Origin of the sequence: Mesorhizobium humile, assembly GCF_033977215.1 — a bacterium.
Lineage (GTDB): Bacteria > Pseudomonadota > Alphaproteobacteria > Rhizobiales > Rhizobiaceae > Mesorhizobium > Mesorhizobium humile.
In genome coordinates, this window is record NZ_JAVIIV010000019.1 from 1 (window position 1) to 57,671 (window position 57,671).

Annotated in this window: 44 protein-coding genes and 4 pseudogenes; 21 read left to right on the forward strand and 27 right to left on the reverse strand. The window is 57.9% G+C overall.

The genetic code is table 11. The features are described 5' to 3' along the window. Positions 1-193: 193 nt before the first annotated feature. A pseudogene (locus RFM52_RS24505) lies at positions 194-373 on the forward strand (transposase); the annotation flags it as partial. Here the strand turns inward: RFM52_RS24505 and istA are convergent. Next, positions 373-1,223: pseudogene (istA, locus tag RFM52_RS24510) on the reverse strand (IS21 family transposase); the annotation flags it as partial. The pseudogenes RFM52_RS24505 and istA overlap by 1 nt on opposite strands. Before the next feature lie 643 nt (positions 1,224-1,866). On the opposite strand from istA, the gene RFM52_RS24515 reads away from it, so the two are divergent. Next, a complete protein-coding gene (locus RFM52_RS24515; RefSeq protein WP_320298661.1) occupies positions 1,867-2,352 on the forward strand; it encodes a hypothetical protein in 486 nt (161 codons plus the stop codon). 322 nt (positions 2,353-2,674) lie between these two features. On the opposite strand, the pseudogene RFM52_RS24520 reads toward RFM52_RS24515, so the two are convergent. Further along, a pseudogene (locus RFM52_RS24520) lies at positions 2,675-2,851 on the reverse strand (recombinase family protein); the annotation flags it as partial. A gap of 32 nt (positions 2,852-2,883) precedes the next feature. On the opposite strand from RFM52_RS24520, the gene tnpC reads away from it, so the two are divergent. The 3 genes from tnpC to RFM52_RS24535 all read left to right on the forward strand — a co-directional run bounded on the left by tnpC (position 2,884) and on the right by RFM52_RS24535 (position 4,593). After that, on the forward strand, positions 2,884-3,552 hold the full coding sequence (gene tnpC / locus RFM52_RS24525; protein ID WP_320298660.1) for an IS66 family transposase: 669 nt from the start codon (positions 2,884-2,886) through the stop codon (positions 3,550-3,552). After that, on the forward strand, positions 3,549-4,151 hold the full coding sequence (locus RFM52_RS24530; protein WP_320298659.1) for a UPF0149 family protein: 603 nt from the start codon (positions 3,549-3,551) through the stop codon (positions 4,149-4,151). The genes tnpC and RFM52_RS24530 overlap by 4 nt, the downstream gene beginning before the upstream one ends. A 136-nt stretch (positions 4,152-4,287) precedes the next feature. Then, positions 4,288-4,593 carry a hypothetical protein gene (locus RFM52_RS24535; RefSeq protein WP_320298658.1) on the forward strand — a complete coding sequence of 102 codons (306 nt, stop codon included), beginning with the start codon at positions 4,288-4,290 and terminating at the stop codon, positions 4,591-4,593. A gap of 180 nt (positions 4,594-4,773) precedes the next feature. Here RFM52_RS24535 and RFM52_RS24540 read toward each other — a convergent pair whose 3' ends face one another. The 12 genes from RFM52_RS24540 to RFM52_RS24590 all read right to left on the reverse strand — a co-directional run bounded on the left by RFM52_RS24540 (position 4,774) and on the right by RFM52_RS24590 (position 18,026). After that, a complete protein-coding gene (locus RFM52_RS24540; RefSeq protein WP_320298657.1) occupies positions 4,774-5,982 on the reverse strand; it encodes a M20 aminoacylase family protein in 1,209 nt (402 codons plus the stop codon). 61 nt (positions 5,983-6,043) lie between these two features. After that, entirely contained in the window at positions 6,044-6,931 is an 888-nt protein-coding gene (locus RFM52_RS24545; RefSeq protein WP_320298656.1) for an ABC transporter permease, read from the reverse strand. Between the two features lie 12 nt (positions 6,932-6,943). Further along, entirely contained in the window at positions 6,944-7,780 is an 837-nt protein-coding gene (locus RFM52_RS24550) for an ABC transporter permease (RefSeq protein ID WP_320298655.1), read from the reverse strand. 149 nt (positions 7,781-7,929) lie between these two features. After that, positions 7,930-9,030 carry an ABC transporter substrate-binding protein gene (locus RFM52_RS24555; protein WP_320298654.1) on the reverse strand — a complete coding sequence of 367 codons (1,101 nt, stop codon included), beginning with the start codon at positions 9,028-9,030 and terminating at the stop codon, positions 7,930-7,932. Further along, positions 8,999-10,126, reverse strand: coding sequence for an ABC transporter ATP-binding protein (locus RFM52_RS24560; protein ID WP_320298653.1), 1,128 nt, complete (start codon positions 10,124-10,126; stop codon positions 8,999-9,001). The genes RFM52_RS24555 and RFM52_RS24560 overlap by 32 nt, the downstream gene beginning before the upstream one ends. Further along, positions 10,108-11,511, reverse strand: coding sequence for an amidohydrolase family protein (locus tag RFM52_RS24565; protein ID WP_320298652.1), 1,404 nt, complete (start codon positions 11,509-11,511; stop codon positions 10,108-10,110). The genes RFM52_RS24560 and RFM52_RS24565 overlap by 19 nt, the downstream gene beginning before the upstream one ends. Further along, entirely contained in the window at positions 11,508-13,157 is a 1,650-nt protein-coding gene (locus tag RFM52_RS24570) for a class I adenylate-forming enzyme family protein (protein WP_320298651.1), read from the reverse strand. Before RFM52_RS24570 ends, RFM52_RS24565 begins: the two co-directional genes overlap by 4 nt. After that, entirely contained in the window at positions 13,154-13,993 is an 840-nt protein-coding gene (locus RFM52_RS24575) for a MaoC/PaaZ C-terminal domain-containing protein (protein WP_320298650.1), read from the reverse strand. The genes RFM52_RS24570 and RFM52_RS24575 overlap by 4 nt, the downstream gene beginning before the upstream one ends. Continuing rightward, positions 13,990-14,913 (reverse strand): SDR family NAD(P)-dependent oxidoreductase, encoded by a 924-nt coding sequence (locus tag RFM52_RS24580; RefSeq protein WP_320298649.1) that lies wholly within the window; start codon positions 14,911-14,913, stop codon positions 13,990-13,992. Before RFM52_RS24580 ends, RFM52_RS24575 begins: the two co-directional genes overlap by 4 nt. Next, positions 14,910-15,314: a Zn-ribbon domain-containing OB-fold protein gene (locus tag RFM52_RS32865; RefSeq protein ID WP_430699309.1), complete on the reverse strand. Its 405-nt coding sequence runs from the start codon at positions 15,312-15,314 to the stop codon at positions 14,910-14,912. Before RFM52_RS32865 ends, RFM52_RS24580 begins: the two co-directional genes overlap by 4 nt. A 13-nt stretch (positions 15,315-15,327) precedes the next feature. Next, positions 15,328-16,479: an acetyl-CoA acetyltransferase gene (locus RFM52_RS24585; protein WP_320298648.1), complete on the reverse strand. Its 1,152-nt coding sequence runs from the start codon at positions 16,477-16,479 to the stop codon at positions 15,328-15,330. 515 nt (positions 16,480-16,994) lie between these two features. Next, complete coding sequence (locus RFM52_RS24590; protein ID WP_320298647.1) at positions 16,995-18,026, reverse strand: serine hydrolase domain-containing protein; 1,032 nt, start codon at positions 18,024-18,026, stop codon at positions 16,995-16,997. A gap of 185 nt (positions 18,027-18,211) precedes the next feature. Between RFM52_RS24590 and RFM52_RS24595 the strand changes: the two genes are divergently transcribed. Together RFM52_RS24595 and RFM52_RS24600 are read left to right on the forward strand one after the other, a co-directional pair. After that, entirely contained in the window at positions 18,212-19,069 is an 858-nt protein-coding gene (locus RFM52_RS24595; RefSeq protein WP_320298646.1) for a MaoC/PaaZ C-terminal domain-containing protein, read from the forward strand. Between the two features lie 117 nt (positions 19,070-19,186). Further along, a complete protein-coding gene (locus tag RFM52_RS24600) occupies positions 19,187-20,047 on the forward strand; it encodes an IclR family transcriptional regulator (protein WP_320298645.1) in 861 nt (286 codons plus the stop codon). Between the two features lie 654 nt (positions 20,048-20,701). Here the strand turns inward: RFM52_RS24600 and RFM52_RS24605 are convergent. Beyond that, the gene (locus tag RFM52_RS24605) at positions 20,702-21,871 is read right to left on the reverse strand and encodes a Xaa-Pro peptidase family protein (RefSeq protein ID WP_320298644.1); all 1,170 of its coding nucleotides are present in this window, start codon (positions 21,869-21,871) and stop codon (positions 20,702-20,704) included. A gap of 1,128 nt (positions 21,872-22,999) precedes the next feature. Here RFM52_RS24605 and RFM52_RS24610 point away from each other — a divergent pair. Next, positions 23,000-24,040, forward strand: coding sequence for a GlxA family transcriptional regulator (locus tag RFM52_RS24610; RefSeq protein ID WP_320298643.1), 1,041 nt, complete (start codon positions 23,000-23,002; stop codon positions 24,038-24,040). Between the two features lie 781 nt (positions 24,041-24,821). Here the strand turns inward: RFM52_RS24610 and RFM52_RS24615 are convergent. From RFM52_RS24615 to RFM52_RS24650, 8 genes and pseudogenes are all read right to left on the reverse strand, one after another. After that, positions 24,822-26,591: an NAD(P)/FAD-dependent oxidoreductase gene (locus RFM52_RS24615; RefSeq protein ID WP_320298668.1), complete on the reverse strand. Its 1,770-nt coding sequence runs from the start codon at positions 26,589-26,591 to the stop codon at positions 24,822-24,824. 460 nt (positions 26,592-27,051) lie between these two features. Beyond that, a complete protein-coding gene (locus tag RFM52_RS24620) occupies positions 27,052-28,236 on the reverse strand; it encodes an acetyl-CoA C-acetyltransferase (RefSeq protein ID WP_320298642.1) in 1,185 nt (394 codons plus the stop codon). A 47-nt stretch (positions 28,237-28,283) separates the two neighbouring features. Next, the gene (locus tag RFM52_RS24625; protein WP_320298641.1) at positions 28,284-28,910 is read right to left on the reverse strand and encodes a CoA transferase subunit B; all 627 of its coding nucleotides are present in this window, start codon (positions 28,908-28,910) and stop codon (positions 28,284-28,286) included. 14 nt (positions 28,911-28,924) lie between these two features. Beyond that, positions 28,925-29,623 carry a CoA transferase subunit A gene (locus RFM52_RS24630; protein WP_320298667.1) on the reverse strand — a complete coding sequence of 233 codons (699 nt, stop codon included), beginning with the start codon at positions 29,621-29,623 and terminating at the stop codon, positions 28,925-28,927. 263 nt (positions 29,624-29,886) lie between these two features. After that, the gene (locus RFM52_RS24635; RefSeq protein WP_320298640.1) at positions 29,887-31,290 is read right to left on the reverse strand and encodes an aspartate aminotransferase family protein; all 1,404 of its coding nucleotides are present in this window, start codon (positions 31,288-31,290) and stop codon (positions 29,887-29,889) included. Between the two features lie 12 nt (positions 31,291-31,302). Continuing rightward, positions 31,303-32,781 (reverse strand): NAD-dependent succinate-semialdehyde dehydrogenase, encoded by a 1,479-nt coding sequence (locus RFM52_RS24640; RefSeq protein WP_320298639.1) that lies wholly within the window; start codon positions 32,779-32,781, stop codon positions 31,303-31,305. Positions 32,782-33,102: 321 nt separating this feature from the next. Next, positions 33,103-33,572: pseudogene (locus RFM52_RS24645) on the reverse strand (IS66 family transposase); the annotation flags it as partial. A gap of 437 nt (positions 33,573-34,009) precedes the next feature. Continuing rightward, positions 34,010-34,318 carry a helix-turn-helix domain-containing protein gene (locus RFM52_RS24650; protein WP_320298638.1) on the reverse strand — a complete coding sequence of 103 codons (309 nt, stop codon included), beginning with the start codon at positions 34,316-34,318 and terminating at the stop codon, positions 34,010-34,012. A gap of 117 nt (positions 34,319-34,435) precedes the next feature. Between RFM52_RS24650 and dndB the strand changes: the two genes are divergently transcribed. The 11 genes from dndB to RFM52_RS24705 all read left to right on the forward strand — a co-directional run bounded on the left by dndB (position 34,436) and on the right by RFM52_RS24705 (position 49,070). Further along, entirely contained in the window at positions 34,436-35,479 is a 1,044-nt protein-coding gene (gene dndB, locus RFM52_RS24655) for a DNA sulfur modification protein DndB (RefSeq protein ID WP_320327876.1), read from the forward strand. A 21-nt stretch (positions 35,480-35,500) separates the two neighbouring features. Continuing rightward, complete coding sequence (gene dndC, locus RFM52_RS24660; protein ID WP_320298636.1) at positions 35,501-36,988, forward strand: DNA phosphorothioation system sulfurtransferase DndC; 1,488 nt, start codon at positions 35,501-35,503, stop codon at positions 36,986-36,988. Then, positions 36,985-38,985: a DNA sulfur modification protein DndD gene (gene dndD / locus RFM52_RS24665; protein ID WP_320298635.1), complete on the forward strand. Its 2,001-nt coding sequence runs from the start codon at positions 36,985-36,987 to the stop codon at positions 38,983-38,985. Before dndC ends, dndD begins: the two co-directional genes overlap by 4 nt. Then, a complete protein-coding gene (gene dndE, locus RFM52_RS24670; protein ID WP_320298634.1) occupies positions 38,966-39,337 on the forward strand; it encodes a DNA sulfur modification protein DndE in 372 nt (123 codons plus the stop codon). The genes dndD and dndE overlap by 20 nt, the downstream gene beginning before the upstream one ends. Further along, a complete protein-coding gene (locus tag RFM52_RS24675; protein WP_320298633.1) occupies positions 39,334-40,506 on the forward strand; it encodes a cysteine desulfurase family protein in 1,173 nt (390 codons plus the stop codon). Before dndE ends, RFM52_RS24675 begins: the two co-directional genes overlap by 4 nt. Positions 40,507-40,741: 235 nt before the next feature. Beyond that, entirely contained in the window at positions 40,742-41,830 is a 1,089-nt protein-coding gene (locus RFM52_RS24680) for a GTP pyrophosphokinase (protein WP_320298632.1), read from the forward strand. Positions 41,831-41,925: 95 nt separating this feature from the next. Continuing rightward, positions 41,926-44,433, forward strand: a complete 2,508-nt coding sequence (locus RFM52_RS32780) for a sigma factor-like helix-turn-helix DNA-binding protein (RefSeq protein ID WP_347349927.1) — start codon at positions 41,926-41,928, stop codon at positions 44,431-44,433. Positions 44,434-44,461: 28 nt separating this feature from the next. Next, positions 44,462-46,423, forward strand: coding sequence for a DEAD/DEAH box helicase family protein (locus RFM52_RS24690; protein WP_320298631.1), 1,962 nt, complete (start codon positions 44,462-44,464; stop codon positions 46,421-46,423). Beyond that, a complete protein-coding gene (locus RFM52_RS24695; protein WP_320298630.1) occupies positions 46,413-46,610 on the forward strand; it encodes a CxC ATPase DNA modification system associated small protein in 198 nt (65 codons plus the stop codon). The genes RFM52_RS24690 and RFM52_RS24695 overlap by 11 nt, the downstream gene beginning before the upstream one ends. Then, entirely contained in the window at positions 46,600-48,579 is a 1,980-nt protein-coding gene (locus tag RFM52_RS24700) for a hypothetical protein (RefSeq protein WP_320298629.1), read from the forward strand. Before RFM52_RS24695 ends, RFM52_RS24700 begins: the two co-directional genes overlap by 11 nt. Further along, positions 48,579-49,070, forward strand: a complete 492-nt coding sequence (locus RFM52_RS24705; protein WP_320298628.1) for a hypothetical protein — start codon at positions 48,579-48,581, stop codon at positions 49,068-49,070. Before RFM52_RS24700 ends, RFM52_RS24705 begins: the two co-directional genes overlap by 1 nt. 108 nt (positions 49,071-49,178) lie before the next feature. Here RFM52_RS24705 and RFM52_RS24710 read toward each other — a convergent pair whose 3' ends face one another. Both RFM52_RS24710 and RFM52_RS24715 read right to left on the reverse strand, forming a co-directional pair. After that, entirely contained in the window at positions 49,179-50,453 is a 1,275-nt protein-coding gene (locus tag RFM52_RS24710; RefSeq protein WP_320298627.1) for a DGQHR domain-containing protein, read from the reverse strand. Beyond that, positions 50,450-50,833, reverse strand: a complete 384-nt coding sequence (locus tag RFM52_RS24715; protein ID WP_320298626.1) for a hypothetical protein — start codon at positions 50,831-50,833, stop codon at positions 50,450-50,452. Before RFM52_RS24715 ends, RFM52_RS24710 begins: the two co-directional genes overlap by 4 nt. Positions 50,834-51,965: 1,132 nt before the next feature. On the opposite strand from RFM52_RS24715, the gene RFM52_RS24720 reads away from it, so the two are divergent. Beyond that, positions 51,966-53,156, forward strand: coding sequence for an aminotransferase class V-fold PLP-dependent enzyme (locus RFM52_RS24720; protein WP_320298625.1), 1,191 nt, complete (start codon positions 51,966-51,968; stop codon positions 53,154-53,156). 34 nt (positions 53,157-53,190) lie between these two features. Then, positions 53,191-54,336 (forward strand): M20 family metallopeptidase, encoded by a 1,146-nt coding sequence (locus tag RFM52_RS24725; RefSeq protein ID WP_320298624.1) that lies wholly within the window; start codon positions 53,191-53,193, stop codon positions 54,334-54,336. A gap of 417 nt (positions 54,337-54,753) precedes the next feature. On the opposite strand, the gene RFM52_RS24730 is transcribed toward RFM52_RS24725, so the two are convergent. Both RFM52_RS24730 and RFM52_RS24735 read right to left on the reverse strand, forming a co-directional pair. Further along, on the reverse strand, positions 54,754-56,430 hold the full coding sequence (locus RFM52_RS24730; protein WP_320298623.1) for a GMC family oxidoreductase: 1,677 nt from the start codon (positions 56,428-56,430) through the stop codon (positions 54,754-54,756). Positions 56,431-56,961: 531 nt separating this feature from the next. Then, positions 56,962-57,426 (reverse strand): Lrp/AsnC family transcriptional regulator, encoded by a 465-nt coding sequence (locus RFM52_RS24735; protein WP_320298666.1) that lies wholly within the window; start codon positions 57,424-57,426, stop codon positions 56,962-56,964. Between the last annotated feature and the right edge of the window lie 245 nt (positions 57,427-57,671).

Below are 57,671 nucleotides of genomic sequence, written 5' to 3' on the forward strand. Positions count from 1 at the left end.
GCAAAATACTTCATGGCTGCTCCTTCCCGATGTTTGTGGCGCTCCAAGGCGACCACGTTCTAACATCCCGACAGGAGCAGCCGCCCGCATCTGGGCTCGGGCGAGACCCCAATCACCCCATCTGTTGAAAAAGGCACTCGCCACCGGACCGCAGCGGTGATTCACTGGTTCCGAAGGGATTCGGAGATGACGAGTGCGCGGCGGCGACGATCGAACTGGCGAACTGTTCAGCTACGTGGACCTTGAAGCGCGGGTGCGGCGCAATCATCCGTTGCGGGCGATCCGGACGATCGTGAGCGAGGCGCTGTCGGCGCTGGAGCGGGACTTCGCGGCGCTGTACTCGCCGATCGGACGGCCCTCGATCCCACTGGAGATGCGTTGCGTGGTGCCGTGCAGGCGCGCATTGGCGACGGTGTCGAGCCTATCTTGCAATTGCTCGTTCAGGTCGTCGAGATTGCGGAAGGAGCGGGCCAGGAAGAAGTTCTCGCGGATATAGCGGAATGGTCGCTCGACTTTGCCCTTGGTTTTGGCGCGATAGGGCCGGCAGGCTCTGGGCTGGAAGCCAAAGTGCCTGGCCAGCGCCAGCAGCGAGCGATTGTAGACGATGTGGCCTTCGTTATCTTCGCCGGTAACCGCCGTCTTCATCCTGTCGTAGAGGATCTTGATCGGCACTCCTCCAATGGCCTCGAATGCCTGCATATGACAACGCAGCAGCGTCTGCAGGTCCTGGTGCATGACGTAGCGGGCGAAGATGTAACGCGAGTGGCCAAGCACGAGCGAGAACAGCCAGACGATGCGCATCACGCCCGGCGCGTCGGTGAACTCGGTGACGAAGCGCGCGAAGTCGACCTGTGCTTGATATCCGGCCGGCGTCTCGAACCGCACCTCGAAGGGACGTACCTGCTCCTGCGGTCGGATCGCGGCCACGAAGCGCTTCACGGCGGTGTAGGCGCCGTCATAGCCGCGCTCACGAAATCGCGCGTCAGGCGCACGGCACTCAGATCGGGAAAGGCCGAGACCCGTTCGCGCAGATAGTCGACAAAGGGCGCGATCTTGTTTGGCCGTCCCGCCTGTCGCGGGCCATAGGCGGGGAGTTCGAGCCCGCGCTCGATGTATTTGCGGACCGTCTTGGGATCGCGGCCCGTTCGCCGGGCGATCGCGGTCACGGACAGGCCCTGGCGGTGTAGATCCAATATCATCAGCAGTTCTCCAAGTTGGACCACCAGCGCCGCTCCCGTCCCGCAAAGATCGGAACGGACTATCGACACCGGGGCGAAAGCCGCCAGTTCCGGGACGCGTCCCGGAACTGGCGGCAGCAGCGCCAACTAGGGAATTTTCGATGCCCACAATCAGGGAATATTCATCGCCCGATGACAGACGCCGAGGGGCCGATCCAGCTCCTGCAGGACACGACCGAGTTTACGTATCAGCGGAATAACCGAGGCGATATCGGCATCACCAAGGTCATCAACAGCGGCAAGGACAAGGCGGGCCGACCGCGCCTACACACCGTGTGCGGATTGCCGATGCATTCGAGCTTGGCGGTAACGACGCAAGGTCTTCCCCTCGGGCTGACTGCGGTGAAGTTCTGGACCCGCGATAAGTTTAAGGGCACGGCCACGCTCAAGCGCAAGATCAACCCGACCCGGGTGCCGATCGAGACAAAGGAAAGCTATCGCTGGCTGGAAAACCTTCGCCAATCCGACGCCTTGATCGGCGAGCCCGGGCGCTGTGTCCATATCGGCGATCGAGAGAGTGACATTTACGAGCTCTTCTGCCTCGCCTCGGAGCTCGGGACGAGCTTGCTGGTGCGCGTCCAGAACCGATCGCCTCGCTGGAGCCGGCGACCACACAGTCGCGGCGGTGATGGCCAACGAGCCGCCCTGCGCTGCTCATGTGGTCGAGATTCGCAACGACAAAGGCGACGCCGTCACCGTGGCATTGGACGTCAAGTTCCGAGCAATCCACGTCCTGCGCCCAATCGGAAAGCAAAAGCGATATCCGCCGCTCACGCTGACCTACATTCATGCCCGCGAACGCGACCAACCGACGGATCGCGATCGAGTGGAATGGCGGCTGGTCACAAACCTGCCGGTTCACTCCGCTGAGCAGGCGATCGAACAGCTCTCCTGGTACGCCCTGCGCTGGAAGATCGAAGTCTTCCACAAGATCATGAAGGCGGGATGCCGCGCCGAAGAGGTCAAGCTCCGCACAGCGGAACTGTTGGTAAATCGTAAGCGATGCACCAAGGCACCTTGCAATAGGCCGGTGAACATGGAGCTTTCGCGCCATGACATTGGAACATGCAGAGGGCGATGTGGTCGCCGAGATCAGCGGCGCCGCGGCGGCTGAAGATGGTGCAACGATGCCCTCCTGCGAACCCGAGTTGCGGTCGTCGGCGACGTAAACCCAGAGCGCGCCCTTGTGCGTCGTGCCGGTGCTGGGCGCCAGGATCGAAACCGCGCAACAGATGGTCCCATGGCTTCAGCCTGCTCAGCGCTCAGGAACTGGCCGGCCGCCTAGATATTCCTGTGAACTGGATTTACGTGCAGATCAGGCAGAAGCGCCTTCTAATCGATCGGCAATCGAACGGAGCCTACCTCTTCCAAGACACCTCCTCGGTCCTTGATGCCGTCAAAAGCCTGCGGAACCACACCATCAATCACCTCGACCTACGGATCGTGTGCAGTTCGAGCTCCGATATTGTTCCCTTTAGCCCCAGAAGCAGCCGACCATTGGCGCTACCCGGATCATAGACCCCGTCACGATCGGCGATAAGGCAGTCGCGCAAGCCGCAGATGTCCAGGAGCGGGTACCAGTCGGAGCAGTTGCGCGCGAGACGCGTGGTATCGCGCCACCATGGGTCGCGCCGGCGAGAGCGTAATGACCGAGCTCGCCAGATTTGCCGGCACGCTGCAGGCCGACGGATTCAGCGGCTACAATCAGCTCTACAGAGGCGGCGCCATTCGAGAAGCCGCCTGCCTGGCCCATCTGCGTCGCAAGATATTCGACGTTCACGACAGCCAGCCGACCGAGCTCAGCACGACGGCGATGGCCGGTATCCAGGCGATCTACCGGATCGAGGAAGAGATACGCGGGCTTCCGCCCGCCGAGCGATTGGCAGCCCGACGAAGGCGGACCCGTCCCCTGGTCCGGGCGCTGCGACGACAGCTCATGCGCCAGGCCAACGGTTTGTCGCGCCATGCCGATATCGCCAAGGCCTTCGCCTATGGCACCAAGCGATGGCGCGCGTTCAACCGCTTCTTCTACGATGGCCAGCTCGAGCCAGACAACCTGATCGCGGAGCGCGCCATTCGTGGATTTGCCGTCGGGCGGCGCAATTGGCTTTTCTCGGGCAGCTTCGCCGCGGCCGAGCGGTCAGCGGTCGTGCTCAGCATCATAGAAACCTGCAAGCTCTGCGGCGTCGATGCCGAAGCCTACATGGCCGATGTCATCGAGCGGATCCAGAATGACTGGGCCTCGCGCTGGGACGAGCTGATGCCCTGGAACTGGGTGCGCCGCCAAGAGATGCCGCTCCCCTTGGCGGCATGAGCGCGCTCGATGACATGGCGCTGCCGGACGAGGCGCTCGAGGCCTGGATGGCCGCCAAGACCAACCCCCGCCCGCTGGTGCGGACCATGACGGCGCTGGATGGCTTCGTAACGGCAGCGATCACTGGGCCGAGGTTCGCCGACCCGCAAGACTGGATGTGCCCGGTCATGGGGTTGCCGCGGGACGTCCTGGCCAAAAGCTCTGCAACCGATCACGCCGTGTTTGCCAGCCTCGCCAGGATCCACAACCGGATCAACGAGACGCTGTTCGACAGACCGCAGGATTATGCGCCCCGCTTCACCACCAAGCCCAGCGGCGGCATCGACCCGCGGCCATGGTGCCAGGGGTTCTACGCGGCCATCAATCTCAACATCAAACGCTGGAAACGGCTCCTCGACCTCAACAACCCCAACCAAGGTCTGCTGCTGCCCATCCTGATCTACTGCGTCGACAAAAAGGGGCGGTCCGTCCTCGGCAAACCCAGGCCGGGGCCTGAGACCGCGCACTTCATCGAGCACGAGGCATACAAAGACATCGCCCTCGTCGTCCCCGCTCTTCGCGAACTCCACTATGTCACCCGTTATGATAACCCGCAGTAATCGCCGCCGGCGCGCCGACTAACGAGCGACCTAATCAACCACCAAGACGATTCGGGAAAGGTGCCTTGGCGCATCGCTTACGGTAAATCTGCTGGCCGTGTTCTGCATTCTTAGCTGGCGCGTCTTCTGGATCACCATGAGCAGCCGCGCGCCCGAAGCGCCGCCCGAATTGGCCCTCACGTCACTCGAGGTCAAAATCCTCGACCGGCTCATACCCGACACGCGGTCAAATCAGGGATCGCCGCGAGGCTTAGCGTTCTACACCAACAAAATCGCCAGGCTCGGCGGCTATCTCAACCGCACGCGCGACCCGCCGCCCGGCAACATCGTCATGTGGCGAGGGCTGACGCGCCTGACCGATATCGGGCTCGGCTTGAGCTTGGCCCCGAACTTGTGGGTAATTGAAAGCCTCGCCGGAGGCGTCCCGTTATTTCACCGCTGAACCCATCGCCGAATCTCCTTCGGATCACGGTCCACCTGCGACACAAAATCACGAAAGAGTCAGCGCCCGAGACCGTTGGTATTACACGGCCAGCGCCCGCACCAAGGTGACCTCGACTCACGATTCAGCTCTGGCCGTTTCCTGTTTCGATTTCTGTGCAACCGTCAGGTTCCGGCCTGTCTAGCCCCGTTCTCTGGTCAACAGCTCGACCCAAAGAGCAATTCCGTGGGGCAGGGCCTCGTCATTGAAATCATATTTGGGATTGTGGAGGGGAGCAGTCATGCCATTGCCCATGAAGATGAAAGCGCCGGGCCGGGCCCTCAGCATGTAGGAGAAATCTTCCGCCCCCATAATTGGCGCCGTGTTGCGCCGCACTGCAGCTTCTCCAGCGACGCGCGCGGCGGCATTCCCCAGAATGACAGCCTGGCGGGGATAATTGACGGTCGGCGGGTAACCACGGCGATAATCGAACTCGGCCTCTGCGCCAAACGCCTTGGCGACGGAGCTGGTCAGGGCGCCGGCGAGGCTTTCGACTTTGTCGCGGCTGGTGTCTGACAAAGAGCGGGCAGTGCCCTTCATCACGACCTCGGACGGGATGACGTTATAGGCATCGCCAGCATGGATCGATGTGATGGAGAGCACGACCGGGTCAATGGGATCGACGCTCCTTGAGACGATTGTCTGGAGTGCGCTGACCACGTGGTTGGCGACTGAGATTGGATCGATGGTTTCGTGCGGCTGGGCCGCATGTCCTCCCTTGCCGATGATCTTGATATCGAAACGATCGGATGCGGCGAGCATGACATCGTCGGAAAGGGAGAACGTACCGACCTCCATGCCCGGCATGTTATGAAGAGCATAGACCTCCTCAACACCGAAACGCTCGAAGAGACCGTCCTCGACCATCACCTTGGCTCCCGCACCACCCTCCTCCGCAGGCTGGAAGATCGCAACCAAGGTTCCGGGAAAGGCGCGTGTCCCGGCAAGGTGCTTCACAGCGCCAAGCAACATCGCCATGTGCCCGTCATGGCCACAAGCGTGCATCCGTCCCACCGTAGCTGAAGCATAGGGCAGACCGGTCACCTCAAGAATGGGTAAAGCGTCCATGTCGGCGCGAATGCCTATCGTCCGACTCGACGGCGCAATTCCTCCACGGACCACTGCAACGACCCCGCTTCGACCGACGCAGGTTACGACCTGATCGCACCCGAAACTGCGAAGCAGCTCAGCGACGCTTCCTGCCGTGCGCTCGACATCGAACAAGAGCTCGGGGTTGCGGTGAAAATCACGGCGCCATTCGATGGCTTGCCTGCCAAGCGTCTCGGATATCTTGAAAACTTCCGAGCTGGTAGTGTTCGTGTGTTGAATTGAAGAGAAATTCCGCGGCATCAGGGAGCCTCGTTGTCGTATTGTGGAGTTCTGTTCTTGCGGCTTGGCCTGCGTAGCCTCCTCAGAAGCGGCGCAAGAGCAGGCCAGACCGACGGGTCAACAGGGCAACGCAGCCAAGAGAAATCACGGTCAATAATATCAGCAGCGTCGCAACCGCAGTAATCGTTGGGTCGATCTGCAATTCAAGCTTGTTGAACATCAGCTTCGGAATAGTAAAATTCGACCCGAACAGGAACACAGACAATATAACCTCATCAAAACTAACGATGAACACCAAGATTCCGACGGCTGCAATTGACGGCATCACGTTTGGTATAACAACCCTTGAAAATACGATCCGACCGCTTGCTCCAAGTGTCCGGGCGGCGTCCTCAATGCGGCTGTCCAGAGACGAGATGGCAACAGACGTAAGAATAACGACGTACGGAACGCTTTGCAGAGTGTGCGCGATGATGACTGCGGCCAAAGAGCCGAGCAACCCCGTTCGGGCAAAGGCTATGTAGAGGGCAATTGCAAGAATGATCGATGGCAGGACGAGAGGAGCCATGAAGTTGGCCTCTACCGCCCATCGAGCGATAAAGCGACCTCGCACCAGCGCGTAAGCCCCCACTGTGCCCATTCCGAGAGCCAGAACCGAGGATATGCTCGCAATGATGAGCGAATTTCGCAATGCGATCATCCAAGCTGGATCGCTGAAGAACACCGCATACCAGCGCAGGGAAAACCCCGGAGGCGGAAACGTCAGGGACTCCGCGGAGGAAAAAGACATCGGAAGGACGATTAAAATCGGCAGAATCAAGAAGAGGAGTGTCGCAACAGCAAGCAAGACCACAAGCCCGCGCTCAACCACAGAAAATAATCTCAGCGATGGTCCTTTCGATCGGGCCCCCTCACCGCGCCAAAGACTTGTGCTGCTCGAACCAGTGGTATCTCGCGCGTTGCTATTCATCACTGTCCTCCGTCAGTTTCTGCCGCCGGTCCGCAATCTGTAGTTGATGCTGTACAAAAGCAGGATCGTTACCATGAGTATGGCCGATAATGCTGCTGCTGTTTCCCAGCGTGGAAGCGTATTGATGAGGACGTCCAGCATGTTGGCGATCATCATCACGTTGCCACCGCCAAGGACCGCCGGGGTGATGTAGAAGCCGAGCGACAGGATAAAGACGAGGGTTGCGCTCGCTGTTACCGCAGACCCGCTCATCGGAACAAACAGGCGCCAAAAGATCGCGCGTTTGGAAGCTCCCAGCGAGGCTGCCGCCTGGAAACATCTTTCATCGAACCGGCTGAATGCCGCATAAAGCGGGAGCACAAAAAATGGCAAAAGGACGTTGACCATGCCGATCAAGACCCCGTGTTCGTTATAGAGAAATTGGACCGGCTGATGGACCAATCCGGTAGCAAGAAGCGCCCGATTGAGGAGCCCGTCGTTTCCGAGAATGACAATCCAGGAATAGGTTCGGATCAAGACGCTGATCCAAAAGGGGAGCAGTACAAGCACGAGACAGGCGGCGCGCCCACCTGACGACAGCCCTCGCATCCAGTAGGCAAGCGGATAACCTAAGAAGATGCATGCAAGCGTGGTCATGCTCGCGATTCGCAGGGTGTTGGCTATGACGCGAAGGTAAACCGGCGTCTCAACAAGATAGACGTAGTGCCGAGTGGTCGGCGTCGGATTTGAGAAACTCCACTCTAACATTGTCAAGACTGGTACATCGAATGCGAGCACCATGAAAAGCAGGAGCGGCGCCAGCATAACGGCAAAGCGCAACTCTCCAGTTCGTATGCGGGCGAGCCACATGCTGCTGACTCTCCTTTGATATCCTAGGAATGGAGCACTGCGAGACGACTGTTCGGAAATTACAACCGAACCCAACATGAGCAGAGCTTGGGTTCGGTCCTGTCTTTTTCTGCCGTCACGTCGCCGAATGTTGAGCGATAACCGTTTAGCTAACGCCCGAGCTTCCACTCCTGCCAACGCTGCGCTACAGCATCGCCGTTCTCGAACCACCATTTGCCGTTCGACAGCAGCTGCCGATCTTTGTTGTTGGGCGAAGTTGGCATTTTGTCCTTGAGCTGTTCAGGCAGATACTGGGCCATCTGTGGGCTATTGCCTGGGTAGAAGACCCGTTCTGCTTGCAATGCCTGCTTCTCAGGTACGGTCCAGTCGTGCAGGGCTAGCATTGCCGCCTCCACCTCCGGGGCGGGTGCTCCCTTCGGAACCACCCACCACGCAATGTCGAGCAAAGCTTGGTTATAATTGAACTCCAGCTCAGGCCTGGGCATGATTCGGCCATTCCAAGCCATGCAGTAAGCAACTTCGTTGTCTGCAAGTAGCGTCGCCGCTTGTTGACCCGACGTCCACCAGACGGAAACATTAGGCGCAATCCGCTCGAGGGAACGGAAGGCACGATCAACATCCAGCGGATAGATCTTGTCCAACGGAACGCCGTCAGCCATCAATGCTGCTGGAAGCACAGATTCAGGTTCATCTCGCAGGCAGCGCTTTCCGGGGAACTTTTCCACGTTCCAGAAATCTGGCCAAGACTCAATTGGCTGAGTTCCCTTCTTCCAAGCCATGCCAGTCGAGAAGTAGCTCTGCCCAAAGGCGTAATCCTGCCGCGTTTCCGGGAATATTGGCAGCGGATTGATCAACTTCCAGTTGAGCTTCTCTAACAGACCAAGAGAGACTGCCTGCTCCAACGTCTGGCTATTCATGTCCCATAGCGAGGCCGTGACGTTCCCAGCTTCAACCATGGCACGAAGTTTTCCGAAGCTGGTCGGCGAAACGTATTCGATCTGGATGCCGGTGCGCTCGGTGAATGGCTTGAAGAATGCCTCGACCGAAGCGTCGTGGCTTGCGCCGCCGGAATCTCCGACGACAAATTTCTTCGCAGGCTCACTCACAGCCATCGTTGGGTGAACCACTGTTGCGACGGAAAGGCATGAGATTGCCAAGGCTGCTGCTGTGAAAAGACGGGCCATTGTCATTGAGCTCTCCTCCGGGGTGACGTGATTGTTACTTTTCACCATCCTGGAGAAGCCACCCATCTTCAGGTCTCCAGGTAATACATACGCGATCCCCCGGCGAGAATTTCGGGACCACGTGCTGACACGATGCGACTAGGTTAGTGCTGATGGACGGTCCCTGCATGGTGTAACGGACGATCTCACCCTGGTAGACTACGTCCGCAACCTCGCAATTGATGCCGAACCGGCCGGTTCGGACGTCGGTCGCTGGTTCGAGGTTGATGCGCTCCGGCCGAACAAGCATGGTTGCGCGGCTTCCGGGTAATCTACTGCCAGCAGGGAGGGGCAACTTTATTCCGCCGTCGAGGGTGAGAACCGCTTCGTCCCCCTCTCGCTCTACATCACCGTCCAGCAAGTTAGCGACGCCGAGAAAGCCCGCCACGAAGCGATTAGCAGGCTGCCTGTAAAGCTCTGCCGGCGTGCCTATCTGCTGGAAGACGCCTTGTGCGAGTACAGCAATGCGGTCGCTCGTCGACATTGCCTCGTCCTGGTCATGGGTAACCAGAATGGTCGTCACGCCCAACTTGCGCTGCAAGCGGCGTAGTTCCATCCGGACCTCTTCACGAAGCTTCCGGTCGAGCGCGGCCAGAGGTTCATCCAGCAGCAGAAGCCTCGGCCCGAATACCACCGCGCGGGCGATGGCGACCCGCTGCTGCTGACCGCCCGAAAGCTGTGAAGGCTTCCTATTCTCCAGGCCATTCAGGCGCACGAGGTCAATCGCCCATTCGACGCGCGCCTTGATGTCACACTTGTTGATGCCGCGTACGGCCAAAGGGAAAGCGATGTTGCCAGCCACCGTCATGTTCGGGAACAATGCGTAGGACTGGAAAACCAGACCTATGTCGCGTTGGGCCGGGGGGACGAGTGTGACGTCACGTGATCCGATCATGATGCGGCCGCCTGTCGGTTGGACAAGTCCGGCAATCAGTCCCAATAAAGTGGACTTGCCGGAGCCGCTGGGGCCGAGAATGGAAAGGAACTCACCCTGTGCCACCGTGAGATCGATACCCGCGACGGCAGATACCCCGCCGTAATCTTTGCGCAGCCCCGAGACCTCGATGGCAGGTGGACCGCTATCCACCGGCCTGGCGTCGCTGATCAATTGATTACTGGCCATGAGAGCCTCGGAATGTAGCCTGCCCTTTTGAGGACACGTCCCGCCATCTCGCGGGCCGCTGCTAGCACGGCCTCTTGATCCAGTTGCGTCGACTGACCACCGAGGAGCACCAGCTTTCCATTGACAAATACCGTCGACGCGAACGTGCTATGGCCGGTCAATAACAGTTCTTGGACAGGATTGATGCTCGGCAGGGTTTCGGGTTCGCGATTGCTTCTGATCACGATATCTGCCCTCTTGCCGACCTCAATGGAGCCTATCATCTCAGACAGACCCAGTGCCCTGGCGGCGTGTGCGGTCCGCATCTCCAAGAGCCGCGTTGAGGGGATGTAGCGCTTGTCCTGTCTGGCAACCAGGTAACCAATGTGTTCCAAGCCACCAAAGGTCCACACTTTTGCTACGTCGACTCCGAAAACGACGTTGCATCCTTGGTCAATAAGCTCTGGAATACGGGGCTTCTTGTCGGAACTGATGCCGTAGTACATGGCATTCCCGGGATGCCATACCAAGGACATACGAGAATCAAGAATAGCCGAAATCTCGTCATCTCGGATCACGTTCATGTGGACGAACAGGGAATTTGGGCCGAGTAATCCGCACCGAGCAAAGTGAACCATGCTGCTGCCGCCACCGAAGCGAGCGTCATCGCGCTCTGCCTGCTCCACTGTGAAGTTGTGGTGCATCGTGAACGTCACCCCAGCAGCATCAGCGCACTCCTTGGCAGCGCGCATCAGTTGTTCCGACTGGGAGCCCTCCCCGTAAATCGCCACGTGTCCGCGAACGAGCCCGTCCGGATCCTTATTGCGCGCCAATTGCCGACCGAGAACCTTGAACGCGCGCTCGGCGTCGTTTGGAATGCGCGCCGTGTTTGACGGGCGAGAATTGCCGGCATCGCTAACATCCCAGAGATAGGGATCTGCTAGCCCCGCTCTAACTCCTACCGATTCAACCGCTGCGGCTGCGGCATCCGGCTCGTAGACGGTACCCGGCTCGAGAAAGAACGTATAGCCGCGCCTGAGCATCTCGAGGCTTACGACTTGGGTCTGGATATACTCGTCTTCGTCCTCGAGCTGATTCGTCCACTCAAAAAACGGTAGCGGCGCTGTGGTTTTGGGGTCGTCCGGGGCAATTCCCCGGATGAGGTGAATGTTCGCGTGATAATGGCAGTCGATAAAACCGGGATGGATCACGGCCCCTTTAGCGTCAAACAGCCGGCGAGGTCGGAAACGGGTAGACAGCTCTGCATCACGACCGACGGCGATGATCGTTTTGTCATTAATCGCAACCGCACCGCAGCTGTAGACGGTGCGCTCGGCGTCCATTGTAAGGAGGTAGCCGTTGCGGATTAGGATGTCACAGGATTCTGAACCCGGTTTGCCCGTCATGATTTGCTGCTCCCGTCGACAATTGATTTCGGCAATTCGCGATCCCAACAGTCAGCCCGAAGATCGGGCTTCTCCTCCTTGAGTTGCCGCTTGTCGACGCGTTCCGAGGGGGTACGTGGAAAGTTCTGCCGGTATTCGATGAAGCGTGGAACCTTGAAAGGCGCTAGATTACTGCTGCAGAAGGCGGCGATTCGCTCAGGCGGCAATTCGGAGGGGTTGATATCATCGACGAGTAGGATGTAGGCCTTGACCTCCTCGCCGCGGATTTCATCAGGCACCGGAACGACCGCCGCATCCTTTATCTCAGGCATCTGGCGGAGAACTGTTTCGACCTCTGCCGCGGAGATATTCTCGCCCGATCGCCTTACAACGTCTTTCTTGCGGCCTTTGAAATAGACGAATGAGCGCTCATCGCGCATGACCAAATCGCCCGAGTGGAACCAGCCATCGCGAAGCGCCTCCTGGGTGGCAGCAGACAAGCGAAAGTAGCCACTGAACAATCCGGGACCGCGAATTAGCGCTTCGCCGATTTGTCCCGGCAGCAAATCCCTGCCCCCATCGTCGACGATCCGCAAGTCGACCTCTGGCGCCGGTATGCCAATTGATCCCGACCCGATCATTTCGTCATGCATGTGCCAGGGCATACGGCAAATCGTGCCGGCCTCGGTGGAACCGTAATTGTCCAGCCAGGGAAACCCGAACCGTCCCACCAGCGTGGCGTGAAGATCCGCGGGAACGGCAGCGCAGATCGCATGGTCCACACGATGCGTCCGTTCAAGAGGATGCGGCGGCGATTTGGCAAGCAGCACTGGCATCGACGCGATGGCATGAACGCGCGTAACGTCAAAGCGATGAACGATGTCCCAGTATTTCGAAACGCTGAACCGGCGAGCAACCACCAATGAGCCGCCTGATTGAAGCATCATGAGAAGGAACAATGCTGGATCGGCATAGAAGAATGGTCCGGTGGAAAATGCACGGTCGCGACCACCTGGTACCATACGTATGTCGGTATCGATCGATCGCAGCCAGCGTTCGTGACTGAAGATGCACCCCTTGGGCACGCCGGTCGTGCCCGATGTATAGAAGATCGCGATCATGTCATCGCGCTTGCATTGGGCGGCGCGCAAATCGAATGGTGCGGAGCCGCGCTCCGGTGTCGGGAGCGCACGTGGCTCCTGCCCGTCCAACGTGACCACTAAGCAGGGGTTTGGAAGACTTTTGGCCAGGCGAGCGAGTAAATCGCCATTTCCGGGTTCGGTGATCAAGACAGTTGGCTCGCTGTCGCGGAGGATATACCCTGCGTCGTGCTCGCGCGCCGTAGGATTGATCGATACGAGTATGCCCCGGTTGGCCATGGCGGCGAACAATGCAACGAGATATTCGGTGCGGTTGCCGATCGCGATCGCGACACGGTCGCCCGGCTTGATGAGGGGGCGCAGATAGGCAGCGAAGCTAGAGGTTAGCTCCATGAATTCGGCGCGGCCTACAGTCATCCCGTCCTCGAACACAAGCAGCGGGCGGTCACCGTTGCGATCACACCCCGTGCAAAGCAGTTCGATCAGTGTCTTGGCAGAGCAGCCGCTCCACGGCGCTCCGGCATTCAAGTGCGACACAGCTGCGCCGAGCTTTACGGCCTTGATCATGCTGCAACCTCCGCCCATCCATTGCTAACGATCCTGGTGCCCGCGCGGTCGACCGCCTCGAACACATAATTCTTGGCCTGAAGAGTTGAGGCAGCAGGGCCTAGCCTCACGGAAATCGTCTGACCCGGCTCCATCAAGAGCAAACCGGAGAAGCGCATAGCTAGCCTGCGCAGCCGCCGCGAGTCCCCTCCGCAGCACAGGTCGACCAGTGCGCGGGAAACGAAGGCCATCGTGCAAATGCCGTGAACGATCGGACCCGGCAGACCGAGCGCCTTCGCCGCGTCCGCATCGAATGTATACGGACTCCGGTCGCCCGAAGCCTCTGCAAACCGCAACGTTTGGTCAGGATCAAGCGGATAGACCAGCGTCGTGGCGAATCGATGCTCGGCACCGACACCGCCATGGGCCGGCGGTGTCCGACCCCAATCCTGGGCCGCGAACGCACCTTTTGCCAGACTGTATTGGAAATGCTCCGCGATCAGGTCCTCCCGTTGATCCTTCATGATCGCGTGAGTCACAACCACTGTGCCGATCGAGCGGCGCTGAACGCCGACAACCCGCGCCTCCGTGAGCACTGTTATATCCGGCTCGATTGCGCGGTGAAGGATGAGGTCATGTTCGCCGTGGAATGCGAAGCCGGCGAAGACGGCGCGCCTGGCCCTGCCGATCACATCAAGCGCCGGCACGACCGCGAACACCGGCGGCGCAAGCATCCCTTCGACGTGAGATGGAACCGTGTCATTGGTTGACCGCGCAAAGGCGACGATTTGCTGCTTATCGACACCGAAACTGCCGATTGCCGCCTGGCCGCCAACCTGATCGAAAGCCCACGTCACGAACAGAGCCCTCCCTGATGCGCATGGAGGTCAGCTATCAATTCCTTCCCCGACGGATGGGTAATGAGCCGGGGCGGAACCTCCCGGTCCAGATCCTCGAAGGCCCATTGTCCCGAAGGATTCATCAGATCGCTGACAACCTGCGGCAGGGACAGGATAAGCAATCGGCTGCCATAGACTTGAAACAGTTGCCCATTCGCCGGACATTCCTTTGCGGCAAGCCATGCGACGACCGACGACACATTGCTCGGATCCAGCGGGTCGAAGCCGTTCTCAACGGGCGCCGTCTGAATCGATCCGATCATACGGGTGCGCGCGGATGGCGAGACGGCGTTCGAGCGCACGCCATAGCGACTGGCCTCGATCTCGATCACCCGAGAGAGTGCGACGATACCGAGCTTTGCTGCAGCATAATTGGCTTGGCCAAAATTTCCCCGATATCCGGAGACGGAGGACGTGTGGACGATGGAGGCGTTGATCTGGTGGCCAGCCTTAGCACGATCTCGCCAGTAGGTCACCGCATGCTTGGACGTCGCCGCGTGTCCCTTCAAGTGAACGGCGATCACGGAGTCCCAGTCCCTCTCTTCCATATTGACAAAGGCACGGTCCCGAAGAATGCCTGCATTGTTTACCAGAACGTGCAGATCTCCAAAGGTTTCAATGGCGAACCTGACCATATCCGCCGCCGCGTCCCAGTCAGAGACGTCATGGCGGCTCACCACCGCCTCGCCGCCTCCAGCGCGTATTTCTGCTACAACTTCGTCAGCGGGCGAAAGTCCAGTTTGCGAGCCGTCGAGGCCCACTCCGAGATCATTGACGACCACCTTGGCGCCAAGGCTCGCCAGCATCAGCGCATGCGAACGCCCGAGACCCGAGCCGGCGCCGGTGACAATGGCCACCCTATCTTTCAGACGCGTCATGAAGCAAAACTCCGGGAGTATGGTTCAAAGACCGGCAATCGAGGCTCACCCCCGCGTTCCAGCCACGCCACTCTGACCCTGTCTCCGATTGAAGGCTCCCCATTGACCAGTCTGGTCATCAGGCGTGGCCCCTCGTCGAGCTCAACGATTGCCACCGAATACGGGGGGGGCAACTCGGGCAAGACCTGCCGCCATACCTTGGTCTTGCTGAAGACCACACCAAGGCCCGAAGCTTTTACCCACTCGAGGGTGTCAGAGTGGCAAACCACGCAGAATGGGCGTGGATAGAGACTGTTCTCATCGCAATTGCGACACCTCTGTAAGACCAGCTCGCAACCCGATGCCGCCCGCCAGAACGGGGCAGAGAGAGGGTCCGAATATTCTACTATGACATCCGTCATGGCGATGCCCCTTTCAGTTTGAGCCAAGGACGAGGGTGGCCGCGGAACCAAAGCATGCTCCACCGATACCGTGAACCACAGCAAGCTCGGGTTCTGTCACTTGGCGCAGTCCCGCTTCGCCGCGCAGCTGCCGTACCGCCTCGACAATCAGCAGCAGGCCAAGCATCCCGGGGTGGTTGTACGAAAGTCCCCCACCCATTGGGTTCACCGGCAGCATACCGCCGGGGCCAATCCGTTCAGGACTTGCGAACGCTCCTCCTTCCCCCTTTCTACAAAAACCAAGATCCTCCAGTTGCATGATCACCGCGATGGTGAAGTTGTCGTATAGGAGGACCAAGTCCATGTCGTCGGGCGCGACACCGGCCATTCCATACGCGCGTCGGGCCGACTCGACGCCCGGCGTGATTGTCGGGTCGGGTATCTGACTGACCATCCAATGGGTGACCTTTTCACCCATTCCCAGCACTCGTACGGCAGACTTGCGCGCATCGCGCGCCCGTGCGGCAGTCGTTACGACGACCGCACCGCCGCCATCTGTGACCAGACAGCAGTCGAGCGCGTGCAAAGGCTCCGCCACGTAGGGTGAGTCCATAACCTGGCCCCTCGTCAGGGGCGTGCGAGCCCATGCCTTCGGGTTCGTGGCGGCCCAGGCCCGAGCGGCAACGGCAACGCCAGCCATCTGCTCTGCCGTAGTGCCATACTGGTGCATGTGCCGCGCGGCAATCAATGCGTAATTGCCGATGGGGCGTGGCAGTCCGTACGGGGCTTCGAATTGCCCGCTGAGCGAGCGATCTCGTCCGACGTTGCCGCTGCGCGAGCGCAGGCTGCGCTGCCTGGACGCATATGCAATCAGCGCCACTTCACAGCGTCCGGCTCGGACCGCGGCGAAGGCGTGGTGCACATAGGCCTCGAACGAACCGCCGCCGATATCCGTGCTATCGACGTAGCTCGGCTCAATACCAAGATACTCGGCGACTTCCGCGACCGGCTGCCTTCCAGACACGCTAACGAACAGGCCATCGACATCACGCAGGGTCATTCCCGCCTCGTCGAGCGCTTCGCGGCATGCCAAAGCAATCATCGAGAGCTCGGTCTGATCTGCGACTTTGCCGAGGGGAGCTTCAGCAACGCCGGCGATGAACACCCCCCCTGCACTGCTTGTCATAATGCCCTCCCCCACGGTCGTTCCCTGCTGCAGTTGATGGAGAGAGCCTACAACGGTGCTTAGCCGCCTGTCCAGTAGATTTCCGGTATGTGAAAATTAAAATGTCGAGATGCGGGAAAATCGCCACCAGAAGTGACAAAATTGTGCAGAGTTATCGTTGACGCCAAGCAGCATTGTGGAGCCCTTGTGATTGAGGGCCGTACGCTGCCGCCCACCCGATGGATTCCGAACAAACGAAATAGGCTACGAGCGGCTGGCGAGCCTCTGGTCCCGTGAAGTGACCCCAGGCACCTAGGCTAAAAAACTATTCCGCGGTTCAGCGTTCGCTCAGCGCAGCTCGGATCGCAAGCAGAGCAACTCGATCGTCAATCCAACGTTGATTGACGGTGTCGTCGTCGGGAAAGGCGGACAGCTTAACTGCCGCAAACTCAGCGCAGGGATCGACATACAGGGTCTGTCCGCCATGGCCGCGCGCCCAAATGGTGCGACGGCGGGTGTCCTCAATCCACCACTGGTTATGGTAGGCACCGTTTAGGCAGCAATTTGCGCATTTCTTCTGGGAGCTCGACTCTACCGTTCCGAGTTGCTTCTATCCAACCGGAGGGAATGATCTGTCGGCCACCCCAAGCACCCCCCTCAACCAGCAGTTGGGCAAACCGCCCCAAGTCGCGGAGCGTTGCGCACAAGCCGCCGCTAGCAACCGCGAAACCGGCGTCGTCCACAACGATATAGGCGTCCTCTTCGGCCCCCATAGGCCCCCAAAGCTCATAGCTCATCAGGTCGGCCAATGACATACCGGATTCCCGCTGCAAAACGAAGCCCAGTACGCAGGATTCGATCGAGCGATAATTAAACAGGGCACCGTGTGACCGCTCTGCTTCATCAAGCGAGAGGATCAGCTCCCAATATGTTCGCGGCCACCCCGGCACAGGCTGGCGGTACCAGCCAGCGTATAGGCCCTTCTGCATGTGTGAGCCTTCGTTCAGCGATTCGTCGAAAATCACACCGCTTGACATGTCGAGAAGCTGCTGCACCGTTGCTCCCCGATACGCTGTCGACGCGAGTTCCGGCAGATAGTGCGTGACTGGCTTGCGGACATCCAGCAGCCCTTTGTTCATCAGCATTCCGGTGAGCGTCCCGGTGAACGACTTTGTCGCCGACATCACGAGATGCTGGTTTTGCGGGCCCAGGCAATCAATGTAATACTCAAGGACGATCCGGCCTCGATGCAACACCAAGAGCCCGTCTGTAAAATTCCGCTCAAGAAAGTCGGCCACCGAGCGCTTGCCATCGGGGAAACTGACCACAAGCTCCCCCAGCGACTGAAGCGACTCGGGCAGTGGCCGCACGGGCCCAGAACCGCGCCATATAGGGGCAGTTGTCGTCATTTCGCGCACGTGCTGGAAGGTCCAACGGTTCCAAGGCGACATGTCCCAGCCCACTCGCGGGATGAGCGGCGCACCTGGGTTATGTGGATCTCGGGGTTGCATGCCGGTCATGTCCTCACGTTGAGCGTCGCCTGCAGCTGCCACAATGGCATCCTCCACCGGTCCCCCTCAGCTGTGGTAGTCAAGGGGTAAGGCTATAGCGGCGGTTAGCCGCCTGTCTAGCAGATTTCCACTATACGGTAAAAGGCTTTCGATATACGGGAAACGTGTTATGAAGCTGAGGCGAGGCGTTCCGGTGCCACGGCCGAAATAGCGGCCTGAGGACAGACAGGGAGTCACTACACGTGAAGAGCGACATTGTACGCTGCTGGGAATTCGGAGACATTAGGCATGAATACGAGAGCCGCGACGCGATTCTGTATGCCCTCGGCATCGGCTTAGGAGGACACCCGCTCGATGCGAATGAGCTGCGTTTCGTGACCGAGAGCAGGCTGGAACATCCACTGCCGACATTCGCCACGGTGCTGGCCAGGCCACCGCTGGATGAGCTGTTCGAGGCTGGCGAAATTGATCGCGTCAAGGTAGTGCAAGGCGAACAGCGTTGCGTATTCGATCGGCCGCTACCCCTTGCCGGCGAAGTTGTCGGTCGCGCCACAGTTACAGGTGTATGGGACAAGGGCGCTGGACGAGGCGCCTTGATCAGATGGGATCAAGAGCTGTTCGACGCCCACTCGGGAGAGCGCTATTGCCTGTCACGCAGCATAACTTTCGCAAGGGGCGACGGAGGCTGCGGCGGGGATACAAAGCCACCTCCAGCGCCCCATGCCGTGCCGAGCGGGCCAGCGGAAGCATTCTATGACCATGCCACCGTTCCCCAAGCCGCCCTGATTTACCGGCAGTTGGGCGATCACAATCCTCTGCACAGCGATCCTGAGGTGGCACTTAAAGCGGGCTTCGGTCGGCCGATTTTGCACGGGCTCTGTACCTATGGTATTGCGGGATGGGCTGTAATCCGCACATTCCTGAACAGCCGGGTGGAAAATCTCATGGAGCTTGACTGCCGCTTCTCGAAGCCTGCTTTTCCCGGAGAGACTCTGCGGACCGAAATGTGGCGGCATGCAAACGTTATAGCGTTCCGGGTGCGCGCGCTGGAGCGGGACGTTATTACTATCGACAATGGCCGCGCGCTCATTCAAAACTAAAAATCGGCGTTTGCACGTCGTGTAGTGAATGGGCTTCGCTTCAATAGTGAGAAAAGTGTTTAGTTGTGTTTTCCGCATGTGATAATATTGGGAGTCAGCCCTATCGGAGAAGCGAAGATGAGAACCGTAACCAGTGAAATGAATGGCGAGCCCCGTGCGCTGGCGCGGACGACCTCAACACCCAAGACAGGCCGCAATTCAGATCGGGCCGCGGAAGGATCAAAGAGCCTGCGGCGGGCGCTTCTCTTGTTGCGTACTGTTGCCGCGCATGACGACAGGGGCATGCGGCTGACGGAGCTTGCAAGCTCGACCCACATGCACACAACGACGACGCACAGGCTGCTTTCGGCACTCCAAGACGAGCGGATGATTTCGTTCGATCCCAACACGAAGCTCTATAAGCTTGGCCTTGAGATGCTGCTCTTCGCCGAGTCGGCCCATCGCATGACGATCAAAGATCAGTTGCATCAGGTTCTCGTGGCGTTAGCGCAGGACTGTGGGGAGGACGTTCATTCGATCGTTCCGGCAGGCGACGATCATGTGCTAATAGACAAGGTCGAAGGCACAGAACTGGGGCGCATTACAAGCCCTGCGATCGGGTGCCGTCGGCCGATTGGCGTTGGCGCCGGTTCCATCGCCCTTTTGACCGCTATTTCAGATGCGGAGGCACGCAGCCTCTACGAGCGTAATTTGCCTCACTTGGCCAACATCCGGTGGACGACGCCTGATCGCATCTGGCGCGATATTGTTGCCGCCCGTCGCCGGGGCTTCTCGGTGGTAAAGGGCCAATTGTTGAAGGACGCGACCGCAATCAGCGTGGCAGCACTTAACAACGTCGGGGAGCCGGTGGCAAGTGTTACTGTATTTGGACCCAACTCCCGGCTGGGACGTTCAAAATACGATTTGATCGCCGATCGGATCCGGCAGCAAATCGTAGCGACGGGCAAATTCCACACTCCTCTATGCTCACCCTCCTGACTCGCCCATCTCTTGGCTGCGATAAGCGCGTGGTTGAGCGCTGACCTTGATAGCGCGCGAGTTCTTGGCCGTTGTCTAGCATTGCTGAAAAAGGTCGGGAGATCACACATTCACAGAAGTGTCGCCGGGACGGGGAGTCCATGTACCGGGCCTAGCTATCAATCGGGCGCGGCAGGGAACCGTCGGTAGGCGAGAACAAGTCCGATCCGCGCGCGACGGATGAAGGATTATATCGGTTCCGATGAGATGCTGGCGGCGGTCAGCAAGTACGGATAAGATAAGCTCATATTGCCAGCCAGCGACAAAACGGCTGATCTCTGCAGGGTTGAAACAAATCCGCGAAACGACGCTTTGCGCCTGGCCCTGCGAGGACGATTGAGGGAGCATCCGCGGCCACGGTGCCCTAAGCTCCTGGCGCCGAAAGATTTGGTGCCGTGCTCGGACCCTGTGAGAAAACAATGCTACACGGGCGGTCGCCATGGCAAGGAGAAAAAGCCCCCTGTGGCAGCGGAAATGCAGATTACGCCCATTAGCCCTTCGTTCACCGGCACATTATTGTATTCATATTGTTTCCATTACAGTGAAGACTGGCCCCTGCCGACGCGAAGGATACGGCAGGTGCGCCGCAAAACGCTCGCAGTCCGGTGACGATGCTCAGCCCAACGTGAAGAGTTGCCGCGGCGCCTTTGTGAGAACCTCGACGCCGGATTCGGTGACGCGAATGCTTTCGCTAAGCACGTAGCCGAAATCTTCCTGGACCCAGGAACCGAGATGCAGGTGGAAGGTCATGTTCGGCTCGAGGACCGTTGTATCACCCAGCTTAAGGCTGGTCGTCTTTTCCATCCAGTTGATACCGATGGAGTATCCGGCCCGAGATTGCTTCTTGAACCCGTGCTTCTCGGTCGTGCTGTGAATAATCTTGGCAACTTCGCCGCTGACGGCGCCCGCATGGATTATATTCAGCCCCGCCTCGAGGCCGGCAAGCTGCGCTTCATGGATGCGCAGCAGGCGGTCGGACGGTGTGCCGAGGGAATAGGTCCTGCAGATCGGAACGTGGTAATCATGGCGTACGCCGGCGATCTCGAGATTGACCTGGGAACCCTCCCGCAGGGTATCTTCGCTCCAAGTGGTGTGCGGGTTCCCTATGCGCGATGTGGCGCACAGGAAGGGAGTTGCGATCCAAGTTCCAGGTTTGCCGTTCGCTCCGCGGGCGAGCGTTCCCACAATTTCGGCGATGGCGTCTGCCTCCCGCATGCCGGAGCGCATGACTTCCGCGGCTCTAAGCACACCGGCGTCGGAAATCGCGGCGGCCTCACGCATGACAGCGATCTCGAGATCGGACTTGATCGCGCGTATGCGGGTGACGACGTTCGAGAAATCCTCGATGCGTGACTGCGGCAGGCGGCTTTTGAACTTTTGCACCGAATCGACCGTCAGATTGCATAGCTCAAGCCCAATGCCGCTCTGCCCCAGTCCCTGCTCCAATAAAAAGTCAATGACCGCGTCGTAACCGTTCTTTTCCGGATCGCCCATCAACTCTTCCGAGTAGCCCACGACGCTGTCGCGTTCCATGAAGGTCTCCTGCACGGCCGCAGCAACGTCCATCCAGCGTAGGATAAAGACCGGCTCTTCCCGCGAAGCAAGGACGACGACCGCGCGCGTGTCATAAGAGTGAGCGACGGATCCCGTCAGGTATGTAACATGTGCGTTGTCCGTGATGACAAGCGCGGCGATGTCACGCTCAGCCATCCTCGCGTTTGCCGCAGTGAGCCTGCGTAGATATTCCGAGCGCGGGAAAACCTGCGGACCTTTAACCACTGGCATAACAAGACTCCCTAGGATTTTCTCTCAAGTCGGTCCGGCCGGGGCTCCCTGCCTACAGCCGCTTGCCAGGTTACCGCAATATTGATGCCGACTCCTGGCGTTCTTGTGGGTTGCAGCTACAGAATTCTGAGCAGGCAGGCGCTAAGTCAACAGTTCAGGCGCGAGATTGCCTCATGCGAGCGGTCTGGCGGCTCCCGCTCTTCCTTGGCGAACGCCGTCTCCAGGTCCGCTCGCTGGCGCAACCAGGGGGCATCCTATCTCATTCACGATAGATGCCATCCACAGATTGCATTTGACACGATCACCCGCCCCTCGGACCGTTGGGCCATTTCGTATGCCAAGTGGGGGCAGTTCTGGAGCAAGAGATGTACAACGTTGACGTGTTCCGTGAACTGCTGGTCGAGGCAACGGAATGGCGCCGTTAGCTGCATTAAAGGGTCCACGATACCGCGTTGCGTGACCGTTTGGTATTGCCCAGATCGAGACCGGCATAGGAGCGTCAAGCGCCAGCCGTCCGAAACGCAGAATGTCTGCTTCCTTCGCCGCAAATCGACGAAATGCACTCTCGTCCCAATAGTATTGGAGAAGCTGGGAAACCTTCGGCGATGTAGATCACGCGGCGGACGCGGGCTAGTTGGATTCACCTAGCGTCGCACCCGAAGCCCTTTTCCCCGTACGCGCAGAGAACGCGAGGAGATCGAAACATATCGCCAACGGAACAGAACCGGCTGACTCCCCCGAGCGGGCGCGTCGCGTTCACCACCACATGCGCTCGCAGGAACTGAATGATCTTCAGAGAACACAATGCAAATCAAAGTCCTTCAGAATACATCATCATTGGACGGCATTATCGGCCTTTGGATCATGGATCAGCTGACGCACCTGAGCCAACGAGACATCGCACTTAAGCTTGGGCCAACTCGGGCTGGACTCTGTTGATCAGGCATGGATGAACAGGGCATCGATGGTCAATACGACGATAAAAGCGCACCGCCCAGAGAAGTTTCGCCTATTACACGAGACTCATTACTGTTCCGCAGGGTCGCAGGACCGCATGCAACCGCGGACTTCGAACTTTGTGTCTCGCCGATGGAGGCCGTTCGCCAGCGCGAATGCAAGAGATGTCAAATGAACACTCTGTTTCCACCAATCATTCCTCCGAGTTCAGGAGAGTGGCACAGCACAGGAGGCGCCTTTACTTCGCGCCACGATTTGGCTGCTTATCGCATGGTCGTCCTGCTCGTTCCCGGATTTTCGCAGTTGACTTTGTCGTCCTTCGTTGACCCGCTGAGGGTCGCGAACTCGGTCTCGTGTCGCCCTTTCTTCGAATGGATCGTGGCGAGTTCGGACGGCCGGCCGGTTGTATGCGCCAGCGGAATATCTGTGTGTCCTAACAAGTCGTTTGCCGAAGTCGCGTCAGACCTGCAGCGAAGCGACAGGCCGAGCGCCATAGTGGTGTGCGCCGGTGCAAACGTCGAAAGCCACCCACTGGCATCGCTGATGAATATCATACACCTATGCCGCGGGCACAGAATTCCCATTGCAGCGCTGGGAACGGCCACTTGGCTGCTCGCCAAGAGTGGCATTCTGAACGGCACTTCCTGCACGATTCATTGGGAAAAGCTGCCAGCACTGTGCGAAACTTTTGACCGCCTTCATGTCACCGACTCGTTATTCGTATCGGATGGAGACATTGTGACCTGCGCTGGTGAGCTTGCGTCTTTCGATTTGGCCTTGGAGCTGATTCACCACAATCTTGGCAAGGAAAGCGCAGCGGCCGTTTTCGAGCACACAGGCGCGAGCCAATGGCGCTCCGGGTGCGAAAAACAATCCTCCATCGGCGCTAAATATGCTGGTCTGAGCAAGCGAGTGGCTGAGGTCGTCCGACTGATGGAGCAGCACGTCGAAGACCCGCTTTCCATGCGCGACATCGCGAAATGCGTCGGACTTTCGCCGCGTCAGATTGAGCGGCTATTCGTGCAGTATGTATCCTGTCCACCGATGCGGTACTATCGGCGCGTGAGGCTCGAATGGGCCAAGCGCCTGATCGAGCAAACGAACATGCCTTTTCTGGAAATTGCAGTCGCATGCGGTTTCATCTCATCGTCCCACTTCTCTAAGAGCTTCCGCGAACTTTTCGGCAAGGCCCCGAGCGCTTGTCGTGCTTGAAAGATCTGGTCCGACCCTTACTACGAGCCATGCACAATGGTCTCTGCCCTCTCGGAATGCCGACAAACTTGGGTGAAAGGTCACCCCGGCGCCGCGACCCCCTTGTTCGTTCGCCATCCTCTCGGAGGCTCAAACGTCAGCGGTACTTCTCTAGGGCGGAACTGCCTTGAAGGTCGCCGGATTGAATCGAGCGATGCGATTTGCCAGTTCTGGTCGGTCCCGCAAGGATCAAAGATCCTCGCCCTGGCCGCCCTCTAGTTCTTCGAGGCGCATCCCGTTATATGACCGGCGATTCGTCTTTGGCGCGCGCCTGCTCAACATTTCCACGGACGATCTGGCCCAGGCCATCGGCTCAGTCTGGGTCCATGAAACAGAACCCGATTGCGCCGCCGAGGCGTGGCGATTTCGCCCCAGAACGGGATTGATCGTTCGTCGCCCGTTGCGGCGTGAAGGAGTATGTGCCGGCCCTTCTCAAACATCTTTGGCGCGGCGGGCGATTGTGTTGCCATAGCCTCGGCATTCGGCAACGCGGGCGGCGAATATATGGGCGGTCTGCTCGGGTCCGGCGTGATGGCGAAGTTCCTTAAGCTCCATCACTGCATCGCGGCTTTTTATATCCAGGATCCTTCGCCCGTGCGATGGACTGTATTACCCATCCTGTGCTCATATGCCTGGCCGCCATCGCCTTTGTTGACGAATCCGAACTCACAGGATCAACGTGCCGGCGAACTCGTCGGCGCCGGCATCTAGCCGGCGCCTTGAAGAGAGCATTTGAACGGTATCACCGTGTGGATTGTGTCCTCGGCGATCGGTGGATCGTCGCAGGCCGATGAACCGATATTGGGAGATTCTCAAGCCGCGCCTTAATCTGAAGAGCGAGGTGCAATGAGTAGATACGCGATTGCGACAGGCTGCCGCCGTGAAACCACAGACCCTCCTGCGCAGTCGGTTTCCACATGTTCTTCAACTCCCCTTCCCAGGGACCCGGGTCCAATGCTGTGTCGGATCCGAGCCCCCAGCAATGGCCCACGCGGCGCTCACAATCTTTGGAGATCAGCGTACCAATCCAGCTTTCCATTGGTTCAAAGCCGGTGGCGTAGATGATGGCATCTGCATCAAGTTCTAACCCATTGCTGAGGACTACCGACCTCTCCTTGATTTCCTGGATAGTGGTCCCGCTCCTCACTTTGATCTGTCCATTGATGATCAAGTCCGAGGCGCCGACGTCGAGGTAGTATCCGGAAGCACGTCGAAAATATTTTCCGTTCACGCCGGTATTGTCCTCGCCGAAATCGAGAAGAAATCCTGCAGAGCGCAGCTGCGCATAAAACGTCGCGTTCTCTCGCTGATCCTTCTCGCAGTCTTCTCTGTCAATGCTTTCCCTGGCCCGGAATGGCATCGAGGCCGAGATCAGGTCACGACGCTCAGTGCTGAGATCAGGGCCCTGAGGGTTTTGGGGGATCTTGAGGACGCTGGTGGACGAGCGCTGGACCATGGTTACATCGGCATTTGCCGCCCACAGATCAACACATATGTCATGCGCGGAGTTGTTGGAGCCCAGTACGACAACGCGTTTACCAGCCAGCGTTGCTCCGTCCCGGTGCTCGCTAGAATGATATTGCACGCCTGCGAACAATTCAGCCCCCGGCAACACCGGAGTCTTGGGCTTTCCGGAGAGGCCAGTGGCGATGACGAGTTGCTTTGGCCTTAAGATCTCTATGCCGCCTTCGCGCTCAACGTTGACAATCCATTCCTTGTTCTTGTCGTCAAAGTGCGCGCTGCGAACGGTTGTTGAGCACCATATGTTAAGTTCCATAACTTTCGCATACATTTCCAGCCAGTCGGCAATCTTGTCTTTCGACATGTAAATCGGCCAATGGCTCGGGAACGGAATGTACGGCAGATGGTTTGACCAGACTGGATCGTGCAGATTGAGAGACTTGTAGCGCTGCCGCCAGGCATCGCCCGGCCTCGGCAGCGCATCAACAATCAAAGTGGGAATACCGAGCATCTTCAGCCTGGCCCCTAGCGCCAACCCTCCCTGCCCCCCACCTACAACGAGGCAATAGGGCTGGACCTCGGTGCCGAGTGTTCGCTCCTCCCGCTGGCGCTGCTCAAGCCAGGTCAGCCTTTCCTTACTGGCCGTATGCTCAGCTCCGGCCGAACGACGCGGCCCGGACGGCTCTTCAAAGCCCTTCAGTTCGGTCATTGACGTGAGGAGCGTCCAGCACTTGCCTTCACGGAGCCGGATATAGCCCTTGCCTCGTGCGGTCGCTGTCTCAAAATCAAACGCGCTCTCGAGTCGATCCCCCTCAGTCTTCGATTCTCCCTCACGCACTATCGAGATGCTGCCGACTTGGTCGAGCTGTTCATGCAGCATCTTCGCAATGGCGGGCCGGCCGTCCATTGTCGCAATCGTCCAGGTGAATGCGACCAGATCCCGCCAGTAGCACTCCTCGGCCGAGAACATCGACACTGCCGCCTCGACGCGCCCTGTATTGAGAGCCGCTTCGAATGCTGCAAGCCATTCCTCGACCTGATTGTTGCCCATGCTAATAGGTTCCTCGCCGGAGTGCCGCTTAATTTCTGAGGTGAGGTCAGTCAACGTCCAAGCTCCTGTTCGGTTAAATGAGGCGGCTAGCGGGGCGCATGTGCGCTGTTCCCGCGTAACCACTGGTTTTCTGGGAGTTAAATCTAGCAGCGTTGAACCGGCGGGGAGCGTCGATTTCTCGTCGAAGGCGCAGGAACGCCGCATTCCGCTCTTAACTGCGCAGAATTCCGGCGCTTGCTCGGCAAGGCACACGAGCAAACAACCGACCACTGTCCGTAACTTAGCGCCCTGCTGGCTGGGAGGATACCAGCAGGGCGCGCCGCTATAGGTCGCGGTCTTGGGACGACCGGACATGGCGGCATGTCTGCACCGCCCGTCGACACGAACGCTGCGTTTGGAAATCGGCTTGCTCTTTCGACGCTGGAGGGTTCGGATCCATTTAGACACAAAGCGAAATGACTCAGTCCATTGCTTCGACGCACATGGCGACGCCCATGCCGCCGCCGATGCACAGCGTGGCGAGGCCTTTCTTGGCACTTCTGCGGCCCATCTCGAAGACCAGCGTGTTGAAGACGCGGGCGCCCGAAGCGCCGATCGGATGGCCGATGGCGATCGCGCCGCCATTGACGTTGACGATCGAAGGATCCCAGCCCATGCCCTTGTTGACGGCGCAGGCCTGCGCGGCGAAGGCTTCGTTGGCCTCGACAAGGTCGAGGTCCTTGACCGACCAGCCTGCCTTCTCCAGCGCCCGCTTGGACGCGGGGATCGGCCCGGTGCCCATGATCGCCGGATCGACGCCGGCGGTCGCCCAGGAAGCGATGCGCACCAGCGGGGTGATGCCGCGGCGCGCAGCCTCGGCCTCGGTCATCAGCAGCGCGCCGGCGGCGCCGTCATTGATGCCGGACGCGTTAGCTGCGGTGACGGTGCCGTCCTTGTCGAAAGCGGGCTTCAGCTTGGTCATGGCGTCGAGCGTCGCGCCGTGGCGGATATATTCGTCCTGGTCAACGATCGTATCGCCCTTCTTGCCCTTGATGGTGAAAGCGACGATCTCGTCCTTGAACTTGCCGGCCTTCTGCGCGGCCTCGGCCTTGTTCTGCGAGGCGAGCGCGAACGCATCCTGATCGTCGCGGGTGATCTGGAACTGGCGGGCGACGTTCTCGGCGGTGTTGCCCATGTGGTAGCCGTTGAAGGCGTCCCAGAGGCCGTCCTTGATCATTGTGTCGATCATCTTGTAGTCGCCCATCTTGACGCCGGCGCGCAGGTGCTCGGCATGCGCCGAGAGCGACATCGATTCCTGGCCGCCGGCGATGATCACCTTGGCGTCGCCGGTGACGATCTGCTGCATGCCGAGCGCGATGGCGCGCAGGCCCGAGCCGCAAACCTGGTTGAGGCCCCAGGCAGTGGTCTCCTTCGGCAGGCCGGCACTGATCGAAGCCTGGCGGGCGGGGTTCTGACCCTGCGCGGCGGTCAGCACCTGGCCGAGGATGACCTCGTCGACTTCGGTTGCCTCGACGTTGGCGCGCGCGAGCAATTCCCTGATCACGACAGCGCCGAGTTCATGCGCCGGCGTGGCGGCGAAACTGCCGTTGAAGGAGCCGACCGCGGTGCGGGCGGCGCTGGCGACGACGATGGAGGTTTTGGTCATAGTTGCTTCCTCTATTGGAACTGGCGGCTCCAGCCAGCACACCCGCCTCAGTTGATCGTTGCTTCGGTTGCGCCGCGGAGTTCGTCCTCAGTGACGCCATCGGCGCACTCGACGAGCTTCAGCCCGCCCTCGACCACATCGAGAACGCCAAGATTGGTGATGATACGGTCGACCACCCCTCTACCCGTAAGCGGCAGGGTGCAGGCTTTGAGCACTTTCGATTCCCCGGCCTTGCTGGTGTGGTCCATGACAACGATGACGCGTTTCACACCGGCGACAAGATCCATGGCGCCGCCCATGCCCTTGACCAGCTTGCCGGGGATCATCCAGTTGGCGAGGTCGCCGTTCTCGGCCACTTCCATGGCGCCTAAGATCGCCATTGCGATCTTGCCGCCGCGGATCATCGCAAAGCTCTGGGCAGAGTCAAAGAAGGCCGAATGCGGCAGCGCCGTTACCGTCTGCTTGCCGGCATTGATGAGGTCGGCGTCGATCTCGTCCTCGGTTGGGAATGGACCAATCCCAAGCAGGCCGTTCTCCGACTGCAGCGTCACGTGAATGCCGTCCGGAATATGATTGGCGACGAGCGTCGGAATGCCGATGCCAAGATTGACATAGGTGCCGTCCTCAAGCTCGCGCGCGGCCCGCGCCGCCATCTGGTCCCTGTCCCAGGCCATCTGTCCCCTCCCCTTCAAGCCGCAGCACGCGTCGTGCGCTGTTCAATGCGCTTCTCGTGCTTGCCCTCAATTAGGCGATGCACATAGATCCCCGGCACGTGGATCTGGTCAGGCTCCAGACTGCCGACGGGAACGATCTCCTCGACTTCGGCGACACAGATCCTGCCGCACGTGGCAGCCGGCGGGTTGAAGTTACGCGCCGTCTTGCGGAAGACGAGGTTGCCCGAGGCATCTGCCTTCCAGGCTTTCACAATTGACAGGTCGGCGACGATGCCGGTCTCAAGCATATAGGTTTCCCCGTCGAAGACCTTGTGCTCCTTGCCCTCTGCCACGACGGTGCCCACGCCGGTCTTGGTGTAGAAGCCGGCGATGCCGGCGCCGCCGGCCCGCATGCGCTCGGCCAGCGTCCCTTGCGGATTGAACTCGAGCTCCAGTTCCCCGCTCAGGTATTGGCGCATGAACTCGGCATTCTCGCCGACATAAGAGGAGATCATCTTCCTGATCTGCTTGGTCTTGAGCAGCACGCCAAGCCCAAAGTCGTCGACGCCGCAATTGTTCGACGCGATCGTCAGCTCCTTCGTGCCCGCATGCCGTATGGCATCGATCAACAGCTCCGGTATACCGCAGAGCCCAAATCCGCCCGCCGCAATGAGCATCCCGTCGAATAACAGACCCTCCAACGCAGAACTGGCATCGTTATGGACTTTGTTCATATAGCCTCCCAGGTTGGCGCGGATCGTCCAGAATCGATCCGTGTGGCAGTTAAGGCATGGCTCGCAGCTCCAACCGGTCGCTGGGATCTTCTTCAACGGCTGCCTATACAGGTCGTCATGAGCTCTTGAGCAGCAAGCGTTATGAAAGCCGGGAAGGGTTTTTGGTGGGCCTGGATTCGAGGCCCACTTTGCTTTTGCCCGACCTGTTCAAAAGTCCAGCTAACGCATTGTCCGTTTGGATCTGTAGTCTGGTCATCACCCCTTCAGATTCTCTCACCCTCACGAACCAAGTCGTCCATGACTGAACGAACGGCGCCTTCGGCGAGGGCGACGATCTCTTCGGCTTCGCCCTTCGTGGTTACGAGCGGCGGGGCAAAGCCCAGAATATCCCCGTGCGGCATTGCGCGGGCAATCAGTCCTCGGTCGCGCGCTGCCTTGGAGACGCGTGCGCCAACTTTGAGCGAGGGATCAAAACGCTCCCTATTTTTGCGATCGGCGACAAATTCGATTGCGCCCATAAGACCGACGCCGCGCACTTCGCCGACGATCGGCAACTGCGCGAACTTCTCCTGCAACTGCGCTTGGAAAAACGCGCCGACGTCACGCGCATTGCCGGGGAGGTCTTCTTTCTCGACAATGTCGAGAACCGCGTTGGCCGCGGCGGCGCCGATGGGATGACCAGAGTAGGTGTACCCGTGCGAGAATGCGCCGACCTTGTCGGCCCCGTCCTCCAGGACCTTATACACCTTCTCACCGACGATTGCCGCTGAAAGCGGGAAGTAGGCCGAAGTCAGACCCTTTGCGATCGTAACAAGGTCGGGCTCGATGCCATAGTGCTGCGAGCCGAACATGGAGCCCGTTCGACCAAAGCCAGTTATGACTTCATCTGCGATGAGCAGCACGTCGTGCTTCTTGAGCACGGCCTGGATTGCTTGCCAGTAGCCTTCCGGCGGAGGCGTGATGCCGCCGGTGCCGAGCACCGGCTCGCCGATGAAGCCACCCACATTTTCTGGCCCCAGCCGCTCGATCAGTTGATCAAGTTCCTCGCCGCGCCGCGTTGAAAATTCGCGTTCACTCTCGCCCGGGTTTCTACCCCAATAGTGGTGCGGAACACCGGTGTGAACAATCTGAGGAAGCGGCAGGTCCATGTGGTCATGATAGAAGCTCATGCCGGTCATCGACCCGGAGACGACGCTGCAACCGTGATAGCCGCGCTCACGCGAGATGATTTTCTTTTTGGAGGGTTTGCCGCGCAGATTGTTGTAGTACCAGACGAGCTTGGCTTGGGTTTCGTTGGCATCCGAACCGGACATGCCGTAAAAAACCTTGCTCATCTTGCCGGGTGCCATCTTGACCAGGCGATCGGACAGGATCGCTAGCTCGTCCGTCGTGTGGGCGGCGTAGGAGTGGTAATAGGCCAGACGAAAAGCCTGACGCGAGATAGCCTCGGCAACCTCGGCTCGGCCATAGCCGACGTTAACGCAGTAGAGCCCGGCGAAGCCGTCGATGAGGTGGTTGCCATGCGCGTCCTGGATGCGGATTCCTTTGCCCGTCTCGACAATGGTCGGATCGCCGAGCTCACCGCTGGCGAAGGCTTTGAGCTGCGTAAAAGGATGCAGGACCGAGTTCCTGTCCTTGTCGCTGATCTCTTTGATGTTGATGGTCATGGTTTATTCCTTTCAGGCAGCGATATTGCCGATGCAGACGTATTTGGGTTCCAGGTATTCGGCCAGGCCGTGCTTGGAGCCCTCACGCCCGAGGCCGGACTGTTTCCAGCCGCCGAAGGGGATGGGTGCGCCGGTAAATTTCGGCGTGTTGACAGCAACCATGCCGTATTCCAGCCGATCTGTCAGCCGCATGGCGCGGTTCAGGTCGGCGGTGTAGACGTAGGCGGCGAGGCCCATTTCAGAGTTGTTGGCGCGCGCCAGCACTTCCGACTCGTCGTCGAAGGCAAGAATGGCCGCGACAGGGCCAAAGGTTTCTTCTCGAGCAATCAGCATGTCGTCGGTGACATCAGCCAGAATTGTTGGTGTGACAAAGTTGCCGCCGAGCGGGCTGTCCTGACCACCACATACGATCCGGGCGCCGGCCGAGATCGCCTGCGCGATTTGTTGCCTGCATTTTTCCGCAACCGAAAGCCGGGTCATGGGGCCAATGTCGGTCCCCTCCTCCAAACCGTGCCCGACTTTCAGCTTGGCGGTCGCCTCGGCAAATCTAGCGACGAACTGATCATAGATTCCGCGCTGAACATAGATCCGGTTCGCGGCCAGGCAGTCCTGCCCCGACGTCGCAAACTTGGCACCGATGCAGCCGGCGACCGCTGCATCCAATGGGGCATCGCCAAACAGCAGGAACGGCGCGTGGCCGCCCAATTCCATTGAGGCCTTCTTGATTGTTGCCGCGGACTGGGCAAGCAGGATGCGTCCCACCTCTGTCGACCCGGTGAAGGAGAAGGCGCGCACTTCGGTATGCTGAAGCAGGCGCTTGGCAAGCGGCGGAGCCTCTCCAGTGATCACCTGGAAGACGCCGGCGGGAATGCCAACTTCCTCGGCTAGTCGGGCGAGCGCCAATGCCGAAAGAGGCGTTTCCGGAGCGGGCTTGACAATCATCGTGCAGCCGGCCGCAAGCGCCGCTCCGGCCTTGCGGGCAATCATCGCTGAGGGGAAATTCCAAGGCGTAATTGCGACAGTTACACCGATTGGCTGCATCTGAACCGACACTCGACTGCCGGTCAAATGACTGGGGATTGTTTCGCCATAAGCCCGCTCACCTTCAGACGCAAACCAGTCGATAAACCCGGCTCCGTAGAAGATTTCGCTCCGCGCTTCGGCGAGCGGCTTCCCCTGCTCCGCCGTCATTATGGCCGCCAGATCATTTGCATTCGCCCGCAGTTCATCCGCCCAAGCGCGCAATATACCGCCCCGCTCGACAGGCCGCATGTCGCGCCAGACGGCAAACGCCTCCCCTGCGGCCCTTACAGCCAGGTCAACATCTTTTTCATCACAAGCAGCGACATTAATAAGTTTGTCGCCGGTGGCCGGGTCGAGCACCTCGAGCACTCGATTCCTGTCGATCCACCGACCCCCAAGGAAGGCGCGATGCTCGAGAAGATCTGCCCGTTTTAGTCCCTTTAAAGCCGACGCTGCAAGACCGTTCATTTTTGAAGCTCCAAAACTGACGGGTAATAAATAGAACGGGCCTGCTGCCGTCGGAATGCGGAGTTAGCCACCGCTGCGCATATTATCTGCAACATGTCGTGGCTTGACGCATAATCTCGCTAGATTGCGGCAGATGAGAACTAAGCGATACTATACGGCAGACCGCTTGCTCTTAACTCCCGACTTGGAAGTACGTTGCCTGCAATGGATCCATTGGACCTATCGGGCCGTGGCCGTCGACGTAGTCCGCTCTACTCCGTCTTTGGTGCAGCGCTGGCCTCTGGTCAGATCGCTACAGCGCACCTGAAGAAAGCAGGCCGTCCGTAGAAAGGTCCACGATCGGCCGGGTATCGATCTTGCCTTGGCCAGGACGGAGCCGTCGCTCGCCGTGCAAACGTGAAGCAACGCACATGGCTCGAGCCGCATGAATAGCGGCACCAGCGCCGCGACGCCGGCGCTGACCTGGTCGGCCGGCGTCAACTGGCTAAGCGGCACGCGCGGTCATAGGTTTAGCTTGGTTTGCGGCTGATGCCGGCCGAACTTCTCAAACAGGATCATCACCAGTAGGCCGGGACCGGCCCAGCCGCGCGGTGGGGCCTGGAACGCCCCCGAGCCTGGCTGATCGCAAGGTGAACTTCTCCTGCAAGTGTTGGATCACCTTCCAGCTGCGCAGCCGATGACCGCCGCAGCAATTCAGCGGCCGGCACCGGCTCGACCACGCGTTCGCGCGGCAGATGCTCGAGATATTGTTGGCGCGCCGGTCGGTTGCGCACATAAGGCGCGCTAGATGTTCAGAGTTCTGAACGCTCAGCCCGCCTGCACGACCAGATGGAACTCACTTTCGAGGAAGCACGGCAACGTCAGACGAGATTCGCCGCCGAACAGGCAGCGGCCCGCAAGGTGTCGCCAACCAGATCCGCCACTTGGCTCTGAACCGGGATCATGGAACGCCAAACGCTTTCACCATCGCCGCCGCCAGTGTCGGCGGCGCGTGGTCAACTAAACCCGCAGCCACATGCAGGCAATCCCGAGCTCGATTGCGCTGGTGGCGCCGCCAGCAACGAAGCGGCGACAGGCTTGTCGGTAACCTCGACACTTTCGACAAAGCCCGTCTCGCGGGCTCTCACCGTGCGGCACTTAGTTATGGATCAGACTGGCCGCGACATCGACTGAACTCTGTGATTCACCGAATCCGGTCTGCGTCGTGGGTTGGAACTCGTTTTGGGCGTCATGACTTGCCGTTTTCCTTCTTGCCAAATCGGATCGCGTGTCGATTTCCGCGCGCAATTCGCGGTATGGCCTGGATATCTGCAGGATTCAGCGTAATGCCTGAAAGCAAGCCAGCCAGGCTCATTTCGTGTGCGACAGCAATTCGGGCAAGTGTGATCAATGTCACATTGCCCTGACCTCGTTCGAGTTTCCCATAAGCTGCGCGGTCAATGTTTGCTTGCGAGGCAAACCCTTCTTGGGACCAGCCGGCATGTTCCCGAAGGCGTCTAAGTTGCTCACCAAGCTGGACACGTAAATGCTCTGCCATGCCGCACTAGATTGCGGATATGGTGCTAATCGTCCACGGTATATATATCCCCGGTATATATTGACCATCGCCATTGATCGCGATATCATGTGCGAATTAGTTGCGGAGAGATTGGCCATGAATGCGTTTGCATTCCCTGCCATAAGGGGCGTTCAGGCAGGTCGAGCCTATTACGTGGTGATGGTTCCGCTTGGTGCCGTGGGATCGCTATTGCGATTTAATGATGGAGCTGTTCCGGACGAACTTCGCGCTCAGCGTCGCTTGAACAAGAGCCGCATTCCAGCACTTGTTCGTTACATCACGTCGAACCCAAAGGAGTACGTACTGTCCGCCTTGACGGCAACGATCGACGGCGGGTTTCATTTTGAGCCGAGCGACATGAACGGACCCTTGAGATCAATCGGAACACTGTCGGTCGACATGACTGCGACAATCCTTGTGAATGATGGCCAGCATCGCCGGGCTGCAATTATTGAGGTGCTTCGCGAGCGTCCCCATTTTGCTCACGAGACAGTCGCCGTCACTTTGTTTCCAGACCACGGGTTGGAGCGCTCACGGCAGATGTTCGTTGACCTCAATCAACACGGAGTGAAGCCCTCGCGTTCAATTCGCCTGCTGTATGACGCGCGTGATGAGCGAGCAAAATTGTCCCGGGCCGTCGTTGACTGGGTTCCGCTTTTCAGAGACATGACCGACTTTGGTCGATCTAATCTCACAGCCAGTTCGCCAAAGCTATTCGCTTTTAGCAACCTTCACGCAGCTGTTTCGACCTTTGTATCAGAGACGGGCGAAGTCGATGAGGCGAGGGTCATAGAGTTTTGGGCAGCGGTGGCGGAATCAATTCCTGACTGGGGCTTTGCGCACCGCGGACAAATGACACCCGCAGCCCTCAGGCGCGAAAAGGTCCACGCCCATGGTGTTGCGTTGGAAGCCATCGCAATAGCAGGCGCGCGGTTACTCAACGATCCGAGACTCGACTGGCGCACGGCAATCAACCGTTTGGGTGACGTTGATTGGGCCCGGTCAAATAGCGCCCTTTGGGAAGGGCGGGCGCTTCTGGTCGGTCGCATCAATCGATCGCGTGCCAGCGTAATGCTCACTGCGGAAAAAATCTGGTCACTCACCACGAATGGCGCTGACGCACCCGGGCAAGTCGGTTAGACTCCTTTCAGGAGAAATACCGTGAGCAAAAAGAATAACAATTCCAACGGGGCAGGCCGAATCGCGTCCATATTGGACGACATTCGGGACATCTACCTTTCCGATGCTCGGCCGTGGGTGGTTGGCTATTCAGGAGGAAAAGACTCGACCACCGCCCTGCAGTTGATTTGGACGGCAATCGCTGCGTTGCCGTCTGAACGGCGGACCAAGACGATCTATGTTATCAGCTCCGACACGCTCGTCGAAACGCCTGTGGTGTCGCGGTATATAGACGTCACACTTGACCGCATTTCATCGGCTGCGGCCGCTCAAAACATGCCGGTCGTCACGCACAAGGTCGTCCCGGAGCTGGAAGATAGCTTTTGGGTGAGCTTGATCGGGAAGGGATACCCGGCCCCGTCACGCCGCTTTCGGTGGTGCACGGAGCGGCTCAAGATCCAGCCGGCCGATGCTTTCATCAAAAGCCGCGTCGCTGAGTTCGGTGAAGTCGTCATGGTTCTCGGCGTCCGGTCACAAGAATCTGCGACCCGCGCCCAAGTAATGTCATTGCATCAGATAGAGGGGTCTCAGCTGCGGCGCCACTCATCGCTGATGAACGCCTTTGTCTACGCGCCGATCGCGGATTTTTCGACGGACGACGTCTGGACTTACCTGCTTCAGAATGAATCTCCCTGGGGCAATGACAACCGCGATCTCGTTGCAATGTACCGCAACGCCAGCGCGGGCGAGTGTCCGTTGGTCGTGGACACATCGACTCCGTCTTGCGGAAACTCCCGCTTTGGGTGCTGGGTTTGCACCGTGGTGCAGCGTGACAAGGCAATGGAGTCGATGATTGATTCAGGCGAGGAGTGGCTCACACCGCTTCTTGAGTACCGTGATATGCTTTCGCAGACCCAGGATCCGGAGCGCAAGCATGAATTCAGGGACTTTCGGCGCAAATCTGGTCAAGTGAATTTTATCGGTGAGACTGACCGTGTCATGCCCGGCCCGTACACCATGGAATTTTGTCGAACTCTGCTTCGTCGCTTGCTCGAAACACAAAAAGAAGTTGCGCGTGACGCGCCTGCAGGCGAAGCGCCAATTCTGATTCATGAGAACGAATTGCATGAAATCCGGCGGCTCTGGCGCACGGAGCGTGGTGACTGGGCGGACACCGTTCCGCGTATCGTACGCGAGACGCTCGGTCGCGATGACATCGAGTGGGTGACGGAAGATTCTGTTGCATTCACCGCCGACGACGGTGAGCTCTTGGCTTCCGTATGCGCGGACAATGAGGTTCCACCCGAACTCGTGATGAAATTGCTTGATATCGAGCGAGCTTCACATGGTCTTAAGCGTAGGCATGCCGTGCACACTCGTATTGAGGACGCATTCAGGCTTGAATGGCGAGATCTTGATGTCCTCGTAGCCGAGCGGCGGCGCACACTTGGGCTGGAGGACGGCAGCGTATTGGCAGTTGTTGACGATTTGGAACTTCCGTTCGATATGGTCGGTGAGGATGGGCGTTGAGACTGCGATCAATCACACTTGAGAATTTCGGTCTTTATGCCGGTCGCCAGCGTCTGGATTTGTTGCCGGCGCGAGCAAGGCCCGTCGTCCTGATAGGCGGCAAGAACGGCGCCGGCAAAACCACCCTGCTTGAAGCGGTGCGGCTCGCCCTTTACGGGAGGCGTGCGCTTGGCTATCGGGTGGCGCAATCTGAATATGAGGAGCATCTACGGCGCCGGCTTCATGTTGGGTCGGATGGACGCCCGGCGCCTTTTGGATCGGTCGGGCTCGAGTTCGACTATGCCGAGGGTGGTGTGGTTCATCGGTATGAGGTCTTGCGGCGCTGGGCGACGCGCGGGACGAAAACCGTCGAGACTTTGACGTTGGAAAAAGACGGGGCGCCGGTCGACGCCGTGCCACGTGACGAATGGCATAGCTTCCTGCAAGAAATGATACCACCGGGCGTGTCTCAGCTGTTCTTCTTTGACGGCGAAAAGATTGCCGAAATCGCCAGAGACGATCCCGACGAGGGTCTTGCCGAAGCTGTTCGCGGTCTCCTGGGTATCGAGCTTGTTGGACGTCTCCGGACCGACTTGGGTCTCTATCTTGCTAGACATGGTCGTCGTGAAGGCAATGACGAGGCTGTTAGGCTTGAGACGATTGTTCGCGAGATCTCCGTGCTCGATCGTCGCATTGCGGAAATGGCGGAGGACGTTGCTGAACTCACCTCGCGCCATGCGTCTCAATCCCGAGTGGCCCTCAATGTCCGTCAACGGTTTATTGCTGAAGGCGGTGACGCAGCAAACCGCCGCGCTCAAATTGAGGCTTCGCGCGATGAGTTGCGCCAACAAATTACCCGCCGCGAAGCTGAGATTCGAGAATTCGCCGGCGGTCTCCTCCCATTCGCATCGGCTCCGAGATTGCTCCGGCGATTTTCAGTTGCTTTAGCGCACGCCGGGGAAAAGCCGCGCGAGGATATGGTCGAGTTTCGAGAACGCGTGGGTACATGGCGAAAGACCAACACACCGACGCGCACGGCCCGGTGGCAGGAAAGTCATTGGCGTGACCTGGATGCTTTTTTTGAATCAGAACAGCAACGAGCGACCGGTGCCGCTGCTGGTACCGTTTCGGAGTTGGATGCCGGCGATCGGCGGGGTTTTGCTGCACGGCTTGTCGAAGCTCGTGAAAACATTGCGTCGCGTGCAGCCCTGGCTGTCTCCGAATTGGACTCCTTGCAACGCAAACTTCGTCGTGTCGATGCCGATCTGGTGCGTGCTTCCGGGCACGCAGCAGGGATCGTTCTGGATGAGCTGCTCTCGGCTGAAAAGTCTGTCGGGACTGCCGAAGCCGTGTTGCGAGCACGGACTGACGAACTCCACACTCTGGAATTTCAACGCTCTGGACTGACCCGCGAGCGCGACCGCATGCTCAAAGCACAGACTGAGGCTGAGGCCGGTGAAGAGCGTGCCGCACTGGCAACGCGCGTGGGCCGAGCGTTGCAACTCTATGAGGAACGGCTGCTCGATATGAAGCTTGCGCAACTCCAGACAGAGTTTGTTAGCAGGTTTAATCACCTCGCCCGCAAAGGGGGATTTGTCGCGAATGTGCGCATTGACCGCACATCTTTTGACGCGACGCTGATCGATAAGACGGGAGCCGAGATTCCGAAGTCGAGCCTATCTGCCGGGGAAAAACAGGTCTATGCAATCGCTATGCTGTGGGCACTGGCTCGCACCAGCGGCCGGGCGCTCCCGATGATTATCGACACCCCCCTTGCCCGACTTGATAGCGAACACCGAACAGCCATTGTCGAACGGTATTTCCCCGAGGCAAGCCATCAAGTCATTGTTCTATCCACTGATACCGAAGTTGACGCGCGGCTGCTTAAGGAGCTCACACCGAGCATCAGCCACTCCTACAGACTCGATTACGAGCCCGATCAACGCGCAACGCGAGCCATTCCAGGCTACTTCGGCGATGGCGACGAAGGAGGTCAGCTTGCGCTACAACAAGCTTAGGATCTCAACAGAGGCGACAAGCAAGCTACGCTCGATCCGTCAGCGCACTGGGGTCACCCCCAACCTTTTATGCCGTACCGCGATCATGCTCTCCCTTGAAGAAGGGCCGGCGATTGCGCCAGCTCCTGATGAGGGCGGCCAGGAGTTTAACGCCTACACGCTTACGGGCGAGTATACTGGCTTGATTGCCGCTCTGTTGCGCTTCGTTGAAGAGGACGAGGGCGGCGCCAGCCCCCTATCGAACGAAGATCTTGTTGCGCGTCTTCGTGCTCACATTCACCGCGGCGTGGGTACTTTGTCTGTGCGGGCCAAATCTGCGGCGGACCTGGGTCGTCTGGTGCTCGCCGCATGAAACGTGAGGCGAACAAGGAGCCCATATACCTCGACCACAACGCGACCACCCCGGTGGATCCCAGGGTCCTTGAGGCCATGCTTCCGTTTTTCACCGAGGTGTTCGGAAATCCGTCGAGTGTGGAGCATGTCCACGGCAATCGCGCCAGGGCAGCGGTGGAGGCTGCGCGTGTGCAGATCGCAGAAGCGTTGGGCGCTCGTCAGAACGAAATAGTCCTGACCGGCAGCTGCACCGAAGCCAACAATATAGCGATCATTGGTGCCGCCCGGGCACGGCCGGAGCGTAAGCACTTGATAACGAGCGCTATCGAGCATCCTGCTGTCGTGGAGCCGATGAGGGAGCTGGAACGGGAAGGGTTCGAGGTCACAATTGTCGGGGTCGATCAACAGGGTCGGGTATCACCCTCCGACGTGGCCGCGGCAATCCGGGACGACACGAGCCTGGTATCAATCATGGGCGCCAACAACGAAGTGGGGACCATTCAACCCATCGCTGAAATCGGCGCTGTTTGTGAGGAACGCGGTGTACTCTTTCACTCCGATCTCGCCCAAGTTCTGGTTCATAGGCGCGTCGACGTTATGGCCGAACACATCCACCTTGCGAGCATCTCCGGGCACAAAGCGTACGGGCCAAAGGGTGTGGGTGCCCTCTATGTTCGATCGCGCTCGCCGCGCGCTCGGCTCGTGCCTGTTTCATTTGGCGGCGGACAGGAACGTGGGCTTCGGTCCGGTACCATGAATGTACCCCTCATAGTTGGTCTTGGGGCAGCACTAGATATCGCTGGCCGCGAAGGCACGACTGACGATGCGCGTTTGCGCGGGCTTTGCGACAAATTCGTTCACGAGGTCACCTCGGCGATTGCCGGCGTCAGCTTTAACGGCCATCCCTCGGAGCGTATCGCTGGAAACGTTTCGCTATCGATTGCCGGGGTCGAACCGTTAGCCCTCATGCACCGACTAAACTCTGTCGCTAGCTTTTCTGCGTCCAGTGCCTGTGCGACTGACAAAGTCAAAACAAGCCCCGTGTTACTCGCCATGTTCGGTGATACTCCGAGAGCGCGACAAGCCTTTCGGGTCTCGCCAGGTAGATTTTCAACCGCCGAACAAATGGCGCAATTTACGATCGCTCTGATCGAGGCGGTTGAAGAGCTTCGCCGTTTCGCTGCCTGAACTTACAAAAAGCACCTTTGCTAGAGAGATAGCTGACCCGTCTCGCCGCCGGCGCTAAAGGGCAGACAATGATCCAATGTGGCTTCCCTACTGTACGTTCATCCGGTGCCGCGGAAACTGTGAACAACGGCGATAACTGATTTTCCTGCATACTCCCTACTGTTGGGGTCTATTACAATTCTGATAGACAGACGGCCAATCGCAAGCGAATCTACCCTCGGGAGTGGGGCGGTCGATGCCGATATCTGACGAAGTGATAGACGCTGCGGTGTCCCGCTATGATCGGGAGCGCGATCGGTATCTCAAACTCGCAGCGCGCGTCGCTGATATCTGTCGATCCAGCATCGTGGAAGGTAACGCGATACGTGCGCAAATCACCTCGCGCACAAAAACTGTCCGGAGTTTCGACGGCAAGCTCCGACGATTCGCGAAGAGGTCCGATAAAAACTTCGATTCGGTAGACGAGGTTTTCGAGAAGATTGGGGACTTCGCAGGCGTTCGAGTGGCGACATATCGACCAGAGGACGAACCACGCGTCACCGAGGCGATCAAGGCGCTCTTTGCCGGGCGGGAGGGTGAGGCCGTCGAGATCGATCACAAGGATAAGCTCGATCCAACCAACTGCCAATTTTACCGCGCCACTCATTGTCAAGTATTCCTGCGCGAAGAGGAACTCCTTGGCGATTATGGAAATCTGCGCGGCGCAAGCTGCGAAATCCAGATCTGTTCGATGATGGCGCATGTGTGGAATGAGATCGAACATGATATCGGCTACAAACCCGAGGGCGGAGGACCTGGCGAAGCCGAACGCGGTCTGCTTGAAGCCCTTGGTCATCTGACGCGTTCGGGTGATGCCGCAATTACCCAACTCCTTGCCGCCAATTACGCACGCATGACTGTGCAGACCGGCGATTTTGGTGATGTGCATGACTTTGTCGCGCGTATGCGCAAGCATTTTCCCGAAGCCGATCTATCGGTAAATGCTGGACTGGCATTTGACGAAGCTGTGCTTCTGGGGCTCACCTCGGCTGGCAAGATCGAGAAGGCTCTAGGACCTGAGGCATTCAACCCGGACGTTGCCTCTACACGGATTGATGATTTCAATAAGTTTCTGGAGCTGTCTGGCAGTCCCGAACTTGCCCTCAACCGGCGTTCCGCGGATCTCATTCTGATAGGGATGCTTGCCAAATGTTCCGAGAAGATCGAGGAAAACCATCCGGCAGGACGGGGAAAAGGGCGCCCGGGCCGCATTTACTACCTGGTCCGCAAATATCGAGAGTTTTTGCAGGCACAACAAATAGATAAAAATGTGCCTGGCAGATGATGAGCGACCATATCCTTTCGTCTATAAGTGATAATCGGCCCACGGAGATGGATCCCAACGAGTCCGTCCCCTCGGACGCCATTCGAATGCGAAGGTTGGTCGAGCTTGTTGCGGAAAACGACGTCTCGGTCCGCCTTGGGAATGCTCTGACTGTCGCAGACAGCTCCGGCAGTCTGCCTTATGCGACGATCGGGGACTATCTCGATGCGGGGCCGCTAGCCCAGACCAGGATGCTGCATGACGTTCGAAATTTCGGACGCAAGAGCGCGGACGAACTAGAGGCGCTCATCCGGGCCGAATGTGCGTCCAACGGCGTTCATCCTTTAAGTCGCACTAAGATTTCAGCTACCGCCAATTCATCCGAGAGATCAGACCTCATCAGTCTCTTCGACGGCGACACGATTGGCGCAATCGCCAGCGAAGAAGTCCTGTCGACACGGCTTGAGGCCGTCCTTTCCCGGCCGCCTTTCTGGGACATGACGTTTGCGAAAGCCATGGAAGACTTCTTCAATACCACCCATAGGATCACGCAAACGCGAAACTGTGGACGCAAATCGGTCGAGGAATTCCGACGCCTATGTGAACGTCACATTCGTCGCCGTCTGACAGAGAATGGCTTTGGCAGGCAGGATCGGTTCGTATCGCTAATTTTCGACAACTCAACCGCTGCCTGCGAACACAACCCGGACACAGCGCCCGACAATCCTGGCTTGCCTGATGAGGTGGCCACCGCAGAGCATGAGCGGCTGGCGGATCGTCTCGAATGGCTTTTGTCACAGCTCGACCAGCGAGCATCCACGGTTCTCAGACGTCGCAACGGTATTGGGCAGCAAGGCAGGGAAACACTAGAGGAAATCGGTGCCGACTTCGGTGTGACGCGGGAGCGAATTCGCCAGATTGAATCGAAATCATTGCGCAAGTTGCGAACCCAGATTCGGCGCTACCCAATTGAACAGCTGCTGCAACAGGAGGGACCGGGGCAGTGGGTAGTCATTGCGAAAAACGCGCCAGTCCTCACCAAGGCTCAGCTGCCCTCCCGCCGTCGCGATGTCGATGCCTACGTGACGTTAGCGTTAAGCATCCTCGATGTCCGGCTTGACCAGTGGATTGATCGTATCGCGCTGCCTCTGCCTGAAGGCTGGATTCATCCCCTGGGTGACGCATCACTGGTCGAAGCGGTTGCAGAGGATTTGCAAAAGGCGATTGCTCGCGCTCCGCTGCCTCAAGCATTGGGTGCTTTGACGAATGCCAATCCCGAAGTTGCGCAGGCGGCATGCGAACTTGTTCTTGGGAACCCGATTCGACTTGGCTACGTGATGCCGCCGCGCGTCGGAGCTCGCTTGACGCGCTTGATCGGCTTGCACACCCTCCTTGCCGTTGCGGGCAAAGCCCAGCCCGTCGAGGAATTGCTGCCGATCTATCATTCTCATTTTGCGAATGATCTTTGCTCCGAACGTGACGCTGAGATCGTCATGGGCGCCGCACCGCATCTGTTTCTGGAAATCGAAGAGGGTAGCTGGCTGGCAATCGGCGCCGCTGGCACGACGCTTAAGAGCTTGGCTCCAGCGGAACGGGACGATCAATCGCAAGAGGAGGAACCAGGGACAATCGCGCACGCGCTGCAGGTAGCGCTTCAAGCTCGCGGCCCCACAAGGTTGGGAGACCTGCTCGACGATGCCCACGCCATTCTACCAGAAGGTCGGTCCGCCAACAGTATAGGACCTGTTCTGATCACCCGTCGCGAAATTTTTATTCGTGTGCTCCCCGGGACCTATGGACTGTCCGAACATGTTTCGGCAATCGCTGCTCACCTCCCAGACGACTTGCCGATCCTTTTCAATGACAACCAGGCTCGGCTTTATGCCCTTGCGCGATATGCCGGAGAGCCTCGCTCGATCTTTCCATTCTGGACGCCGACGGCGGAGCTCAAACTATGTCGATGGGCTCGCCATTCCAGCGAGGCAGACGTCTTTGCCTCGCTCCTCTCCGTAGCTGATCCCGCCGACTGGCCTGTCGATTCGACTGAATGCGCAAATTGGCAACGTCTCAAATATCAGCAAGGTCGTTTTGCGATCGGAATGACTCTTCGGCGCGATGCCGCCTATGAGCTGCCGCCTTTGGATAGGATCCTCGCAGCCTGCGTTTATGCTCATAGTCAAGGTGGGCTGAATTGGATTGCCGCGAATCGCCTGTCGGGTCGAAGGATCGACTCTCACGCCGGCGCCGGCCTGGTGGCTCTGTTGGTTTGCTTGGGTGCCTTGAAGGAACCCGACGCGCAGGGCTTTCAATGGCAAATGCAACATTCTGTCACTTCCACCCTTGATGTCGTGCGCAGTGAGCTAACAGGGGAACTGGCGCGTACGGGAGAGCTCGACTGGAGCCGCGGTGCCGGTGTGTTGCTCGCAGGACAAGTCGCTCATGCAATACTCCATCCAAAAAGCTGGGTCAGCCACAGTGCTGTCGTGGCGATGCTCGGGCAACAGACAGTGTCCGTCGCGAGCGAGGCAAGCGACGATCCCTTTGAGTTGCTGATGGCAGAGCGTCGCCGGTCTCGCGAAGCCCGGCAAAGAGAGGTCAATCTGCAATGGTTGCTTGCGGAATGAAGTCCCCCGGCCTTACAGGGGTGCGGAAATGATCGCGCCAGAAGTCCCAGAGCTTAAATCCCACTACCGCAGTGGCAAAGACGACTTGGCCGTTGACTTTTTTCGGCCATGCCTACGGGTTGCTACCCTTTATCGTCGGGCCGTGGGATACTTCTCCACTTCAGCACTTTTAAGCTGGACAGATGCGCTGACTCGCGTCGCGGCTGACGGTGAGCTGATTGTTCAAATGGTAGCCTCGCCGGAGCTTTCGCCAGGGGATGCCGCGACCTTGAGAGGGCTCAACAATCCCGAAAGGATTGCGCAGTATCAGGCCATTATTGTCGAGCGAATTCTGGACGAAATCATTGCGCTGCTTGGCGACCCGACCGATTCCGGACGTCTCGCTCATATATTTGCCTGGCTCGTGGCAAATGACCGTCTACAGATAAAATTCGCCTTTCCAGATCATGTCGCCCAACCGGGCATCTTTCATGAAAAGATCGGCATCTTCGATTTCCCAAACGGATCTCGCGCCGCGTTCACAGGTTCTGCCAACGAAACCAGAAGCGGGCACAGCAGGAACTACGAATCGATCGACGTTTACCGGTCATGGGTGCCCGCAGAGGAAGAGCGGGTCGCCACGAAAGTCGAACAGTTCGACGAAGCATGGAACAACAAAGCCGAAGGCCTCGATGTTTTAGCGCCATCGACGGACGTAATCAGCCGTTTGCGAGAGCGAGCACCTCGCCACAGAAAACCCGCGGCGGAAGAGAAGCCGGAGCAGCAGCCGGAGCCCGACAAACGGTGGCTGCACCAGGACGAAGCGGTTTCAGCGTTTTTGTCGGGCGGTGCCGGGATCCTGGAGATGGCAACCGGTACAGGTAAGACCCGCACAGCACTCAAGATCTTGTCGTCGTTGATCGCCTCGAAATCGATCGACGCTGCGATTGTTGCAATGGACGGGACCGACCTCCTGGATCAATGGGCAGAGGAGCTCGAACAATGGAACCTCGCCGGTGGCCCGCATTGGCTCATCTACCGAAACTATGAACGTTACCATGAGCTTGGCGAGTTTGCTCTTGATCCCTATCGCGGGCTGATTGTCATTTCTCGGGGCCAACTCCACAAACTTCTGGACAGGCTGCCGGCCGCGGTAAAGTCGCGTATGATAGTCATTCACGACGAAGTTCACGGCTTGGGAACACCGAGTCTTGTCGGTTCCCTTGGCGGGAGCCACAACGATTTTTCCTTTAAAGTGGGGCTCAGCGCCACCCCGGACCGGGCTTACGATCAGGATGGCAATCAATTCATCGCAACCGAGCTTGGTCCTGTTTTGTATCGGTTTCCGCTTGAAAAGGCGATCGCGCGCGGGGTGCTAAGCGAATTCGACTATCTCCCGCTTGCGTATGATCTAACGACCAGCGATCGAGAGCGACTGCAGGGCGTCTATACTAAGAAGGCCGCGCGCCTGCACAGTGGCAACCCGATGAGCGACGAGGAAATCTGGACCGAGATTGCCATGATATACAAGACCGCCGAGATGAAGCCGGTGGTCTTTTCCGAGTATCTTAAAGTGAACCCTTCAATACTCAAGCGGTGCATCATTTTCGTTGAGACAAAAGAATACGGCGCCAGAATTCTCGATATTTTGCATGACTACACGCACCTTTACCGGACCTACTATGCCGAAGACGATCGAGATCATTTGGTAGCGTTTGCCCGAGGCGACATCGATTGCCTCGTCACATGTCACCGAATATCCCAAGGGATTGATATTCGCTCGTTGAGTACGGTCGTGCTGTTTGCGTCGGCTCGTGCAAAACTCGAGACAATTCAGCGGATCGGCCGCTGCCTGCGGACAGACCCTTTATTGCCTGAAAAACGTGCTCTGGTCGTCGATTTTGTCAGGCCGGGCAGTCCGACCGATCCGGTTCCGAACGCTGATCAGGAGCGCTGTGCTTGGCTTACAGCGCTATCTGCAGTGAGAAAGGGAGACATTAATGCCGCTTGATCCAGCCCTCGAGGCAGCGCTCCACACCTCCGTCAATGCAGCTGGCCAGCCGAAGACCGTTGCGCAACGGCTTGTAGCCTGGCTCAAGTCATTGAGTGATGGCGAAGGCAGTGAGGACCAAAACGCTCGCTTTTACGAAAACGTCTTGGAAGCTGTTAAGGTCAAGGACACAACCGATGAGGATTAGTCTAAGTGGCTGGGCCAGCAGTGGTTTGCGGTGTCCTGACATTGAGATCAAGCTAGCCGGCAAGTCAGGTGAGCCGGCCAAGGTCGCATTGGTACAAATGCCGAACGGCACCGGGAAAACGACAACTTTGGAGCTCATTCGAGCTACCCTTACCGGCCAGGCGAGCACCTGGGCACCGACAAGAATACGAGACTATCGCCGACCTGGCGACAATCGGGACAAAGGTGAGTTCCGCGTAGCGTTGCTGCTCGACAGGCGACCGCTCACCATCGAACTGATTTTGGATTTCGAAAACGGCACGGCGTCGTACCGCACAACAACACCCGGGAGCGGAGGCGTGGTTGGCCGGTGGCAGCCTCCTCCATCGATTCTAAAATTTCTGACGCCTGACTTTCTGCACCTGTTCATCTTTGACGGTGAGTTTGCCGACAAATTGTTGAAGCAGGATGCGGGACGCGCCGACGAAGCGATCAGCGCGCTGTGTCAACTGGACCTCCTTGACATTGTCGCTCAAACCACTGAATCGCAGTGGAAAAAGCGTACCAGCCAGGGCGGAGCGAAGACGGCTGCGGCATTGACCAAGCTCAATGGCCTGCGCGATACACTGCTCAGGCGCCGCAGTGATCTCGAAAAGGCGCGCGACGTCGCGCAACGAAAAATCGATGCAGGCTCAGTCGCAGCCGCTGATCTTACCAAGAAAATTGCCGATCGGCTTGGCAGTGTTGAAGCGACTCGGGTTCAGCACGCTGAGGCAATACTTGCCCTCCAGAGTGCCAACAACGCGGTAAGCAAGGCATCGGGCGAGGTCATGGATCTTCTCCGAATGCCGTTGGCCGTTCACAAAAGCTTCTCAGAGAGTCTCGTCGAACTCAGGGATAACCTGGACCATCTGAAACTTCCGGAGAACACCTCAGCCCAGTTCTTCGCAGATCTCGTCCAAGAGCCCGACTGCATTTGCGGACGTCCCATGAGTGATGTTGCTCGCGACGAAATCCTGAAGCGAGCGAAGGGTTATCTCGACATGGAGGAATCCGGAACGATCAACGCGCTGAAGCATGACATCAGCATGTTCGTGGCCGCTCCGGGTGATGAGCCGGCCTACGTGCTTCTCGATAGGGTGTTAAAAGAACTCACATCAGCTCGCAGGCAGCAAAGAGAGGCCGGTCAGACGCTGCGTGCGCTGGCGAAGAAGCTTATCGATGAAGGCGATGAGTTGCTCAAAGAGTGGCAGGATACCTTGGGGGCTCTCGAAACCGAGTTAGCCCGCTGCAAGCAAGTCCTACAGGAGATCAATGCCCCGTCAGGGGAAGATACTGACGAGCCGATCATGTCCATGAAGCTCGTCGAGAAGAAATTGGATGAGGTTGGCAAGGACATAGCCAAATTATCTGAAACTGTCGATCTTAGAAGCAAAACGGATATAATTGAAGCAATCCTCAAGCAAGCCGCGGGTCTGGCGCGGGATGAGATCCGCGCCGAACTGGTGCAGGAATCAAACAAGAGGCTTTCGGTTATCCTTGCCAACGACCCGCTTCGCATCGATCGCATCGATAAGTCGCTGCACCTTGCCAACCAGTCAGGTGCAAGCGTGGGGCAGAAACTATCTGTTGGTTACACTTTCCTAATGAGCGCCCTAAATCGCGGAAACAATGACTTCCCGCTCATAGTCGATAGTCCTGCCAATTCGATTGACGAGGGCGTGCGACGCAATATCGGAAAGCTTATACCCGAGCTTTGCACCCAATTCGTTGGCTTCACGATTAACACCGAGCGAGCGGGTTTCGTCCAGGCGTTGGAAAAGGTCTGCGAGGATTGCCTGTTTCTAACGGTGTTCCGCAGGACCGAGGGAACAAAGCGGCTTGAGCGCACCCTGCCGCCAGTTGGCGTGACCAAGACGGACAATGCCGTTTTAGTCAACAACCGCGACTACTTTATGTCTTTCGACCTCACGGATGAAAAGGACATCTGATGGCTCGGTTCCGTATTCGAAAGGATGCTCAAGCTTGGTTCAACAAAATTGAGGATTTCGAGCATTTCAAAGTGGATTTTGATCAATATTACCTCTGTCTGATGGCGGGCTTCGCCAGTGGGCGAAGCAACGATAGCGCTCCCACGACGGAAATGGTCGATCACTTTGTCAAGGAATATAAACCCGCCAGCCGCTTTCTGATAGGGCTATTGGTAATCGCGGAACTCAGGAAGAGTGGAATTGGAGTCACGGAGGGCGCTGCCGTGCGTGCACTATTCAAGCGCCTCGTAGATCCGCATAGTCCCAACCAATTGACCGAGGAGGGTATGCGTCGAATGAACGCGTACGCAAGCGGCGGCTACGATTATCTGTCTGAAAAGCGAGAAACCAAACCGTACTCAGGCGAGGAGTTTTTGCGAGATTATGTTCAGCTAATAGATCTGGCGGTGAAGTCGGCCGACAGCTTGCCAACGGGTTCACTGCCATCTTGAGGCATGAGGGACGAGATAGGCGACGGCCGGTATGCTAACGAAAGCCACGGCTGGCGTCGTCCACCCTGCTTAGATTTAAACGTCTGATGAAGACCGCGAGTGATAGACCTAATTCGCAAGTCCAATTTGCTCCTCGATTGCCCGACGAATTATGCTGCGGCCCGATCCCGACGCGTTGCGGTATTTGTCCTCGCTGAAGTTCAATCCGCGTGCTGGTTGTAGAATTGATCGGAAGTACTCGACTGAGATGACTTTCCGTTCGTAAGCGTCGGGGGCCAACCGACGTAAAATGTCGAAAAGCGCCTGCACGGCCACCGTCTTGAATATGAACGAGTCTGCGGGCGCAGCGGACCAGAATACCTCGTTGCAAGCGACGAGATAATTCAAAACCATGGTATAGATCACGATGTCCTGACCTGCGAAGTAGGCCGCGCGCAGAGGCGCTCGATCCTTTCTGCGCTCTTGAATGTCGGCGCGCCGCGCCTTGGCAGGTGTCTGGAGATCGTTCGCGTCCGTCTTCGGGTTGCTCGTGAGGAGTCGCGCAATTCCCTCTACAACAACTGCAGTCGAGACCTTCCACCCGCCGTGACCGGTCAGCGCTGCAAGTTGAGCGTCCTTCTTGGGAGCGATGACAATCCGTCCCTTAAGAGGTGAGGCGTCGTCGCTGCCCAAACGGCGCGTCAGGAACACTGCAAGCTTGTCTGGGCTCCAAAAAGACGGATCCTCATCGTCTATGTTGTAGCCGAACATCTCATACGTCAGGCTCTTATCCACTCGCTTCTGGTTCGAGTTGATAGTGGCGAAGATCTGTGCCTGAAACGGCTTCGGCAGATCGAGATAGATCGCACAAATCATCTCCATCTCAAGACGCTCGACCACTTTTGCTTTCGCGAAACCGAATAGGCGGTGCTGGCCGTCCACCACGGCGGCGAGCTTGTCTTTGGTTGGGATCACTAGCTCATGGCAACCATCGTCTCCTACCTCAATGCGCCAGCGTCGGTCGATCAGACTTGGGTTGCCATCGGCGATTTCCAAATTGTCAGCTGGTTTGCCTTCTTCGGCATCCTCCTCCGCTTGATCAACCGGATCGTCTTCTGTCATGCCGTCACTCGGCCGCGAATTCGCCGCCAGGATGATCGAGTTGGGGAACGCGGTGTCGTCCCTATCGATATATTTGCCGATCTCCTGCAGCCTTTTCTCGCGATATTCACGCTGAATTCCGCCGAGATTGTATGGCCTGCTTGCATCACCAGTGTGCTCGGCAGTGAGGACGTCGCTGAAGCAGACATCGAGAAGCAGGCGAGCCGGCAGTGCTACTACCCAACATTCTGCGAGTTCCTGACGAACGCGAAGGGCCTTGGTTCGATATGGGAACGTGGTCATGCGTCAAAACCTCCAAGGTCGCCACCAAGGGGGCGGTCGGTGCTGCCTCCTAAGGCCGCTTGGTCCAGTGGCTCGTCAAAAAAGTCAGGGTTGTCGGCGTTTGCTATCCACCAGAACCAAAGCGAGACAAGAGAAGCCAGCGTTCCGATGGACAGCGATAAAGCGGTCGAAAGGTTGCGGTCCAGGACTAACCAAAAACCTACAGCGGCGATAATTGTTGTACCGACGAACGCGACCGCGCGCAGCGCCTTTAGATATTTCCCCAACACGATCTGGAAGCATGTCGAACCGATCAGCGCCGGAAAAAATGTGGCCATGGCTGTGCGTACGGGCAAAAAATCTGTAGGCGATGGCGCCTTTGCGGCGTTGATCAATTCCACCCAGATTCCTAGGCCGCCGATCAGTACTACGCTGCCGAAAAAGAAAAAGACAAAGGTTGCATGCGCCGCCGGTCGCGTAGTCCGACGCCAAACGTCACGGCGGAGTTCACTCCACCCTCCTTCAGCCGCTCCCATATCACCTTTCACCATGAGTCCACATGCCACCATTCCTCACTATCAGTCGCTTGACGGTCGCCAGAGCGCGAATCTCAGTGATCTCGGCAAAGGCACGGCAGCCAGCTCGCGCAGGAGAAGCATACACATTCCGCTCTTGATTTTGAGACGGTCAAACCATAATCATCAATTTGACTTGAGATCAACAAGAACTAATGGCAACATACATTTTTTGGAATCTCAGTCTCTCAGTTTAAAGCTGCTGGCGCTTGTAGCGATAATCCCCCTGCTTTCGGCTCTTAAAGCGGTATGCGCTTGCGGTCCAGTCTCGATCGCCTACGTCACCTTTTACGCATCACAATTGTTTGTGCAAGTTGCGTTGTGATGGGTGCGGGAACTTGGCGCAAATTTGTCAAAAGCCGGTGTCCGAAACGGGACCTTTCCATCTATCGCCGCGAAAGTTGTCTCAACTTCTAATGCTGGGATGGGCTTATACTTCGACGATCGTTAACAGTTGCGTCTCGAGCCCACATGTTTGCAGACAGCGTACAGAGAGATGCGGCCTTGCGCCATGTCGTCGAGATGGAGGTTGATGTGTTTGCTCGATGACGTAGAGACCCTTGCGACGCACTTGGACCCCAGGTGAACCAGACGAGAAATTTGTCCTGTTCGTTTGCTTGAGATCGAAACGTGGCGAAAAGGTTCGCGTTCTGGCGTAAATTTGTCTCCTTTGGGTGTTCTCGTCAACCCAACACCGGTTGACGGCGATCTCGGCAAAAACTGCGTCCTTTTCGCCGCAAAGCTGCACGCCTAGGGCGGTATTAGCCTGATTTCCACAATGTTCCGGGCATAGAATGATCTGTGAGGCTACGAACGTGCGTATGAGTTCCTTGTGTTCAACAGATCGTGCTAAAGCCGCTCGCGCCGAACGATCCCCTCAGGTCGGGGCGTCGCAAGCATTTTTTGTGGTCGGCCTCCTGCCTCTCTATCCAGTAGTAAGAAGGACCTTAATTGCCGAATGAAAAGCACCTTGCTTCCCCTTAATACTATTCGACACGAGTTTCCGGCAACGGAAAATGTGATCTACATGGATGTTGCTAATCAGGGGCTCATCTCAAGAACGGCGTTGTCGTCCATAGGACCGCATTTGGAGAATCGGCTTTGCGGAATTAATGATGAGCCTGCCCTAATGGAACATGTCGAGCGAACTCGCGCCCGTTTTGCGCGGTTTATCGGTGCGGGTGAAAAAGAGATCGCCATCACAAAGAACGCATCAGAAGGCATCAATATAATCGCTAACGCCGTCGACTGGAGGCCCGGCGATAACATCGTTTTGTGCCCAAAACTGGAGCACGCAAATAACATTCTACCGTGGTTTCAGGTAAAGGCCCGCCACAATGTTGAACTGCGATTCATAGAGCCGGAGAACGGCTCGGTTTCACCTGCGGCCTTCATACAGGCAATTGACTCGCGCACGCGTATTGTCTCACTGTCGACGATGACAATGGTTCCCGGATTTCGAACTCGAGTGGGACCAATCGCCGAGGCATGCAGGCATTTTGGAGCCTTCCTTTTAGCTGATGCAACTCAATCCGTTGGAATACTCCACACCGATGTCGCTCAACTTGGCATCGATGGTTTGGCGGTTTCGACCGTGAAGGGGTTGATGGGGCTTTATGGGTCGGGATTTCTGTATTGCCGCCAAGAATGGGCCGATCGATTAAACCCAGCCTACCTTTCTCGTTTCAGTGTGGATCTCGGGAACACACCAGAATCGGCTCCGGTGCTGGACGCTGTGAAATTGCGGTCTGGGGCGGCCCGCTTTGACCTAGGGCACTACAACTTTCCGGGCATGCTAGCTGCCTACGCATCAATGGGGCAACTACTTGAAATAGGTACCCAAGCAATCGAAGACAGCGTTACGTCGCTTACTAGACGACTGGCTTCCGGCCTCTTTGAACTTGGATTGCCCGTCTGTGGGGGACCTCCCGGGAGCCACACTGGAAGCATAGTGGCAGTTGGCGATATGGCAGCGCTGTCCGACGGGCGACCTATCAGCAGCCGTATACAGTCGCTTCACGCCTATATGATGAGCAACCAGGTGACCGCCTCGACACGCAGAGGGTTATTGCGTTTTTCTCTTCATCTGTACAATACAGAAGAAGAGGTGGATCGTGTTGTCGGTTTGGCCAAGAGCTGGCTGAAGTAGCCGAAGTCGTAACCCACCGACGATAGGAGAATCTATGTCCACCGTATGCGCAGAGACTGCGGCGCTCCTACAAGAGCTTATTAGAATTGAGAGTGTCAACCCAGCTTTGTCGCCAACGGGAAGTGGAGAACAAGGAGTCGTCGAATTTCTGACGCGTTTTTGTAGAGAACGAAATCTCCCATATGAAATACAGCCCGTGGTGGAAGGGCGCTCGAACTTGTTAACCTGGGTCCCTGGGCAGGATCCTGACAAGCGCGTCCTTTTTATCGCCCATATGGACACTGTGCCTACAGGTGAATGGAAGTCCAACCCGTTCTCTGGTGAACAACGGGAGGGGCGCATCTATGGTCGCGGTGCTTGCGACGACAAAGGACCGCTTGCAGCTATGTTGGTGGCACTTAGCACCCTTGGAGACCGCAGACCCAAAGCCACGGTGGTCGTGGCGGCGGACATTGACGAAGAGGGCCGCAAAATTGGCGCTCGCGCCATTGCGCAGTCAGGCGTGTCCTATGACGCCGCTGTGGTCGGCGAATGCACTAACTTAGAGCTCGTTGTCGCTCATAAGGGATCGGTCCGCTGGCAAGTCGAAGTTGAAGGCGTGGCCGCGCATACCTCGAAGCCCCATCTCGGAGTAAATGCAATCACGGCAATGGCTAAGATAGTACTGGCGCTTGATCAGCATGGCAATGAGCTGGCGCTACGCTCGGACCCTTTCGTCGGCCCCCCCGCTCTAACCGTCGGCCTTATCGAAGGGGGCGTAGAGATTACAACCGTGCCGCCACGGTGCCGCATCTGGATTGATCGACGCCTCATACCAGGAGAGTCGCCACAGCTCGCGATACAGGAGGTAGAAGACATACTGGAAAGTTTTCGCCAGGGCGACGACAAAATCAAAGTCCGATCTTTGCTACCTGCCCTAGAAGATCCAGCTCCGCCTAACGCAATGTCGAGCAAAATTGCTGTGGTGGCAGCAGCGGCCTGCGCGGATGTTGTCGGATCGGGGAAATTCATAGGAGCGCCCTGGGGCACGGATGCAAGCCAGCTGTCATTGGCGGGAATTCCTTGCATCGTCCTCGGCCCGGGAAGTGATGCTCAGGCCCATACGAACAACGAGTTCATTGAAATAGATCAGTTAGGCAAGGCAGTCGAGATATACCAGCATATAATGCTTAACTACTAGAAGTTATGGCGTTCCTTCGTCCTTCCTGAGATTGAGTTTGAACATTACAGCCTGTCATGACCGCATGACCGCGCGCGCTCCGCTCTCCGCGAATTTGCAGAACTCTCAGCTCTGGCCCGCTGCAAGCTCGCTGCGCCAACTTCACCGGAGGCTGCGACAAAGCGGTCGACGTGAGATTCAAGCTCCGCGCTTCTGCGATCAAGCCGGCATAGATGTAGCATGCGCTTGCTCCAAGTGGGAGGCTCACCTGCCGAGAGCCAGCAATAGCGAATAATCAAAGGCTCTGCTGGCGCACAAAAACCACTCAACGCTGCCCGACGGCCTGACGGCGACGGTGCCAGGCGCAGACACATGGAATGTGGACGGCCGCTTTCTATGTCTTGAGGTTGAACTCCGTATGCGGCTGAGTATCGCGTCCTAGCGTTCATTCAATATGGCATCAGACATTTTTTCAGCAATCATAATCGTCGGAATGTTGGTATTCGCTCGAGGGCAAAATGGCATAACTGACGCATCGGCGACTCTCACGCCCGCTAGCCGGTGAACACGCCCTGACGCATCTGTCACACTGTTTAAGTCCTCAGATGATCCCATCCTGCATGTCGACGTTGGATGGAAGTTGCCAAAGACATTTTGGCGTATGAAGCGGTCGAGAAGCTCGTCGCTATTGAGGAGATCGGCGATACTGCGTCCATCAGTGATGACGGATTTTATTATCCCCCGTCGCAACCGCGAAGAACTATCCATTAACGCGGCGACAACGCCCGTAATTCCGTAGTTTATACGGTTGTAGCTACTTATCCGCTTTGCTCGCCCGGTCCAAGTAGACGGAAATGGGTCGAGCGCGACGGGCGCCACCGCCTTGTGCTCGAGTAATTGCGCTACGAACCGGAACGCCTTCTTCAATCGATCAGCATCACGATTGTCGCTTAGCATGTTGAAGTTTACCTCCGGCTCAGTGGCATGAGAGGAATTTTTGAGCGAGACTGTTCCCGTCGAGAAGGAGCGGTTGACCCAGAAATTGAGGGTGCCAAGGCGCTTGCCAATGGGATGCCATGCAGACTTCGCCAAGGCCGAGATAGCCATATCTGTCGAGGGGCAGCCCTCATGACCTGAGGAGTAACGAGCATGCATCTGGATATAGCCGGTCGCATTCGGTGCCATGCGATCGTTCGGTTTTAAATAGGCCGAGATGGCGACACCGGGGTGCTCCTGCAGATTTTTGCCGACCCCGTCTAAGTTCGCAACAATGGCAATGCCAAGTTTTGATAGCTGCCCCGCCGGTCCAATCCCGGAACGCATCAACAAAGCGGGCGAATGAATAGCGCCGGCACACAGAATCACTGTTTCCGCAAAATAAGATTTCTGACCCGTTTTGCTTTCGGTCTCGACGCCTGTTATTTGACGTCCTGAGGAGATTAGCCGTACGACAGTCGTCTCCGGCAAAATCTTAAGGTGGGGGCGAGCGCGCACGCTTGCGGGCAAATAAGCCATCGCAGCCGAGACGCGGCGACGGTTGCGGTTTGTCAACGGAACAACTGAATGTCCATCGCCAAACTCCCCGTTGAAGTCGGGTCGAAATGGTATGCCTCTGCTTTGATAAGCCTCCGACACCGCGCAAATAAATCCCGACCATTCCGCCTTTCCCACGCGTGTGATGGGCAGCGGACCGTCGTTTCCATGATACTCGTTGCTAAAATCCAGGTCGCTCTCAAGCCGACGGAAGAATGGCAGCACACTCTCCCAATCCCAGCCCGCGGCGCCTCCGGATGCCCAATCATCGTAGTCGGCCGGAGCCCCGCGGTTGGCTACCTGAGCATTAATGCTCGACCCCCCTCCTATGAGACGAGCTTGCTCGTAATGAGTATGCCTGCTGACATTCTGCACTATTGTCGCAGTGAGTGACGGCCACTGATAACGAGTATTGTAGTAGGCGCGCGTCGGATTGCCATCAAGGATATCGTCAGGAATGGCATCTGGGGCAAAGTCGGGACCAGCCTCGACGAGCAGCACTTGACTTCCATCAGCGGAAAGCCTGTTCGCCATAACGCATCCCGAAGAGCCGCCGCCTACAATGAGGTAGTCGAAAAACAAAGGATACACTCCATTCAATCTCCTCGGCCAACCTAGCAGGGATGCGAACGCATCCTTCTGCAAAATGAGCCATTCTACGCAGAAAAGCTGCCGCATATGGTTACAGTCCGCGTAATCCCCGCTAGGCACCTTTACGACATTTGTGCACTGGCACCATCGCAGCTTAACTTTCCCTTGATCCGTCCCATCGTACAGGATTAACAAGCCAAGAGAGCCAGCCTAAACTCTGATGTCATCGCTGCGCGATATCGGCTACGGGTTATGAGACGAGGTAGCTATTGTGCATCGGTTGCGATGACGGGCGCTCGTGGCCCGTATTGTTTGGCCAATACATCCGGTTATCTCAGTTCGCCAGAATTTTCGATAAAGTACGGCTGTAACTGTCGCACCCACTCACCCACTCCCCACTGCCTGGGCCAGGCCGAGAGATCGCTCTTCCATCTCCACCAGCAGATAAAGCGTGACCGCGTAGGGTCTGCGGGAAGCCCTCTGAGCCTCCCTGCGTGAGTTTTAGTAATGGCGTGGTCGACGCTATTCTTCAATTGGCAGAGCTAGCGACGCCTTGATTCGATCCATTACCACCATTGTCTTGGAGGCCTTCACATCCGAATGTTCGTGAAAAAAGCGACGGGTGAATGCCTCATACTCGGCCATATCACGTACAGAAATTATGAGGAGAAAGTCAGATTCCCCCGTAACATAATATGCGCTCATGATCTCCGGTGTACGCCGGACCGCTTGCTTGAAACGATCAATTATGTCCGCGCGATCACGCTCCAGGGTGATGGACGCGAGCATGAGCATCGGCCTTCCGACAGCTCCTGGCGAGACTATCGCTACATCAGCCTCAATTACACCGGCGTCCCGCAACCGCTTCAATCGGCGTTGACAGGCGGTGGGGGAAAGGCCGGCGATTTCGCCCAGCTCTTCTGTCGTGAGGCGATTGTTGTGTTGGACCGCGTTGAGAAGCTTCCTATCGACTCTATCTAGTTCCATTTGCGATACCTGCAAGAAACCGGGCTTCGCGCAGAAAATCTGCGTTGACCGGAGATATAAGCTATTTTCCGCGATGCTCAAGGATCAACAAAGAGCCAGGCTTCCAACAGCTCCCCGAAGCAGAGATTTTGTACTTCACGCCCTCCCCAAGGACGGTCGTAAGTTGCGAGTCCGCTTTTTTAGAACCGGCGACCAACTGTGATCGGGCCAGCGGAGAGTGTAAGCACCTTTATCGCGAGTTCTAG

Coding starts and splice junctions, on each gene's coding strand:
- RFM52_RS24515 (WP_320298661.1), top strand. CDS start 1,867: ATGGCCAACGAGCCGCCCTGCGCTGCTCATGTGGTCGAGATTCGCAAC.
- tnpC (WP_320298660.1), top strand. CDS start 2,884: ATGACCGAGCTCGCCAGATTTGCCGGCACGCTGCAGGCCGACGGATTC.
- RFM52_RS24530 (WP_320298659.1), top strand. CDS start 3,549: ATGAGCGCGCTCGATGACATGGCGCTGCCGGACGAGGCGCTCGAGGCC.
- RFM52_RS24535 (WP_320298658.1), top strand. CDS start 4,288: ATGAGCAGCCGCGCGCCCGAAGCGCCGCCCGAATTGGCCCTCACGTCA.
- RFM52_RS24540 (WP_320298657.1), bottom strand. CDS start 5,982: ATGCCGCGGAATTTCTCTTCAATTCAACACACGAACACTACCAGCTCG.
- RFM52_RS24545 (WP_320298656.1), bottom strand. CDS start 6,931: ATGAATAGCAACGCGCGAGATACCACTGGTTCGAGCAGCACAAGTCTT.
- RFM52_RS24550 (WP_320298655.1), bottom strand. CDS start 7,780: ATGTGGCTCGCCCGCATACGAACTGGAGAGTTGCGCTTTGCCGTTATG.
- RFM52_RS24555 (WP_320298654.1), bottom strand. CDS start 9,030: ATGGGTGGCTTCTCCAGGATGGTGAAAAGTAACAATCACGTCACCCCG.
- RFM52_RS24560 (WP_320298653.1), bottom strand. CDS start 10,126: ATGGCCAGTAATCAATTGATCAGCGACGCCAGGCCGGTGGATAGCGGT.
- RFM52_RS24565 (WP_320298652.1), bottom strand. CDS start 11,511: ATGACGGGCAAACCGGGTTCAGAATCCTGTGACATCCTAATCCGCAAC.
- RFM52_RS24570 (WP_320298651.1), bottom strand. CDS start 13,157: ATGATCAAGGCCGTAAAGCTCGGCGCAGCTGTGTCGCACTTGAATGCC.
- RFM52_RS24580 (WP_320298649.1), bottom strand. CDS start 14,913: ATGACGCGTCTGAAAGATAGGGTGGCCATTGTCACCGGCGCCGGCTCG.
- RFM52_RS32865 (WP_430699309.1), bottom strand. CDS start 15,314: ATGACGGATGTCATAGTAGAATATTCGGACCCTCTCTCTGCCCCGTTC.
- RFM52_RS24585 (WP_320298648.1), bottom strand. CDS start 16,479: ATGACAAGCAGTGCAGGGGGGGTGTTCATCGCCGGCGTTGCTGAAGCT.
- RFM52_RS24600 (WP_320298645.1), top strand. CDS start 19,187: ATGAGAACCGTAACCAGTGAAATGAATGGCGAGCCCCGTGCGCTGGCG.
- RFM52_RS24605 (WP_320298644.1), bottom strand. CDS start 21,871: ATGCCAGTGGTTAAAGGTCCGCAGGTTTTCCCGCGCTCGGAATATCTA.
- RFM52_RS24610 (WP_320298643.1), top strand. CDS start 23,000: ATGAACACTCTGTTTCCACCAATCATTCCTCCGAGTTCAGGAGAGTGG.
- RFM52_RS24615 (WP_320298668.1), bottom strand. CDS start 26,591: ATGGGCAACAATCAGGTCGAGGAATGGCTTGCAGCATTCGAAGCGGCT.
- RFM52_RS24620 (WP_320298642.1), bottom strand. CDS start 28,236: ATGACCAAAACCTCCATCGTCGTCGCCAGCGCCGCCCGCACCGCGGTC.
- RFM52_RS24625 (WP_320298641.1), bottom strand. CDS start 28,910: ATGGCCTGGGACAGGGACCAGATGGCGGCGCGGGCCGCGCGCGAGCTT.
- RFM52_RS24630 (WP_320298667.1), bottom strand. CDS start 29,623: ATGAACAAAGTCCATAACGATGCCAGTTCTGCGTTGGAGGGTCTGTTA.
- RFM52_RS24635 (WP_320298640.1), bottom strand. CDS start 31,290: ATGACCATCAACATCAAAGAGATCAGCGACAAGGACAGGAACTCGGTC.
- RFM52_RS24640 (WP_320298639.1), bottom strand. CDS start 32,781: ATGAACGGTCTTGCAGCGTCGGCTTTAAAGGGACTAAAACGGGCAGAT.
- RFM52_RS24650 (WP_320298638.1), bottom strand. CDS start 34,318: ATGGCAGAGCATTTACGTGTCCAGCTTGGTGAGCAACTTAGACGCCTT.
- dndB (WP_320327876.1), top strand. CDS start 34,436: ATGAATGCGTTTGCATTCCCTGCCATAAGGGGCGTTCAGGCAGGTCGA.
- RFM52_RS24675 (WP_320298633.1), top strand. CDS start 39,334: ATGAAACGTGAGGCGAACAAGGAGCCCATATACCTCGACCACAACGCG.
- RFM52_RS24680 (WP_320298632.1), top strand. CDS start 40,742: ATGCCGATATCTGACGAAGTGATAGACGCTGCGGTGTCCCGCTATGAT.
- RFM52_RS24690 (WP_320298631.1), top strand. CDS start 44,462: ATGATCGCGCCAGAAGTCCCAGAGCTTAAATCCCACTACCGCAGTGGC.
- RFM52_RS24695 (WP_320298630.1), top strand. CDS start 46,413: ATGCCGCTTGATCCAGCCCTCGAGGCAGCGCTCCACACCTCCGTCAAT.
- RFM52_RS24700 (WP_320298629.1), top strand. CDS start 46,600: ATGAGGATTAGTCTAAGTGGCTGGGCCAGCAGTGGTTTGCGGTGTCCT.
- RFM52_RS24705 (WP_320298628.1), top strand. CDS start 48,579: ATGGCTCGGTTCCGTATTCGAAAGGATGCTCAAGCTTGGTTCAACAAA.
- RFM52_RS24710 (WP_320298627.1), bottom strand. CDS start 50,453: ATGACCACGTTCCCATATCGAACCAAGGCCCTTCGCGTTCGTCAGGAA.
- RFM52_RS24720 (WP_320298625.1), top strand. CDS start 51,966: ATGAAAAGCACCTTGCTTCCCCTTAATACTATTCGACACGAGTTTCCG.
- RFM52_RS24725 (WP_320298624.1), top strand. CDS start 53,191: ATGTCCACCGTATGCGCAGAGACTGCGGCGCTCCTACAAGAGCTTATT.
- RFM52_RS24735 (WP_320298666.1), bottom strand. CDS start 57,426: ATGGAACTAGATAGAGTCGATAGGAAGCTTCTCAACGCGGTCCAACAC.